This is a genomic window from Clostridium sp. SHJSY1 (genome assembly GCF_031626875.1).
Classification (GTDB): Bacteria; Bacillota; Clostridia; order Clostridiales; family Clostridiaceae; genus Clostridium.
In genome coordinates, this window is the sequence record NZ_JANDMF010000006.1 from 57672 (window position 1) to 115342 (window position 57671).

The 57671-nt window shown below is 28.0% G+C and carries 47 protein-coding genes, 1 tRNA gene and 1 riboswitch (2 of these 49 cut by a window edge); of the genes, 5 read left to right on the top strand and 43 right to left on the bottom strand.

Translation table 11 applies throughout. The features are described 5' to 3' along the window. The 3 genes from NNC19_RS05295 to thiE form a co-directional block, all read right to left on the bottom strand. Window positions 1-319 carry the start of a methionine ABC transporter ATP-binding protein gene (locus tag NNC19_RS05295; RefSeq protein WP_310937581.1) on the bottom strand. The gene continues 644 nt to the left of window position 1, outside the view, so the window shows 319 of its 963 coding nt (coding positions 1-319); it begins with the start codon at window positions 317-319; its stop codon lies beyond the left edge, outside the window. An 89-nt stretch (window positions 320-408) separates the two neighbouring features. Then, a riboswitch (SAM riboswitch) is annotated at window positions 409-530 on the bottom strand. A 214-nt stretch (window positions 531-744) separates the two neighbouring features. Further along, the gene (locus tag NNC19_RS05300; RefSeq protein WP_310937582.1) at window positions 745-1164 is read right to left on the bottom strand and encodes a methyl-accepting chemotaxis protein; all 420 of its coding nucleotides are present in this window, start codon (window positions 1162-1164) and stop codon (window positions 745-747) included. Between the two features lie 72 nt (window positions 1165-1236). Next, the gene (gene thiE, locus NNC19_RS05305; RefSeq protein ID WP_310937583.1) at window positions 1237-1884 is read right to left on the bottom strand and encodes a thiamine phosphate synthase; all 648 of its coding nucleotides are present in this window, start codon (window positions 1882-1884) and stop codon (window positions 1237-1239) included. 168 nt (window positions 1885-2052) lie between these two features. Here thiE and NNC19_RS05310 point away from each other — a divergent pair, with 168 nt between their 5' ends. After that, the gene (locus NNC19_RS05310) at window positions 2053-3201 is read left to right on the top strand and encodes a cysteine desulfurase family protein (RefSeq protein WP_310937584.1); all 1149 of its coding nucleotides are present in this window, start codon (window positions 2053-2055) and stop codon (window positions 3199-3201) included. Next, on the top strand, window positions 3198-4355 hold the full coding sequence (gene thiI, locus NNC19_RS05315) for a tRNA uracil 4-sulfurtransferase ThiI (protein WP_310937585.1): 1158 nt from the start codon (window positions 3198-3200) through the stop codon (window positions 4353-4355). Before NNC19_RS05310 ends, thiI begins: the two co-directional genes overlap by 4 nt. A gap of 125 nt (window positions 4356-4480) precedes the next feature. On the opposite strand, the gene NNC19_RS05320 is transcribed toward thiI, so the two are convergent. From NNC19_RS05320 to NNC19_RS05335, 4 genes are all read right to left on the bottom strand, one after another. After that, window positions 4481-5833 carry a hemolysin family protein gene (locus NNC19_RS05320; protein ID WP_310937586.1) on the bottom strand — a complete coding sequence of 451 codons (1353 nt, stop codon included), beginning with the start codon at window positions 5831-5833 and terminating at the stop codon, window positions 4481-4483. 94 nt (window positions 5834-5927) lie between these two features. After that, window positions 5928-6695, bottom strand: a complete 768-nt coding sequence (locus NNC19_RS05325) for a hypothetical protein (protein WP_310937587.1) — start codon at window positions 6693-6695, stop codon at window positions 5928-5930. Window positions 6696-6807: 112 nt separating this feature from the next. Beyond that, entirely contained in the window at window positions 6808-6993 is a 186-nt protein-coding gene (locus NNC19_RS05330; protein ID WP_310937588.1) for a hypothetical protein, read from the bottom strand. Window positions 6994-7243: 250 nt separating this feature from the next. Beyond that, a tRNA-Gln gene (locus NNC19_RS05335) sits at window positions 7244-7318 on the bottom strand. A 196-nt stretch (window positions 7319-7514) separates the two neighbouring features. Here NNC19_RS05335 and NNC19_RS05340 point away from each other — a divergent pair. Then, window positions 7515-7841, top strand: a complete 327-nt coding sequence (locus NNC19_RS05340) for a hypothetical protein (protein WP_310937589.1) — start codon at window positions 7515-7517, stop codon at window positions 7839-7841. A 107-nt stretch (window positions 7842-7948) separates the two neighbouring features. Here NNC19_RS05340 and NNC19_RS05345 read toward each other — a convergent pair whose 3' ends face one another. From NNC19_RS05345 to NNC19_RS05445, 21 genes are all read right to left on the bottom strand, one after another. Continuing rightward, window positions 7949-8101, bottom strand: a complete 153-nt coding sequence (locus NNC19_RS05345; RefSeq protein ID WP_143318132.1) for a zinc-ribbon domain-containing protein — start codon at window positions 8099-8101, stop codon at window positions 7949-7951. A gap of 240 nt (window positions 8102-8341) precedes the next feature. After that, window positions 8342-8989, bottom strand: coding sequence for an epoxyqueuosine reductase QueH (locus NNC19_RS05350; protein ID WP_310937590.1), 648 nt, complete (start codon window positions 8987-8989; stop codon window positions 8342-8344). 36 nt (window positions 8990-9025) lie between these two features. Then, complete coding sequence (gene asnB, locus NNC19_RS05355) at window positions 9026-10864, bottom strand: asparagine synthase (glutamine-hydrolyzing) (protein ID WP_310937591.1); 1839 nt, start codon at window positions 10862-10864, stop codon at window positions 9026-9028. Between the two features lie 218 nt (window positions 10865-11082). Then, the gene (locus tag NNC19_RS05360) at window positions 11083-11286 is read right to left on the bottom strand and encodes a cation transporter (protein ID WP_310937592.1); all 204 of its coding nucleotides are present in this window, start codon (window positions 11284-11286) and stop codon (window positions 11083-11085) included. 16 nt (window positions 11287-11302) lie between these two features. Further along, on the bottom strand, window positions 11303-13522 hold the full coding sequence (locus NNC19_RS05365) for a heavy metal translocating P-type ATPase (protein WP_310937593.1): 2220 nt from the start codon (window positions 13520-13522) through the stop codon (window positions 11303-11305). A 14-nt stretch (window positions 13523-13536) separates the two neighbouring features. Further along, a complete protein-coding gene (locus NNC19_RS05370) occupies window positions 13537-13803 on the bottom strand; it encodes a metal-sensing transcriptional repressor (protein WP_310937594.1) in 267 nt (88 codons plus the stop codon). 712 nt (window positions 13804-14515) lie between these two features. Next, a complete protein-coding gene (gene speD, locus NNC19_RS05375; protein WP_310937595.1) occupies window positions 14516-15334 on the bottom strand; it encodes an adenosylmethionine decarboxylase in 819 nt (272 codons plus the stop codon). A 158-nt stretch (window positions 15335-15492) separates the two neighbouring features. Beyond that, window positions 15493-16383 (bottom strand): metallophosphoesterase, encoded by an 891-nt coding sequence (locus tag NNC19_RS05380; protein WP_310937596.1) that lies wholly within the window; start codon window positions 16381-16383, stop codon window positions 15493-15495. Window positions 16384-16492: 109 nt separating this feature from the next. Next, window positions 16493-17527, bottom strand: a complete 1035-nt coding sequence (locus tag NNC19_RS05385) for a DUF4474 domain-containing protein (protein ID WP_310937597.1) — start codon at window positions 17525-17527, stop codon at window positions 16493-16495. 545 nt (window positions 17528-18072) lie between these two features. Further along, window positions 18073-18789, bottom strand: coding sequence for a DUF421 domain-containing protein (locus NNC19_RS05390; protein WP_310937598.1), 717 nt, complete (start codon window positions 18787-18789; stop codon window positions 18073-18075). A gap of 107 nt (window positions 18790-18896) precedes the next feature. Continuing rightward, complete coding sequence (locus NNC19_RS05395) at window positions 18897-19595, bottom strand: response regulator (protein WP_310937599.1); 699 nt, start codon at window positions 19593-19595, stop codon at window positions 18897-18899. A gap of 4 nt (window positions 19596-19599) precedes the next feature. Then, complete coding sequence (locus NNC19_RS05400) at window positions 19600-21174, bottom strand: sensor histidine kinase (RefSeq protein WP_310937600.1); 1575 nt, start codon at window positions 21172-21174, stop codon at window positions 19600-19602. A 140-nt stretch (window positions 21175-21314) separates the two neighbouring features. Further along, a complete protein-coding gene (locus NNC19_RS05405; protein WP_310937601.1) occupies window positions 21315-22286 on the bottom strand; it encodes a 2-keto-3-deoxygluconate permease in 972 nt (323 codons plus the stop codon). Window positions 22287-22309: 23 nt separating this feature from the next. After that, window positions 22310-23482, bottom strand: a complete 1173-nt coding sequence (locus tag NNC19_RS05410; RefSeq protein WP_310937602.1) for a malic enzyme-like NAD(P)-binding protein — start codon at window positions 23480-23482, stop codon at window positions 22310-22312. A gap of 208 nt (window positions 23483-23690) precedes the next feature. Next, a complete protein-coding gene (locus NNC19_RS05415) occupies window positions 23691-24863 on the bottom strand; it encodes an ABC transporter permease (protein ID WP_310937603.1) in 1173 nt (390 codons plus the stop codon). A gap of 1 nt (window position 24864) precedes the next feature. Next, a complete protein-coding gene (locus NNC19_RS05420) occupies window positions 24865-25632 on the bottom strand; it encodes an ABC transporter ATP-binding protein (RefSeq protein WP_310937604.1) in 768 nt (255 codons plus the stop codon). A gap of 56 nt (window positions 25633-25688) precedes the next feature. After that, the gene (locus NNC19_RS05425) at window positions 25689-26795 is read right to left on the bottom strand and encodes an efflux RND transporter periplasmic adaptor subunit (protein ID WP_310937605.1); all 1107 of its coding nucleotides are present in this window, start codon (window positions 26793-26795) and stop codon (window positions 25689-25691) included. A gap of 59 nt (window positions 26796-26854) precedes the next feature. Further along, the gene (locus tag NNC19_RS05430; RefSeq protein ID WP_310937606.1) at window positions 26855-28492 is read right to left on the bottom strand and encodes an efflux RND transporter periplasmic adaptor subunit; all 1638 of its coding nucleotides are present in this window, start codon (window positions 28490-28492) and stop codon (window positions 26855-26857) included. A gap of 215 nt (window positions 28493-28707) precedes the next feature. Beyond that, a complete protein-coding gene (locus tag NNC19_RS05435) occupies window positions 28708-29892 on the bottom strand; it encodes an AI-2E family transporter (RefSeq protein ID WP_310937607.1) in 1185 nt (394 codons plus the stop codon). Beyond that, window positions 29879-30448 (bottom strand): GNAT family N-acetyltransferase, encoded by a 570-nt coding sequence (locus NNC19_RS05440; protein ID WP_396136399.1) that lies wholly within the window; start codon window positions 30446-30448, stop codon window positions 29879-29881. The genes NNC19_RS05435 and NNC19_RS05440 overlap by 14 nt, the downstream gene beginning before the upstream one ends. Window positions 30449-30697: 249 nt before the next feature. Beyond that, window positions 30698-31372 (bottom strand): SIMPL domain-containing protein, encoded by a 675-nt coding sequence (locus NNC19_RS05445; protein ID WP_310937608.1) that lies wholly within the window; start codon window positions 31370-31372, stop codon window positions 30698-30700. Between the two features lie 154 nt (window positions 31373-31526). Between NNC19_RS05445 and pknB the strand changes: the two genes are divergently transcribed. Together pknB and NNC19_RS05455 are read left to right on the top strand one after the other, a co-directional pair. Continuing rightward, the gene (gene pknB, locus NNC19_RS05450; protein ID WP_310937609.1) at window positions 31527-32993 is read left to right on the top strand and encodes a Stk1 family PASTA domain-containing Ser/Thr kinase; all 1467 of its coding nucleotides are present in this window, start codon (window positions 31527-31529) and stop codon (window positions 32991-32993) included. Between the two features lie 191 nt (window positions 32994-33184). After that, window positions 33185-34237 carry a protein kinase domain-containing protein gene (locus NNC19_RS05455; protein ID WP_310937610.1) on the top strand — a complete coding sequence of 351 codons (1053 nt, stop codon included), beginning with the start codon at window positions 33185-33187 and terminating at the stop codon, window positions 34235-34237. A 114-nt stretch (window positions 34238-34351) separates the two neighbouring features. On the opposite strand, the gene NNC19_RS05460 is transcribed toward NNC19_RS05455, so the two are convergent. The 15 genes from NNC19_RS05460 to NNC19_RS05530 all read right to left on the bottom strand — a co-directional run. Continuing rightward, the gene (locus tag NNC19_RS05460; RefSeq protein WP_310937611.1) at window positions 34352-34951 is read right to left on the bottom strand and encodes an ECF transporter S component; all 600 of its coding nucleotides are present in this window, start codon (window positions 34949-34951) and stop codon (window positions 34352-34354) included. Window positions 34952-35184: 233 nt separating this feature from the next. After that, window positions 35185-36237, bottom strand: a complete 1053-nt coding sequence (locus NNC19_RS05465) for a substrate-binding domain-containing protein (protein ID WP_310937612.1) — start codon at window positions 36235-36237, stop codon at window positions 35185-35187. 175 nt (window positions 36238-36412) lie between these two features. Beyond that, a complete protein-coding gene (locus tag NNC19_RS05470) occupies window positions 36413-37810 on the bottom strand; it encodes an FAD-binding oxidoreductase (RefSeq protein ID WP_310937613.1) in 1398 nt (465 codons plus the stop codon). A 95-nt stretch (window positions 37811-37905) separates the two neighbouring features. After that, complete coding sequence (locus NNC19_RS05475) at window positions 37906-38745, bottom strand: hypothetical protein (RefSeq protein WP_310937614.1); 840 nt, start codon at window positions 38743-38745, stop codon at window positions 37906-37908. Between the two features lie 144 nt (window positions 38746-38889). Beyond that, on the bottom strand, window positions 38890-39504 hold the full coding sequence (locus tag NNC19_RS05480; RefSeq protein WP_310937615.1) for a hypothetical protein: 615 nt from the start codon (window positions 39502-39504) through the stop codon (window positions 38890-38892). A gap of 29 nt (window positions 39505-39533) precedes the next feature. Next, on the bottom strand, window positions 39534-39932 hold the full coding sequence (locus NNC19_RS05485; RefSeq protein ID WP_310937616.1) for a hypothetical protein: 399 nt from the start codon (window positions 39930-39932) through the stop codon (window positions 39534-39536). Window positions 39933-39972: 40 nt separating this feature from the next. Continuing rightward, on the bottom strand, window positions 39973-42078 hold the full coding sequence (locus NNC19_RS05490) for a hypothetical protein (protein WP_310937617.1): 2106 nt from the start codon (window positions 42076-42078) through the stop codon (window positions 39973-39975). A 41-nt stretch (window positions 42079-42119) separates the two neighbouring features. Then, complete coding sequence (locus NNC19_RS05495) at window positions 42120-42986, bottom strand: YwqG family protein (RefSeq protein ID WP_310937618.1); 867 nt, start codon at window positions 42984-42986, stop codon at window positions 42120-42122. Between the two features lie 68 nt (window positions 42987-43054). Beyond that, window positions 43055-47941, bottom strand: a complete 4887-nt coding sequence (locus NNC19_RS05500) for a DUF5724 domain-containing protein (protein WP_310937619.1) — start codon at window positions 47939-47941, stop codon at window positions 43055-43057. Between the two features lie 18 nt (window positions 47942-47959). Beyond that, window positions 47960-48379: a hypothetical protein gene (locus tag NNC19_RS05505; protein ID WP_310937620.1), complete on the bottom strand. Its 420-nt coding sequence runs from the start codon at window positions 48377-48379 to the stop codon at window positions 47960-47962. Window positions 48380-48389: 10 nt separating this feature from the next. Further along, window positions 48390-49163, bottom strand: a complete 774-nt coding sequence (locus NNC19_RS05510) for a hypothetical protein (protein WP_310937621.1) — start codon at window positions 49161-49163, stop codon at window positions 48390-48392. 460 nt (window positions 49164-49623) lie between these two features. Next, window positions 49624-50835, bottom strand: coding sequence for an HDOD domain-containing protein (locus tag NNC19_RS05515; RefSeq protein WP_310937622.1), 1212 nt, complete (start codon window positions 50833-50835; stop codon window positions 49624-49626). 286 nt (window positions 50836-51121) lie between these two features. After that, the gene (locus NNC19_RS05520) at window positions 51122-52525 is read right to left on the bottom strand and encodes a right-handed parallel beta-helix repeat-containing protein (RefSeq protein ID WP_310937623.1); all 1404 of its coding nucleotides are present in this window, start codon (window positions 52523-52525) and stop codon (window positions 51122-51124) included. Window positions 52526-52735: 210 nt separating this feature from the next. Then, on the bottom strand, window positions 52736-56179 hold the full coding sequence (locus NNC19_RS05525; protein WP_310937624.1) for a pectinesterase family protein: 3444 nt from the start codon (window positions 56177-56179) through the stop codon (window positions 52736-52738). A 76-nt stretch (window positions 56180-56255) separates the two neighbouring features. Continuing rightward, window positions 56256-57671, bottom strand: partial view of a glycoside hydrolase family 28 protein gene (locus NNC19_RS05530; RefSeq protein ID WP_310937625.1) — the 3' portion only. 342 nt of this gene lie beyond the right edge of the window; 1416 of the gene's 1758 nt are visible here — the last part of the coding sequence; its start codon lies off the right edge, out of view; the stop codon is at window positions 56256-56258.

A 57671-nucleotide genomic window follows, 5' to 3' on the forward strand; every position in this document is an offset into this window, starting at 1 on the left:
CCCAAACCTCAAGTGGAAGAGCAATATTTTGATATACTGTTTTTCTTTTTAGTAAGTTAAAGTTTTGAAATATCATACCAAGATTCTTTCTAAACTCTCTAAGTTCTCTATTATTAAGTTTAGAAACTTCTTTCCCCATAACATTCACTGAACCAGCATCATAGGATTCAAGTCCATTTATACATCTAAGTAAAGTTGATTTTCCTGCCCCACTATGTCCAATTAAACCGTAAATTTCCCCTTGATTTATGCTTATTGAAATATCTTTTAAAACTTCTATATCCCCAAAACTTTTACTTACATTTTTAATTTCTATCACTAATTGTCTCCTCCTCTATGAATGTAAGATAAAAAATAAATGCGCTAGAGAATAAATCCCTAGCGCATAAAAAACACTAAACTATTATTCTCTCATCTTTCAGTAATAAATAATTACCGCAGGAATTAGCACCACATTAAAATAGTAAATGAACTATTATATTGGTTGCTGGGCTTCAAAGGGCCAGTCCCTCCACCACTCTTGATAAGACATCAATTATATTAATTTTTCAAGCAATTGCTTTATGTTATTTATAATAGTATTTAAATTCTAGTTTGTCAATATTTTTTTTCAATAAACATTTTAATTCATATTAATTCAAAAAAATATACTATAACTTATTCTATACTAAGTAACTATCTTTAAAAATTGAAAATAACTTTAATTAAAGTTATGAATTTTAAATTCTAATCGCAACATATGATTTATTTTTCTACAGCATTTTGTATGCTATTAATAGCTTCCTTTAAACTTTCACTTTTTTCATTAACTACATCTGCAACTTTGTAAATATCAACTATCATTTTAAGCATTTCATTTTGATCTTTAACAGTTGATTCAGCCACTTTACTACTCATATCAGATAATTTCTTTACTTCTGTTGCAACTACTGCGAATCCCCTTCCAGCTTCTCCAGCTCTTGCAGCTTCAATTGACGCATTTAATGAAAGCATATTGGTTTGAGATGCAATCCCAACTATCTCTTGTGAAGAATTCTTAAAATTATTAGCCATATCTTTTATACTATCTAATTTTCCATAAAGAGTTTCAACTATACTCTTCATTTCATCAATTTCTTTACCAATCTTTTCAATAGACTTGCTTACTAATTCCATTTCACCCATACATTTATCCTCTCTTTCTTTTTATCCTCTGCTTAATTATATACCATTAAAATAACTAAACCAACTCAATATCTAAACATTTGTTGTAAAATTATTATCTAAAATATTCTTTAATTCTTTTGTGGCATATCTAATATTATTATTTGCAAGAATTGCTGATACTATAGCAACTCCATCTATTCCTAATCCATTTAATTTAACAATATTATTTTCATTAATACCACCAATTGCTATAACTGGAATATCTATTGCTCTTTTTATTTTCCCTAATGAATGACATGTAACTATATTGGCATCTTTTTTTGTGTTTGTAGGGAAAATAGCCCCACAACCAATATAGTCCGCTCCTTCTGTCTGAGCTTTTAATGCCTCTTCAAAGTTATGTGCAGATATTCCTATTATTTTATTTTCGCCCAATATTTTTCTAGCCACCTTGCAAGGCATATCACTTTGTCCTAAATGAACACCTGAAGCATCAATAGCCTGGGCTATATCTATTCTATCATTTATTATTAATGGTACATTATATTTATCGGTTATTATTTTAATTTCCTTAGCTATATTATAAAAATCTAGTGAAGAAATTTTCTTCTCTCTTAGCTGAACTATAGTTGTGCCTCCTAGAATACTTTCCTCAACTGCTTCTTTTAAATTTCTGCCTTCTAAAATATCTCTATCTGTAACTAAATAAAGAGTGTAATCAATGTTAGACTTATCCATTTTCTTCTCTCCTTTTTTCCTTATATATACCATTATAGCAAAGTATTTTTACATAACCATATCTTGAATAAAATACTACTTTATTTAACAATTGAAATAATATGAATTTTACTTTATACTAAGTTTGTTTATATGAAATATAAGAAATTGTAAAAGAGGTTGTTAACTATGAATATATACTTAGATAATGCATCTACTACAAAACCTTCAGTTGAAGTAATTAATGCTATCTCCAGTAGTATGAGCGAATTTTATGCCAATCCCTCATCACTTCATAAACTAGGCTTAGAATGTGATAAGAAATTACATGAATGTAGATATGAAATTGCAAAAACTATAAATTGTTCTAAAGATGAAATTTATTTTACTTCAGGTGGTAGTGAAGGTAATAACTTTATTTTGAAAGGATTAGTTAAGAAAAATAATCACATAATTACTACTACTTTTGAACATAGTTCTGTAAAAAATACTGTTAAATTTCTAGAAGACAATAATGTTAAAGTAACCTATCTTTCCGTTAATTCAGATGGTTTTATAAATATAGAAGATTTAAAATCTGCTATCAATAAAGATACTACACTTGTATCTATATTGTATGTAAACAATGAAATTGGTTCAATCCAAAACCTTGAAGAAATTGGAAAAACTATAAAAATTTTAAGTTCGCGTGCAAAATTTCATGTAGATGCAGTTCAAGGTTATGGAAAATTGCCTATTGATGTTAAGTCTATGAAAATTGATGCATTAACTGTTAGTGCTCATAAAATTAATGGTCCTAAAGGAATTGGATTCTGTTATCTAGCCAAAGGTTTAACCCCAATTCCTAATATAATTGGTGGAGAACAAGAAAAAGGCTTAAGAGCAGGAACAGAAAATCTACCTGGAATAGTGGGACTTACAGTTGCAGCTAAGGATAAACTGAAAAATTTTAAGGAAAACTATAAAAAAGTTGAAATGTTAAAAAGTTATATGATAAATAAATTAGCAGAAATTGATAACATTAAAATTAACAGCCCTATTGGCGATTTTTTTTCTCCATACATATTAAATATATCTTTTTCAAAAGTGCGTGGAGAAGTTCTTCTTCATTATTTAAGTGAAGAAAATATTTTTGTCTCAACAGGTTCAGCCTGCACCTCTAAGAGTAAATCTGGAGTTCTTGGAAGCCATGTATTGGAAGCTATGAATCTTTCAAGAGATGATATTGAAGGTGCCATAAGGTTTTCATTTTCACCAGATAACACAAAAGAAGAAATTGATAAAACAATTGAAGTATTAAAAAAAGGATTATTTTTATTAAGGAGAATTAAAAAATGAATAAATTAATTTTGGTTAAATATGCCTCAGAAATATTCTTAAAAGGCTTGAATAGAAATACATTTGAAAAAAAACTAAGAAATAATATCTCTAAAAAATTAAAAGGTCTTAATTTTGAAATTATAATTGATCAAGGTAGATATTTTATAAAAGTTGATGAAATTGAAGAAGGAATTACTAGAATAAAAAATGTTTTTGGAGTTTCTGAAGTTTGTTTGGTAACTAAAGTTGATAGAAATTTAGTTACAATAAGAAATGAGGCTGTCAAAAGTATCACTAATGTAGATTGTAAAACTTTCAAAGTTATTACTAATAGAGCTAATAAAGATTTTCCTCTAAACTCTATTGATACTTCTAGGGATATTGGAGGATATATTCTAAAAAATACAAATACTGAGTTAACTGTTGATGTTAAAAATCCCGAATGCATAGTACATATTGAAATACGAGAGCATGCTTATATTTGGTCTAATAAAGATAAGATTAAAGGGGTTGGTGGTCTTCCATATGGAATTAATGGAAGTACAATGCTAATGTTATCTGGTGGAATAGATTCCCCTGTTGCAGGATATCTTATGGCTAGGAGAGGTGTTGCTCTAAATTGTGTATACTACCATAGTCATCCTTATACATCAGAACGTGCTAAAGATAAGGTTAAAGAACTTGCTAAAATATTAGCTAGATACACTGAAGAAGTTAACTTATATATAGTTCCATTTACTGAAATTCAAATGAATATTATTGAAAAATGTAGGGAAAACGAATTAACAATACTTATGAGAAGATTTATGATGAGAATAGCTTGTTCTTTAGCTGATAAACTTGGTATAGACTCTATCTCCACAGGCGAAAGTATTGGTCAAGTTGCAAGCCAAACTATGGATGGCCTTATAGTTAGTACAGATTGTGCTGATAGACCAGTATTTAGACCACTTATAGCTATGGATAAAGAAGATATTATGACCATTGCTAGAGAGATAGATACATATGAAACTTCAATTCTTCCATATGAAGATTGTTGCACAATATTTGTTCCAAAGCATCCGAAGACTCATCCAAAAGTTGATAAAATGAAAAAAAGTGAAGAAGCTTTAGATATAGATTCATTAATAAACTTTGCAATTGAAAATATGGAAGTTTTAAAATTAAAATAAATTTAAATAGATTAAGGGCATTTCAATATTAAAATACCCTTAATCTATTTTTTAATATTCTGTTTTTTCTCAATAATCTATCTTTAATATGAATAAAATAAAAATAAAGAAAAAACACAAAACATCTAATTATTTATCATCAGCTCTTTGTCTTGATACATACTATGTTCAAATTGAATTATTACCTTCTCAATTCTTCTATCATTAACTTCATGTATCTTAAATATTACTCCATAATACTCTATAATTTTTCTATCATCTTTTGATGGGATTTTGCCAATTAAACTTATTAAAAAACCACTTAAAGTATCTATATCTTCAACTTTAAACTTTATATTTAACTTTTCTTCTATATCTTCTAAAGGTGTAATTCCTTGTACTAAGAAAGTATTTTCAGCAATTTCTATTATACATTCTTCTTCATCATCATATTCATCATTTATTTCTCCCATAATTTCTTCTACCAAATCTTCTATAGTTACTATTCCTGAAAATCCACCATACTCATCTATTATTACTGCAAGTTTGCTCTTAGAAGCTTTCATCTCTTTAAATAAATCCTTAACTTTTTTACATTCAGGAATAAATGTAGGCTCTATAAGAATATCCCTAATATCAATATTTCCAAACCCTTTATTCTTTGCTTCTATAATAAAATCTTTCATATAAAGAATTCCTATAATATTATCTATATTTTCCTCATAAACAGGTATCCTTGTGTATCTATTTTCTAAAAGTTCATCTATATAATCATTTAATTCATCATCAATGTCTATACAATAAACTTCTGTTCTTGGAGTCATTACTTTATCAGCTCTTTTATCATCAAACTCAAGAATTCCATCAATCATTTCTTTTTCATTTTCATTTATAGTACCACTAACTTGCCCCTCTTCCAAGATTGATTTAATTTCTTCCTTTGTTACTTTTTCATTCAACCCATCTTTATCTAATCCTGTTATCTTAACTAAAAAGTTAGTTGATATAGCTAAGATTTTTATAAAAGGTGATAATATCTTAGAAATAAATATTACAGGTCCAACAAAAACAATAGCAATCTTTTCTGAGTTATTTAAAGCTAACCTCTTTGGAAATAGCTCCCCAAAAACAAGTGTAAAATATGACAGAATTATAGTTACTCCAACAAAAGATATTTGCTCTCCATAAGGGACATTTAAACTTGTTAAAAATTTTCCAAGTTTTTCTGACACTCCTGTAGCTGCACTTGCACTTGCAAAAAATCCAGCTAATGTTATTCCAACTTGAATCGTTGATAAAAATTTAGTGGGATCTTCTATAAGCTTGCAAACTACTTTTGCTTTTTTATTTCCTTCACTTGCCAACATTTTCAGTTTATTTTTATTTACTGATACTATAGCCATTTCTGCTGCTGCAAAAAAAGCATTGATTAAAGTTAATGCTATCAATAATACTATATATATAATATTACTAGCATCCGGTCCAGGTCCTTCGTCCATTTTTTCCTCCATTTATCCTTTATATATTCTCTGAGTCTTTTATTTATCTATAAATATTATACCATATTTTTCAATATCGTCCTATATTTTATAACTAAGCTATCCTTTTTACACCTATCCATAGCTTTGATAAGACAATAGTACTTAGTATAGAAATAACTCCTATAGATAATAAAGCAATAAATATAAAATTATACGCATATATAAATTTAATTATGAGGTTTGTGTCAATTTTTAAGTTAACAAAAGCAAAAGCTATAGTCATATTTATAAACAACAAAGTTATTGCGCCAAAGTAACTATTTTCTATATCTGGTTTACTTAAAGACATATGTGAACTTATCGAAATAGCCAAAATTATAAAAATCCAAAATTTATAATTTGATATATTTTCAATAGAAAAAATACTTTTTAGTACATCTCTAAAATTAAATTCATGTATATTTATCATATTAAATATAGTATTAAAAGTGTTTGGAATTAAAAACTTACTAAGTACCACTATTATAATACTTCCTATAAATAAAGGGCCTATCCCTATAAAAAAATCTCCTACTCTCTGATATAAATTATTGTGCCTACTATGTTTAACATACCCTAATGTTCCACCTCTTCCAACTGCACTTGGAATAAACCACTTAACTTCTACTACTTTATGCATAAATAATTTACACATTACATAATGTCCAAATTCATGTATAGGTGTCCCTATGAATGATGTTATATATAATCCTGTTTTCCCAAAAGCAGTATAAATATAATTTATACTTTTTTTATTTAACCAACCAATAAAAAAACCTAATATAATAAAAACTCCAATCATACCAATTGTTAAATATAACCCTAATTTTATTACTTCCATTAAACTATTTCTCCTATCTATATCTATTATATTAACTAATATTGTAAACTAAATTTATAGCAATTATATGTCATTCTTATTAATTTAAAGATATATTAATTATAAACTTAATTTACTTTTCCTTATCTATATTTTCTCTTTTATATAATTTATTATCTTTAATGAACTGTTCTTGTTTTTCATTTTTTTTAATTTTAGGCTGTACCTTCTTTGTAGCACTATGAATAAATACTATAATCAAGCCAACCAATATGATGTAGATAAATCCCCCCAAAATTACCCAAGCTGCAAACTTCATACTCTACCTCACTTTTTTTATTAATTTTATTATTCACACAATATGATTTTATATTAATTTTATGATATTTTAAATAATTTACTTTTTCAACACTCAAAAATACTTATCACTTATTGTTTTAAATTATTCACTAATATTAAAGGGCTATACTTTTTCATTCTATTTAATAGTATAAAAAAAGAAGGTTAACATTCTCAGTGTGTTAAAATTCAACCACTAAAAACATTTATACCTTCTCTTTCCTTTAAGTTGGCTAGGGTAAGAGGATTTGAACCTCCGATACTCAGAGTCAGAATCTGATGCCTTACCACTTGGCTATACCCCATCATGAAAATTATTATACCACATTTTTCATAAATTACACACATATTTCATATTTTTTTATAATTTATTAATAATCTCCATTTCAAATTTTAAATAATTATTCATCAAATTTCACATTCACATTAGTATCAATATATACATAAAATATATTAAGACCATAAAACTAACAAAATTTTATTATATGAGGATGATGAACTATGGGTAAGACAGAATATAGGCCTAGTATAGAAGAGGAAGCCTTATTCAATGAAGGAACAAACTGTTGTGAATGCAACGAAAATTATGAAGAAGAAATAGCAGATCTTATTCATTTCATATTAAGAGAATTATGCGAAGTTGAAAAAGATGTTGATAGAATTGAAAAAGCTTTTATAAAACTTGCTAAAATATTAGTAGATGAAGCTTGCTTAGATGAAGATGAAACTCAAGCTATTTGCACTGTTGCTAAGGATCTTAAACTTCTTGATTGCTTGGTTACTAAAACAATAAGAGATATGAAATGCTTAAGAAAAGTTATCCTATAATTTACAAAATCACCAATACCTACGGTATTGGTGATTATCCTAAATTATCCTCATATGAAAAGGCTATAAGAGAAATCTCTTATAGCCTTGCAACATTCATCTAGAAACTATCTTCTGTTGTTTTGTTGCTTCTTAGCTCTTCTGCAGTCTGGACATCTCTTTGGTTCGTTTTCGAATCCTTTTTCCTTGTAGAACGCTTGTTCTCCTTCAGTGAAGATAAATTCCTTACCACAATCAACACATACTAAAGTTTTATCCATTTTAATTCCTCCAATTTAAAGACCATTTCGATTAATGAATCCTAAATCGGAGAACATTATTATCTACTGAATCTTTAATTTTCTATTTTTTGTATTACTACAATATAATATTAACATACATATATATAAATTGCAAGAAAATTTTCTTAATTTCTAACTTGAAACACTTGTAACTCTAATGCTTCAATTCATTGGTATCAGCCTATCTTAGGCTATATTCTCGCTTTAGAATTATACTATTTATTCCAATTTACTATTCTCCATTTGCTCCATTCTTTCTCTTTTTGAAAAAACACATCCACAATAATCTTGTCTGTAAAGATTATATTCTTTAGAAAGCTCTATGGAACGTTTATAACCGTTTTTCTTCTTAAAATCAGAGAATAAATACTTAGTTTCATGTATCTCTGCTAATTTCCATCCTATTTCATTTAACTTTTTTGCATTCTTGTGAGGACTTATTGTTAATGTTGTTGTGTAGTAGTCAAAATTTTCTTTTTTACAAATGGCTGCTGCTTCATTAAGCCTTAATTCATAGCACTTAAAACAACGTTCCCCACCTTCTTTTACATTTTCCAATCCTTTTGACATATTATAAAAACTTTCTGTATCATATTTTCCTATAATAAAATTTATATCATGCTTAGTATTAAGTGAAGAAATAAACTTTTTCTGTTCTTCAACTCTTCTTAAATACTCTTTTTCTGGATATATATTAGGGTTATAAAAAAACACTGTTATTTTAAAATAATTAGATAAATATTCTAAAACATAGCTGCTACAAGGTGCACAACAACTGTGCAATAACAAAGTTGGAACCTCATTCTCTTTAACTAATTTATTAATAAGAGAGTCAAGTTCTTTTTGATAGTTTATATTAATATCCATATTAATTTCAATCCTTCTTAAGTTAATTTTATATTATTATACCACGTCTTTCCCCTCAATATAAATCTGATGCCATAAAGAAAAAATAAATATAGTCCAAATTTTTCTTGAATTATCTTTTCTATCTTTTATATGCTCATCTAATAAATGCATAACATAATCTTTATTTATATAGTTATCTGTTTTTGAATCTTTTATAGTTTTTTTTACTACCTCTCCAAGCTCACTCTTAAGCCATACCCGTATTGGTGTTGGAAAACCTAACTTTTTTCTATCTACCACATGTTTAGGAACTAGACTTCTAAAAGCATCTCTAAGTAGTAACTTTGTATTTTTCCTTGAAACTCTTTTCCTTAAAGGTATTTTTTCTGCCACCTTTAAAACCTCTTTATCTAAAAATGGTACCCTAAGTTCTATTGAATTAGCCATAGACATTTTATCTCCCTTAGCTAAAATATCTCCACTAAGCCAAGTATGAATATCTACATTTTGCATAGTTGTAACATAATCATATCCTTTTCTTCTGCAATTATCATATATTTCTTTTGTTACTTTTTCATAATTATTATCCGAATTATAATTTATTAAAACCTTTTCTGCCTCATTATTATCAAATATCTTAGCATTTCCAATATATCTTTCTTCCAAAGGAGTAGTTCCTCTTAGAAAATAATCCTTTCCTTTTATTTTAGGTAATTTTCTTACAAAAAACTTAATAAATCGTTTTATTAAGTTAGGTAACTTAATTATTTTTTTTAGTGGAAAATACTCTTTATAAATGTTGTATCCTCCAAACAATTCATCAGATCCCTCCCCAGACAATACAACTTTAACATGTTTACTAGCTTCTTTCGATAAGAAATATAGCCCAACAGCCGAAGGATCTGCAACTGGATCATCAAATTTATATACTACATCTTTAATAGCATTAATATAATCCTCTTCCCCTACCTTTATGTGAATATTTTCAATACTTAATTCTTCACTAGTTTTTTTTGCTACATCTATTTCGTCATATCCTTCTACATCAAACCCTACTGTAAAAGATTTAATCTTAGGATTTTTTTTACTAGCTATAGTTGCTATAATCGATGAATCTACTCCACCAGATAAAAACGCACCTACTTCAACATCAGAAATCATATGCGAATTTACTGAATCAACCATAACATTGTAAACATCTTGTTTATCTATTGTATCATCTGCTTGAAAATTAATTTTATGATAGCGCTGAAAATTAATTTCATTATTAATAATTGTAAAATAATGAGCTGGAGGAACTTTTTTTATTTCCTTTATCATCGTATCCTCGCCTGGAACATATTGAAATGATAAATATTTTTGAAGACTATTCTCATCAACACTTGGATTTTCAATTAGTGCGACTAAAGCCTTATATTCAGATGCAAAAGCTATTAGATTTTCATCATTTATATAATATAACGGTTTTATACCAAATTGGTCTCTTGCCCCAAATATCTCTTTTGTTTGTCTATTGTAAATTAAAAAAGCAAACATTCCTCTTAAATCATAAAGTAATTTTTCCTTTTTTTCTATATAATCTGTAAGTAATACTTCCGTATCTGAATCAGTTTTAAAATCATATCCTTTCAATTCCAAGTTTTCTTTTATATTTTTATAATTGTATATCTCACCATTAAATACAATTTCATAAGAATCTTTTTTAAAGGGTTGATGTCCATTTTCTAAATCAATAATACTAAGTCTTCTAAACCCCAAAATAGAACTATCATCCTCATAAATCCCTATATCATCTGGACCTCTATGCTCTATATATTTTAAACATTCTATAACTTTTTCCTTATTTAATTTGAAGGAATTATTCTTGATGAAAACTGAAACATAACCACACATACTTCACTGATTCCTTTCCACTTTTAAGTGCTTTTGTATTAAATAGTAGTATTTTAGCATTTACAATATTTATATGTATCACTTTTATAGATTATTAGTTCTTTAATTTTGTTTGCATATTTCATTTCTATCTACAATATATGATTTTTAATTAAATTTGATAAAAAATAAACCTTTTAAAATAGACTATCTATCTTAAAAGGTTTATCACAAATTAACTATTCAATTCCAACAACATCATAGCCTTCTTCTTCTATTACTTCCTTTAAAACTTCATCAGCAACTGTAGTTTCAACTATTGCACAATTATCTTCTAAACTGACTTCTATTGAAGATACTCCTTCTACTGATTCTAATGCTTCTCTAACATGAGCTACACAGTGACCACAACTCATTCCTTCAATTAATAATTTCTTTTTCATACTTATCTCCTCCTATCTAAGCTTTAAATTTTCTAAGTCTTAAAGCATTAAGCAATACTGATACTGAACTTAAACTCATAGCTCCTGCAGCTATCATTGGATTTAGTAATGGTCCTCCAAATATATGAAGTACTCCCATGGCTACTGGGATTCCCAAAATATTATAGCCAAATGCCCATCCCAAATTTTCTTTTATATTTTTAATAGTTGCTTTACTTAATTTAATCGCAGTGGCTACATCTGTTAACTCACTTTTCATAAGTACTATATCTGCAGATTCTATAGCAACATCAGTTCCAGATCCTATAGCTATCCCTATATCTGCTTTAGCTAGTGCTGGGGCATCATTAATTCCATCCCCAACCATAGCAACTTTTAGTCCTTGTTCTTGAAGCTTAGCTACTTCATTAGCTTTATCTTCTGGAAGAACTTCTGAAAGAACTAACTCAATCCCCACTTGCTTTGCTATAGCTTCAGCAGTTTTTTTATTATCACCTGTAATCATGGCTACTTTAATTCCTAGACTCTTAAGGTTCTCAATTGCTTTCCTACTATTTTCTTTAAGAGTGTCTGCAACAGCAATTATTCCCTTAAAATCACCATTTACAGCAATATACATTGGTGTTTTTCCCTCTTCAGCAAGTGTATCTGATTTTTTATTAAAATCTTCTATTCTTATATTCTTCTCTATCATTAGTTTTTTATTTCCTAAAAGAATATCTTTATTTTCAATTTTAACTTCAATTCCATGGCCAGGAAGAGCATTAAACTTTTCTATTTCCTTTAACAGTAATCCCTTCTCCTCAGCTGCCTTAACTATAGCTTCACCCAAAGGATGTTCCGAACCTTTTTCTGCACTTGCTGCTAATGTAAGTATTTCTTCTTCTGTTATATTATTTACTAAAATATCAGTAACTTTAGGTTTTCCCTCTGTAATAGTCCCTGTCTTATCAAATACTATGGTATTCAGCTTATATGTAGTTTCTAGAGCTTCTCCACCTTTAATTAAAACACCATTTTCTGCACCTTTCCCTGTTCCTACCATTATGGCTGTTGGGGTAGCTAACCCCAATGCACATGGACAAGCTATTACAAGTACTGAAATAAATATTGTAAGTGCAAACACGTTACTTTCCCCTGCTAATTTCCACGCTAAAGATGATATTAAAGCAAGCCCTATTACTATAGGCACAAAGTAAGATGATATTACATCTGCAAGTTTGGCTATTGGAGCTTTAGAACCTTGCGCATCTTCAACTAGTTTTACTATTTGAGCAAGAGCTGTATCTTTTCCAACCTTTGTGGCTCTATATTTTATAAATCCTGTTTTATTTAAACTCCCTCCAATAACAGTACTTCCTATTTCCTTTTCAACAGGAATACTCTCTCCTGTTAGCATAGATTCATCTATTGATGTATTGCCTTCAATAATTTCTCCATCAACAGGCAACTTTTCTCCAGGTCTAACTATAACTATATCAGAAACATTAACATTTTCAGCTTTTACTTGCAGTTCTCTTTTATTTCTTTCAACAGTTGCAACTTTTGGTGCTAATTCCATAAGAGCTTTTATAGCTTCTGATGTTTTTCCTTTAGAAACTGCTTCTAAATATTTTCCTAATGTTATTAAAGTCAATATTACAGCTGCTGATTCAAAATATAAATTCATAGCATACTCTGTTTCACCTTGAGCTATTTTAAATACAGAAAATACTCCATATAAAAATGCTGATAATGTTCCTACTGCTATTAATGAATCCATATTAGGACTTAACTGAAAAATATTTTTTATCCCAACTTTATAAAACTTATAGCCTGTAAACATAACCACTAAAGTTAAAAACATTTGTCCTAAAGCAAAGTTTAATGGGTACATCATAGGATCAATTGTCATCGGCAAATGCAAACCTATCATATGTCCCATGCTTATTATAAGTAATGGAATAGTAAAAATTATTGATATAACAAACCGTCTAAGTAGCTTAATCCATTCAGCATCAGAATTATCTTTATCTCTAATTTTGCTTTCTTCTACTAGTTTATATCCTGCTTTTTCTACTACTTCTTTTATATTTTCATCACTTATTAGCTCATTATTCATTGTTAATGTTAATTTTTCTGTTGCAAAATTAACACTAGCATTTTCAACCCCTTCTAGCTTTTTTACAACTCTTTCAACTCTGTTTGAACATGCTGAACATGTCATTCCTTCTACTAAAAAAGTTTTGTTTTCCATATCTTCCACCTTCTTTATTTTGACATAACTTTTTCTAAAATACTTATTATTTCTTCTATCTTAACCTCTGCATCATCTGTTTTACATGCATCTTTGACACAATTATGCATATGGTTTTTTAATATAATTAAGTTTGATTTCTTAAGTAATGATTGTGCTGCCATTATTTGATTTGATATATCTACACAATATCTTTCATCTTCTATCATTTTTATTATGCCTTCAATTTGACCTTTTGCTGTTTTTAAAGATTGCATTGCTTTTTTTCTTTCATTATTCATATTTTCCTCCTCTACCCCCCTGGGGGGTGTCTCTTAAATTCATTATATTCTTTTTTTTATTTTCGTCAAGTACTATTTTTATAATTGAGCGAACTGTTTTATAAGATTTTTTCAAAATAAAAAAACACTCCTCTATATTTATTTCATTAGAAAAGCTCGTAATTTCTAATGAAACAGTTATAAAGGAATGTCAGGTGTAGGCTAATTAATTACATAGCAATTTTTTGCTTTCAATTGCTAGTCCATCTAATTTTATCACAATCTCACCTTATTTTTAACCTTTTTCTAAAAATAAGATACCCACATTCTTAATTGTAATTTTTTATTTTAAAGTTTAAATAAATTAACAGCTAACTTGTAGTACCCCCCAGTAACATAAGTTAATTTCCAAATTTTTTATTTTCATTTGTCATAATGATTTTATTAATTTATTTTCGTAAAAATTTTATAATTAATCCCCATTACAGTTATTTATTAAACTTTTCAATAAATCCTTACTTATATACATTTATTATACAATATTTTTTCTATATCTTAATTATACATAATTTTCATTAAGTTTCAATTTCTTCTCACAATGTAATTCTGCCTAATCTTTAATTTATCATTTTTTCATTTCACGATATTATAAAACACTTTCACGACTAATGTAAATTAATAAAAAAAGGCTGCCTCATTATAATTTTGAGACACCCCTATATAATTATCCATATTAATATATATTGGTTCCACTAAAAATCTCTATCATCTCTTTACGTAAGCTATTTGTAATATCAAGTCGTTCTTGAGGTTTTAACTCATAGACATCCTTCTTAAAAAGATAATTTTGAAGTTCAATTTCTTTTATAAGCATTTTGGTATGAAATATGTTTGATTGATATACATTTATATCCATGGCATCATATTTCTTCAAAGTGCTTTCATCAATATAATCTTGTATTGATTTTATTTCATGATCTATAAATAGCTTTTTTCCATCAACATCTCTAGTAAAGCCTCTAACTCTATAATCTATAGTTATAATGTCAGAATCAAAACTTTCTATCAAATATTTTAATGCATTTAAAGGAGAAATTTCCCCACAAGTAGATACATCAATATCTACACGAAAAGTAGCAATTGAATTGTCTGGGTGATATTCTGGATAAGTATGAACAGTTACATGACTTTTGTCCAAATGTCCAACTACAGAATCTCTTGTTTTCAAGATTTCAATTTCACCATGATTACAAGATTGATCAACCAAGTGAACTGGTAGTGCTTCTTCTGTAATAAGAATTGTCACACTAGCACCTTGCGGTTCATAATCTTGCTTTGATACATTAAGTACATGCGCACCTATAATCTCAGTTACATCACACAGAATATTTGTAAGTCTTTCTGAATTGTATTGCTCATCTATATAAGCAATATAGTCCTTTTGTTCTCGCTCACTCTTTGCATAGCATACATCATAGATGTTAAAGCTAAGTGTTTTTGTGAGGTTGTTAAAGCCGTATAACTTCAGCTTGTTTTCCAACCCTAACATCACACCCTTTCTAAATTAAAATTCTATAGCAATGCAATTATACTATATCATTAGTTAAAATTCTACTTAAATATTCATATTAATCTCATTAGTATATATTACAAATTTATAGAACATTAACTTTTTATAATTTCTTTAACTAATCTTTATTTTATCCCATATTATTTGAAATATTCTCTTATTTTTCTTGGACCTGCAATTATATCTTTCCCTATATATAAAGTCCCATCATCTTTTGTTTTAACACTCCACTTTACTAGCAATATATCGCCATGATCAATTTCTATTGATGTTATACATCTTGGATGAACACAACTTCCATCATTAAAGTAAGGTACTTCATCTACTTCAGGAAAAATAGGTTTATGAGTATGTCCTGCTATTAACATATGCTTTTCTTTTTTTACCCAATTTATAAGCTTATCTTCAACAGCAACTTTTTTATCATAATTTTTAGCTGTGCTAGTTGGATCATTAACCCCAAAAAGATTAAGTGGTCCCCATAAATATCTAACTAAAAATCTATTTATTTTCCAAAGCCTATCATTAAAAATACTTACCTGATGCCCATGAATTAATAAAATTTCATCTCCAGTAACCTTATGCTTTAATATCAATCCCTCATGAATTTTCATATTATTAAATAATAAAAACTCCTTATTTTCACGTTCATCAAAATATTTATATAAATTCTTTTTAACAAATTCATCATTCTTTTTCTCTATATCATGATTACCATAAATAAAATGAATTCTCCCTTTATTATAAAACTTAGATAATAGCCAAAAAATATCACTATGGGTGTGTATAATGTCTGAATAATTTTTATTCTTCCAAAGCTCATCTCCATCTCCTAGCTCTATATATGTGAAATCTTCTTCATAATAGTATGTTAAAGCAGCAAAGAAAAGATTTTGATTATTTGAAAAATCATCTGCCCAGCTTCCATTTCCTCTATGACAATCACTTAATAATACTATCTTTGAAGAATCATCAAATGAAATTTTTTCTGATGAATTAAAAACTTCAGATATACGTTTTGAAAAATCCATTTGTTACCTCCATGTTTAACTTTCTCTTATACAGTTACAATATATTTTATGCATTTATTCAAATAGTGACTTTATAATAAAAGCAGGAAACTTAATTCCTGCTTTTACTTTAACTTAAATATCCTCTGATTTTATCAAATATTTTAAACAGCTCTTTAAAGTTTCCTATATTCAAGAGCATCTCATATATCTCAGGTGCTTCTTCTGCAATTGCATTTATTTTATCTTCAATATTATTATAAGGCCCAACTATCTCATTATATTTACTACATAACCACTCATTTTTTCGTTGAATTATATCATCTGTATCTTCTGTTCTTGTATGTGGCTGAGTTGAATGTGGTTTATAAAAATTCAAACTTATCGTATTCCCTTTTCTCTTTATTTCTTTCTTTGAATAGCCTACGTTTATTAATGCATCTACAAAAGCTTTACTCATAATATTATCCTTTAAAGTAATTTTCAAAAGCATTGTAAGATCTGAAGGCTCAGAAAATTCTCCTAATTTAAATCCAGTTAACCACCAGTGTTTAGCTGATCTTTGAAATAATATTTTCCCATTTTTAATTAATGTAAATGACATATTTAGCCTGTCCTTATTATCTATACAACGATAAAATGTTCCATTAAAAATTCCTTCTATATCTAAATCTTCTGCTTGTGCCTTATATACTCCGATTTCACAACCAGTAACTAAATCATACTGCCCCTTCCAAAATTCTATGAGCCATTTTTCACCTTCATATTCAAAATATATAGGCTCACAATCTATAATCATTCCTAAAGGTGCTGCTGCTTCATCATATAGATGACAATATCCAACATCTCTCTGCCATACATCCATATTATAATAAAACATATCTTGATTTAACTCATAAGAAAAACCAGCCATTTTTATTAAATTATCAAAAGCTTCAGTATTTTTATTGTTTTTTGTTTCCAACTCATCACCCCTCCTCTTTTCTAATTTTGACACTGAACTTATTAATTGATGTATTTCAATTACCAAAATAGCAATAATAATTAAAATAACTATTACAAGAATCCATATTCCTAACTCTTTAACAAATTGCAAATTGTTATTTTCTGGATTATTAATAATATATGATATCATTCTACTAATCAAACCAAATTCATTTAGCATATAACTTCACTCCAAAATATTGTTATATACCATAATATTCCTTTAAGTGTGCTTATGTTAAACTATTTTGCTTTAACAATACATTTTATAATCTAAAATTATCATAATATTGTAAATATTTCAACATATACTTATGCTAAAATTCTCTTAATTTAATGTTAAAATATATATTTTTTTATTTTTTATGTAAAATAATCTATATAATTATTATAAGATATTCATGTTACAATTTATATCTTTTAAATTTAATTACCACATGTATATTTAATTAATATAAAAGGAAATGATACTATATGATCTATACTTTTAAACCAAAGATGGCTCATAAGAAAGAAGTTTTCAATGGGATTGTTACATACTTTATTAAGCAGGCAAGCAGCTTCTGACTATCTTTACCATAGGTTCTGATGCAGGTGCTCTAGGTTCAATTCCTATAACCTCCTACACTGAACATTTGAAAAATTTAACTATAATTTAGTACAAGCCATTTTATACAAAGATAAATAAAGAAATGACTAAATTTGATTATTTGAAAAGCCTTTTCTTTATTTTAACACATTAAATACAACTTGATTCTTATGTTTAAGTTGTATTACTATATTCCCAAGGTTATCTATACTTGCCAACAACACTTCCTTTGAAGAAGCAATTCTTCTTTTCTTAAGTTCCTTAGTCAGCCATTCCTCATTTTTGTTAATTTGCTCTAAATTATCATAAAGAATATATCCGTCAATAATTAACTCTGTTTGAATTCCATACTTATTTGATTTTATATTCATATCTTCCAAAGTAACTGGTTTCTTTTCTGCTTTAAGTAATATACTAACCTTTCCACTAGTCTCCAATATTGCATAATCTATTTCTGAAACATCAAATACTCCATTTAATCTACATTCCTCTAATAAATCATTTACACTAAATTTTGATTTTTTTAAATTTTCCTCAATAAATTCACCATTTTGAATAAGTATAGTAGGAACTCCTCCAAATATTTTTCTAGGCAAAATTCCAAATAAGGATATCTTTGATACAACTATAGCACATACAGCATATACTATAAGTGAAATAATTCCATAATCATAATGTATACTTTCATCAACTGCAAATGAAGCTGCTATAGAGCCTATGGAAATTCCAACTACATAATCAAAAAAAGTTAAATTTGCTATATGCTTTTTCCCCATAATTCTACTCAATGTAAATAAAATGATAAATGATGTTATACTTCTAATTATTATATCTATATCCATAATATAATCCATATGTGAACAAACACCCCTTATTAACTTTTTATACTTATCTTTCCTAAAAAAATATATTATATTCTAAGCAAAAAGGCTGATAGTAAATAATCCTATCAGCCTTAATGCTATAAACTACCAGTCAACTTATATTTATATAATGGTCTTCCAACCTTGCCATATTCAACAACCTTATCTAGATCTCCTTTTTTACTCATATAATCAAGATATTTTCTAACAGTAACTTTTGCTAAACCAAGCTTTTCTGCCAATTCTTCAGCAGTAAAATATTCTTCCTTAATATATTTAAGCTCTTCTACAATTGATTTATATGTATATTTATTTAACCCCTTTTCAATGTTACTTTTAACTTCATCATAACTTAATATATTATTTTTTGTATTTAAAATTAATTTATCAAGTTCAACTTGTTCAATTGTTTTTGATTTTTTTAATCCTTCAATTCTTTCTTCAAATGATTTGAGAGCTTCCTTAAATCTTTCAAATGTAAATGGTTTTATTAAATAATCCACAACTCCATATCTAAAGGCTTCAGTAATCCTATCAATACTTTTATCTGCAGTAATTAATATTACATCTGAATTCATTTCATTTTTCCTAAGCCATTTTAAAAAATCCATTCCATTTTCATTTGGAAGAAAAACGTCTAAAAGAATTAAATCAATAGATTCTTTTGATAAAAATTCCTTTGCTTCTGTAAGATTTACAGCAGCTTTTTCTAATGTAAATCCTTCAACTTTATTTAGAAATTTAGAATTAATTTGCATCACCATAGGATCATCTTCTATAATCATCGTTCTAATCATTTAATTACGCCCTTTCCATAGGTATTGATATAATCCATTCTGTACCATCATTTACTCTAAAAACAATAGTTCCTTTTGCTTCATCAATAATTTTCTTCACTATATACATTCCAAAACCACGACTACCTTTTTTAGTTGTAATTCCTATTTTATAAATTGATTCCTTTATACTTTCTGGTATACCCTTCCCATTATCCTTTATATTAATTTTTATATTACCATCTTCTTCATATATTTTCACATATATTTCACCAGTTCCATCATTATTAACCTCATCAATAGAATTTTCTATTAGATTTCCAACTACTGATACTAATTCTTCTGAATTCATATATTGAGGTAACTTAGTTATATTTGAATCTTCATCAATTACCAACTTAATTCTAGATTCCTCACACTTACTATATTTAGCTAATATTAAAGCTGCTAAAGATGCATCTTTTATCTTATCAGATATTATATTAGATATATTTTTTTTACTAGCTGCTATAACATTAATAAATTTAATTGCTTCATTATATTCTTCTAATTGAATAAGTCCTGAAATTGTGTGAAGTTTATTCATAAATTCATGATTTTGAGCTCTTAAAGACCATGCCATTTTCTTAATTCCTGTTAATTCTTCTGCCATTTTACGTACTTCTGTTAAATCTTCAAATGTTACAACTAATCCTAAAATTTGATTATCAAATCCTTTTATAGAACTATGCTTACACATAATATTAAGTCCTGGCCTAGCTTTTATTTGTACATTCCTTTTTGGTTTTCCACTATTAAAAAACACCTCAACCATACTATCATAGGTAAAATCAGTAATAGGACTTCCTATATCACTTTCTTTTAATCCTAAAATCCTACCTGCTTCTTCATTAAATAATGTTATACATCCATTGTTATCTAAAGCAATTATTCCTTCTTTAATATTTTCAATTACAGTTTCTTTTTGTTTTAAATTTAAAGCTATCTCTTCTGGCTCAAGACCAAATATAGATTTTTTTATATTATAAGAAATAGCAATTGCACCTGAAACACCTAAAATTAGTCCTAATATTATAATTGGTATGAATTTATACATTTTTGTGTATACTTCACTATCAAATTTATTATAAAGCATTCCTACTGCTACTGCACCTATCTGCTTATTATTATCATCATAAATAGGAGAAAATGCTCTTACTGAAAGTCCAAGAGTACCACTTCCAGTTGATATATATTCTTCACCATTTTTTAATACTCGTTCTTCATCTCCACCTGCAAATCTCTCTCCTATTTTACTTTTCACTGGATGTGAATATCTTATGCCATCCATATCCATAACTACTATAAATTCAACATTTGTCTTGATTCTAGCTTTTTCTATTTCATCATTTAATAAATCCTTAGATATATTTTCATTTCTCTTCAAGTATTCCTTTACTTCATATGTTGATGCAAAGGAATTTGCTATATTTAACATATTTTTATCTATTTGATCCCTTAATAAATTTTTCATTTGAATATAAGATAAAATAGTTATACTTCCAATAGAAATTATAAGAATTCCAACTACTAAAGATATAATTTTATCTTTTAGTTTCATATTATCACCTTCAAGTTAACTTTTTAAATTTATTATATATATTTTAGAGCTTAATTATAAGTAATAAAATAAGCCGTGCAAATTAGAAATTTTACTTTCTTTACACTGGCTTATTACTTACATCTACTTGTCTACTTTTATCAAACAGCAGCTTCAGTATTTAACTTTTTCAATTTATTCTTTTTAATTAACTTGAATGCATATGTAACAATAAATGGACAAACAATGGCAGATACTACACATGCTGCTGCAACTTGTGCTGTAGCTACTGTTGCTATAGCAGCTAATGTTGGATCTGCAGCTGCAACAGCTGCTGGTGTTGCTACTGCATTTCCTGCAGTTGATCCTGTTGCCAAACCAATTATTGGCTCTTCTTTGAATAATTTTAAAAGTATATATGCTCCTATTCCAGTAAATGCAGCTACTACTCCTAGTATAATTCCTGGAATTCCAGCTTGCACAATTGTTCCAAGGTCCATACCTGCACCTAGTGGGAAAGAAAAGAATGGAATTAATAATAATTTACTGCTTCCAAGGAAAGCTCTCATGTCAGAATCAATATTTCCTAAAATCATACCTATTACTATTGGAATCATTACCGCTATAAGTGCTTCAAAAGGAACTTGAGCAAGCCCTGATGCTCCTAATGCAACTAATGTAAAAAATGGGCCATCTTTTAATGATAATATAGCATATGCACCTACATCTGTTTCATCTCCATATTGTGAAGCAAGAGATGCATATAAACCGCCATTACAATTTGTTAATGCTGCAAGGATTGCAAGTGGTGATAACCCTAATACTCCTGCTGCTCCAAAAACCTTTCCTACAATTATACCAATACCTGCACCTACTATAAATTTACCTGTTATTAATAATGCCCCCTTTTTCAATGCTTTTGGTGCTAACTTGAAATTAATTTGTGATCCAATTAGAAACATGAAACACGCTAAAATTGTTGTCGATGCTGTTTTACTGAATAATGCCGTTGTAAATCCTCCAATTTTAAGGAACTGTGGGAAAAATGTATTAGTTAATACACCTAAGAAAAGTGGAACAACCATCATACCGCCTGGAATTTTGTCAATTGTTTTTTTAATTGGAATTTGCATAATGATACCCTCCTAAAATTAAATTATTTTCTTGCAACTCCACTTTTTCTTGCTGCATCAGCAATTGCTTCAGCTACCTTTGTAGCAACATTTTTATCTAATGCACTTGGAATTACATTGTTCTCATTTAACTCTTCATCTTTTATGTAGTTAGCTATTGCATAAGCTGCTGCAATCTTCATTTCTTCATTGATTTCTTTTGCTCTAACATCTAATGCACCTCTAAATATTCCTGGGAAAGCTAGTACATTATTAACCTGGTTTGGAAAATCTGATCTTCCTGTACCTATTACTCTTGCACCTGCTGCCTTTGCTTCATCTGGCATTATTTCTGGTGTTGGATTTGCCATGGCAAATATTATTGCATCTTTATTCATTGATTGTACCATTTCAGTTTTTAATATTCCTGGAGCAGATACTCCTACAAACAAATCAGCACCTACTAAAGCATCTGCAAGACTTCCTTTTATATTATCTGGATTAGTTATTTCTGTTAAAGCTTCCTTAGCATCATCAATTTTCTCCATTCCTCTATAAAGAATTCCTACTTTGTCAACTGCAATTAAATTTTTAACTCCTGATGATAACAGAAGTTTAGCTATAGCAGTTCCTGCTGCCCCAGCACCATTTACTACTACTTTTATATCTTCTAACTTCTTATCAACTACCTTAAGTGAATTTATAACACCAGCAAGCACTACTATTGCTGTTCCATGTTGATCATCATGAAATACTGGAATATCCACTACTTTTTTCAATTTCTCTTCAACTTCGAAGCATCTTGGCGCTCCAATATCCTCTAAATTTATCCCTCCAAAGGTTGGTGCAATCAATCTAACAGCGTTAACGATTTCATCAACATTCTTAGAGTCTACTAATATAGGAAATGCATCAACATCTGCAAATTCTTTAAATAATATTGCTTTTCCCTCCATTACAGGCATCCCTGCCATTGGTCCTATATCTCCAAGTCCAAGTACTGCACTTCCATCTGTTACAACTGCAACTAGATTTCCTTTAGCAGTATACTTGTATACGTTTTCTTCATCTTCATGAATTTTTCTGCATGGCTCTGCAACTCCTGGTGTATATGCAAGACTTAAATCATCTCTTGTCTCAACTTTTACTTTAGATGTTACTGTAATCTTCCCTTTATTTTCCTCGTGTAATTTTAAGCTTTCTTCAAAATAGTTCATTTAATACACCCTTCCTTTTTAGATATTTATATTTAAATTTTAGTATTTTTCTCTATGGCTAAATAATATCATCTATTCGGAAATATAAAAATATTCTGTAAATTTAAATATAATATTGTAAATTAAAAAAACTTTGTATACGTTTTAACGAACTTCAAAAAAACAAAAATAGGGCTCCAAAGAGCCCTTAATCTAATCTCTCAATTAATTATTCAAATCTTAAAGCCTCAATAGGATTTAATTTTGACGCTTTAATAGCTGGATACATGCCAAATACAATTCCTACACATACTGAAAACAAGAAAGATCCTATAACAACATTATTAGAAACAATTACATTCAGCTTAAATAAAATTTCCATTCCATAAGAGCCTACAAATCCCAAAATCACTCCTATTATTCCTCCAAAGCCACTAATACAAGCAGATTCTATTAAAAATTGGACTAATATAGTTGTTCGCCTTGCTCCTATAGCTTTTCTTATTCCAATCTCACTTGTTCTTTCTATTACTGAAACAAGCATAATGTTCATGATCCCTATTCCACCAACTATTAAAGAAATCCCTGCAATTCCTGCAAGCATAGTTGTAAAACTTGATGTGGTAGAATTTATTGTATCAAGAAGTGAAGTTTGGTCAAATATTTTATAGCTTTTTGTGTCATTATCATATTTCTTATTAAAAAATAATTGCAAATAACTCATAGCTTCACTTACCATATCTTTATTTTCTGCTTCTACATAAAAATTTCTAATATTTGTATTCATAAGTAACCTTTCAGCTGTAGAAAGAGGTGTTATTATCCTATCATCACTTGAGCCCATTAAGGAACTTCCTGTTGCTTTAATTACTCCAATAATACTGAATTCTACTCCATTAACATACATATTTTTACCTACTACATTTGTTGTTCCAAAAATATTTTTTGCTGTTTCAGTCCCTATGACCACAACTTTATATCTATTTACTTGATCTCTATTATTAATAAATCGTCCATCACTTACTTCAACTTTTCTTATTTCTGCAAAAATTGGAATTGATCCTTGTAAAGTTGTTATTCCTGTTTTATCCTCTGCCTTTATATTAATATTAGGTTGAGTAAGTATTGGAGCAATATCTTTTATTCCTGGTCTATTTTTTAACTGGTTAAATTCCTCGTCTGAAATTGGTTCTGTTTTATTTCCAGTAATATTAACTGTTATAAGGTTTGTCCCCAAGCCTTCTATCATTCCAATTACTTGTTTTTTAGTTCCTTCCCCAATAGCTAACATTATAATTACAGAAGATATTCCTATTATTATACCTAACATAGTTAAAACTGAACGTATCTTATTACTCCACACTGAAGATAGTGAAATTATTAAAAGCTTTGAAAACCTCATATTATTCACCATCCTTCCCATTATCACTTTTATCAGATACCAATTCAATTTCTTTATACTCAATTTTCTTATAATCTAATATATCTGAAATAATTTTACCATCTCTTACACTTATCATTCTTTTAGCATTAGCCGCTATTTCTTTATCATGCGTAATCATTATTATTGTATTTCCTTCTTCATTTAAATCAGTTAACATTTGAAGTACTTCTTTTCCTGTTTTACTATCCAACGCGCCAGTTGGTTCATCTGCCAAAATAATTTGTGGTTTTGTAACTAAAGCTCTAGCTATAGCCACCCTTTGTTTTTGTCCTCCAGAGAGTTCTGTTGGTTTATGCTTCAAATGTGTTTCTAAACCTACTCGTTTAAGGGCAGCTATTGATTTTTCTCTTACTATCTTGCTAGAAATCCCCTGATATAATAGTGGTAATTCTACATTTTCTAAAACATTAAGTTTAGGTAGTAGGTTATAACTTTGAAATATAAATCCTATCTTTTCATTTCTAATTTTAGCTAACTTTGAATCACTGCATTTTGTATTTATTCCATCTAAAATGTATTCCCCACTAGTTGGAACATCTAGGCATCCTATTATATTCATAAGAGTAGATTTTCCTGCCCCTGAAGGCCCTAATATAGCTACATATTCACCTTTTTCTATGATTAAATTTATATCCTCTAAAGCTTTGAATTCATTATTTCCCATATGATATATCTTATTAACGTTTTTTATACTAATCACTTGTAATTCTTTTAGATTCTTAGCCATAAAATTTTTACCTCCAAATAAATTTTCCTTATAAACAAATTTTATATATTTCAAAATTAATGGCCTTCACTAAATTTTTTTAATCTACTTAATACATCATCACTACTTAAACCAATTGATGAGTTATCACTTGGTAAACTTATCAAAATGTTATCCCCTTCCAGAATTCCATCTAATATTTCAACATACTCTCCATTTTCTACTCCAGTATTAATCGGAATTAAATTACTATCTGACTTTTTATTAACTTCACTCTCTGAAGTGTTCTCAGAACTTTCTTCACCTTTATTTGAAGTCATCACATATTTTTTACCTTCTTTTTCAATTAACGCATCTTTAGCAATAGTCAGTACATTTCCTTTATTCTCCACTAAAATATTCACATTTGCATTCATTCCTATTTTAATATCCTGTGAATTTTTAATTGATACTATAACTTCATAAGTTGTCACATTATTTACAATGGTACTAGCTTGTGAAACTTCCTCTACTACACCTTCAAATTTTTTATCATCTACTGCATTAAATTTTATTTCAGCAAGTTGCCCTACCTTAACCTTTAAAATATTCAATTCATCCACCAAAACTTTTACCTTAAAAGATGCAGGATCAACAATAGTAAGTATTGGCTTTCCCAATTGAACAATATCCTCATTATTATTATTTTTAGTAATTACTATACCACTTATTGGTGATGTAACTGTCATTTTATTTAATTGTTCATTAACACTATTAAGTTGATTTTCAGCATCTGTTACAGCCAAAGCATTTACAGAAGTTTCAGCATCATTTTTTGATGCAGCTAAGGTTAGTTTTTGTCTTTCTAAATTATTTTCTGCTCTTAATGCATTTTGTCTAATCTCATAATTATCTACTGTAAATAAAGTATCCCCTGCATTTACGATATCTCCAACCTTAACTTTTAAATTCTTAATATTTCCATTGTTATTTGCTATTAAATCTTTAGATGAACCTGCATAAACGCTTCCCTTTCCTTGAACCTTCACTTCCATATTCATTCTTTTTGCAGTTGTAATTTTGTACCTATTCTCTAAAACAATAGGCTTGTTTTGAAAAAAACATTTATAACTTACAACGCTTCCAATTATGATCATCAATACAATTAAACAAATTATCAATTGTTTAATAAATTTATTCTTCATCACTAGCCTCCTAATTTTTTTAATCTGCATATTTTATTTTTTATGTTATAAATGGATTTTTAATTAATCTTTAAAAGTTCTTCTCCTTCTTCAATTCCATCTAGTATCTCTATATAATTTTCATTTTCTATTCCTGTTTTTACTTCTATTATATTTCCACTTTTATTCTTAACATATCTTTTATCCTCTTTTTCTATAACTGTCTCTGTTGGTACAGCCAAGACATCCGTTTTACTATCCATAATAATGCTGACATTTGCACTCATCCCAACCTTTATATCATCTATATCTTTAATTGAAGCAATAATATTATAATTGGTTATCTCATTAGCGGAAGTCCCTAATTGTGCTATAGATTCAATATTTCCTTCATAAATCTTATCATTTATTGAATCAAATCTAATTTCAACTTTTTGCCCTTCTTTTATCTTTTTGATATCTAATTCATCAACTGCTACTTTTACCTTCAAAGAAGATGTATCAACAATAGTAAGTATTGGTGTAGAAACTTGTGGAACAACCAAACTGCTTGTCCCTATTCCGTTTATTCCAGTAACTAATTCCGAATTTTTTTTATTTACTTTAGTAATTACTCCATTTATTGGTGCTGTTATTGTCATTTTATTTGCCACATCTTTAGCTAAACTAAGTTGAATTTCAGCATCTTTTATATTTAATTTATCATATTCTAATTTTTTACTATTTTTAAGATTATCTAATGCTAATTTCTGTTTTTCTAAATTATCTTTTATTTTTCCAATGTTTTCTCTAAGTATATCTTTTCCAGAACTAAAAAGATTCTGGTTATCTTTAACAAGATCACCGACTTTTAAATTTAAATTACTTAATATCCCATCATAATTAGCTGTTATTGGAATTTTTTTATTCAAATTATTTCTATCTGCTATTACCAATACTTCAGTTGCTTCATTAACTTTTTCTAAATCTCTTCCTGTAATATTTCCTATACTCCCTTTAATTATATCTCCATTTTTACTTTTCACTTCTACTACAATTCCATCTATTGGAGATTTAACTATCATTTTATTTAACTTTTCATATATACTGCTTAACGGTGTATTTATGGTATTTATAGCTCCACTAATCTTTTCTAATAAATCATTATAACCTTTAATATAGTTCTCTAAATTTGACTTTTCTTTATCTAAATCTTTTACAGTATCAGTAATGTTTTTGATTAATGCTTCATTACTGCCTTTTGATATTGATGAAATTTTATCTAACTCACTACATGCTTTACTTAATTCTTCATTGACTTCATTCATTACTCTACTAATCTTTATAAATGAGTCATTATAACTTTTTGTATCATTTTCTAAAATTAACTTTTGCCTTTCTAAATTTGTTTCAGCATCTTTTAAATATTTTATTAATTCTTCACTATTAGACTCAAAAAGTTTTTCTCCTTGCTGAACAGTATCTCCAACTTTAACCTGTAGATTTTTTATTTCCCCATTATTATTAGCTACTATATCTCTAGATGTTTCTGCATAAATACTTCCAGTTCCTTTGATGCTTGAAGTCATATTAATTTTTTTAGATAAAATTTTTTTAGAAGTATTTATAATCTCACTGGTTTCATTATAAGTAGCTTTTTTATAACCAGAATACACAGTAATAAAAACTATACAAATTAATAAACAAATTATTAAAATCTTCTTCTCTTTTTTCTGCATTTATTAATCTCCTCATTATTTATAATCAAATACATATAATATAAGTATACCCTCTATATTCCATTTTTCAATCTAATATTATATTATTCTGCATAACAGTTAGTTTACATAACTTATTTAACTATAAATAAGTTATGTAAAAAATTCAGGGACAGTATTAGCTTTTTTACTATTACTGTCCCTGAATTTTTTAATTAATTTTTATTACCATATATTTATATATCTACATTCCGACTCTTAACTCTATCATTTATTATTGTAGAAAGTACAGTGTATATTACTGCAAAAAGTGGTGTTCCAATTAACATTCCTAATATACCAAAAGTGCTTCCTCCAATAGTTATAGCTAACAATACCCATAGTGCAGATAATCCAATAGAATTTCCCACTACCATTGGATAAATTAAATTTCCTTCTATTTGTTGAATAACTAAAATAAGTACAATAAACCATAATGCTTGAATAGGATTAACCATTAATATAATAAATGCTGCTGGTATAGTTCCAATGAATGCACCAAAAACAGGTATTAATGCTGTAATTCCTATTATTGTACCAGTAAGAACTGCATAAGGCATACCAAATATAGTCATTCCTATAAAACACATTACACCAAGTATTAAAGCTTCTACAAATTGACCTATTACAAATTTTGAAAACTTATAATTTGAAATTTCAGCTATCTTAAGTATGCTTTGTACTGTTTCTTTTTCCATAAAAGCATATAAAAATTTCTTTATTTGTATTCCTAACTTTTCCTTACTAAGTAATATATATATTGCAATTATTACTCCCATAAGAAAGTTAATAATAGTTGAAGTAACACCTACAGTTATAGTTAATATTTGTGATACTAAAGTTCCTGTAATATTTCCAATTACATTTAATAGTTCTGATCCCATAGAAGAAATCTTCTCTGAAACTTGATTAAATATTTCTGTCTTTCCCATATATTCTGCTGATCCCATATATTGCGATACATACTTCTCTAGAGAAGCTGCATATATTGGAATATTTTTAACTAATGTAGATCCACTGTCAATAATCTGTGGAACAATAAATAGTATTATTCCAATTATAGCTCCAATTACTACAACTAATGTTATTACTATAGCTAAAGGTCTTTTAATCTTTTTTTCTATAGATTCTTTAACACATCTTTTCCCTTTTACTTTACACTTTTCGAAAATTTTTCCAAGTACTTTATCCTCAAAAAATTTCATAGGCAAATTTAAAACAAATGCAATACATATTCCAATCAAAAATGGCTGTATTATTCCAATTCCTGAATTTATTACTCCCCCTACAGTATCTAAATTCATAAAAATATATGCTACAAATATCACACAAGTGGCTAATATTAAGTTTGATTTAAACTTTTTATCTTTAAAGTAATTCATTCTTTAACTCCTTTTTTAAAACATATCTTCTTAACCCACCATATTTAAGTTTATCTGCCTCTACAGTATAATTTAACTTTTTAAATGTATTTACACTATATATATTAAATGGTGACGCTGTAGCACTTAATATTTTCATATTATTTTTTACGGCTTCTTTTTCAAGCATCTCACATATCCTTTTTTGTAATCTATTTCCTCTATATTCTTCCTTAACTAATGTTGATTCTATTTGTCCTACTTTTAATAATTCTTCTCCTTTTATATTTAAATCATATCCATAATTATGGTTATCATACTCATATTCACAATATACTCCTATTGCTATTAATGAATCATCCTCAAGAACACAACCTAGTATCTTCCCATTTTCCTCTATATTTTTTTGAAACTCTTCTTTACTTGATGGCGAATACCATTCTTTTTCTTTAAGGTCATCTAATATCCTTTGTTGTAAATCCATTATTTTATCTAAATAACTTGTATTAAGAAATTTAAATTTACCCTTACATATTATTCCATCTTTTTTCTTAATCTCTAAATCTGAATTCATCATATCCCTCACTTATTTAAATAATACTTATATACTACCATAAGGAAGGCTTATTAGTAAATTTCTCCCCCATACATAACTTAAATAATTGTACATTTTTAAAATAATACCTTCTTTTTTAACTATTCAATAGACAAAAACTGTAATAAATTAAGAAAGGAGATTCTCAATTCTCCTTTCTCAATTATTTAAATTATACAATATTTTAACCTGAATAAACATTAAGCAAACCTTAATTTGATTTTACATTACCTAATGGAATAAAAATATAGCATCAATTTCTGCAATTATCTCATTTTCTCCTGATTCAATAGGTGTACTTACTCCTGCTGCTTTATAACTAACACCACTTAATGGCCTTACTATTCCACTACTCCTCTCATTTATTTCACTTGGAACAACATTTAAATGTACCCTTAGTTTATTAGCCATAACAACTGCTTTATTTTGAGCATCTTCAATAGCTAAATTTAATGCTTCATAATAGTGTCTTTTTTCATCTGAAACAATAAATTTAATATCACTCACAGAATTAGCTCCATTACTTACTGCTGTGTCAATTATTCCACCTGCAATACCTATATTAGTAATAATTACTTTTATAAAATTACTTACCTCATATCCTCTAAAAACTTGTTTTCCATCAACATAATCATAGTTAGATTTTATATTATAGTTTTCAGTTTGTATAAATCTATCAGAAATCCCCATTGCTTTTATACCATTTATAACATTTTGTGTTATTTTAGCATTTTCCTCTTGTGCTAATTGTAATTCTTGATTTTCTGTTACTACACCTATTTGAATCTCAGCTAAGTCTGGCTGTGCTTTTAATACACCTTTTCCAGAAACCCTTATTTTATTAGTTCTTTTATAATCTCCGTAATCGCTTAAGCAATAATTATCACTTTCTCTTGATGAATACATATTTTTAGCCCCTTCAAAAAAATATCTACTTCTATAATATGATTATTTCATAAAATGTCTAATATATCAGAAAAATAGATAAATTTATAGTTTTATGGTGATAATCACTTATGTTATAATTCATATATTACATTAGTTTTAAGGGGGACGTACTATGATCGGGACATTACTTTTAAATAGATATGAAATATTAGAAAAACTTGGTGAAGGTGGTATGGGAGTTGTTTATAAAGCTAGATGTAACATACTAAACCGGTTTGTAACTATTAAAGTATTAAAAAAAGATGTAAATAACTCTAAAGATTTTATAACTAGATTTAAAAGAGAAGCCAATTCAGTTGCAAGTTTATCTCATCCAAATATTGTAAACATTCATGATGTTGGTTATGAAGATGACATACATTTTTTAGTTATGGAATATATTGACGGGAAATCTTTAAGTGAAATAATCAATGAAAATAATACTCTTAGTCCTGGCAAAGCTGTAGATATAGCACTACAACTTGCTAAAGCTCTTGAAATTGCTCATAGAAATAACATCATTCATAGAGATATAAAACCAGATAATATTTTAATAACTAAAGATAATATAGTTAAACTAATGGATTTTGGTATAGCAAAAGTTACTGATTCAGTAAATCTAACTTCTACAAATATAGTAGTTGGTTCTGTACATTATCTATCACCTGAGCAAGGTAAAGGAGATAAGGTGGATTGCAGATCAGACTTATATTCCCTAGGAATTGTTATGTATCAAATGTTAATTGGACAAGTTCCATTTAAAGGAGAAAATTCTGTATACATAGTTCTTAAACACATTAATGAGCCTGTTATTCCTCCAAAAAATATAATTGCTGATTTACCTGATGAATTGAATGCAATTATTTTAAAACTATTAGAGAAGGATCCTGATAATAGATTTCAAACAGCAAAAGATCTTATTGAATCATTAAATGAGATTAATGATTGTTTAAAGTTAAAACAAAATAGAACTGAAGATATATTTTGCATTAATCCACAATCAAATACAACTAAATCTGAAGGAACCTATTCTGAGACAGTACTTATAGACCAAGAAGAAATTCCAGGAACTATGATGCTTGAAAAAGTCCCTGATAACGCTCTAATAATCCAAAATAATAAAAATAGCTGGATTAATAAAAATAAGAAAAAATTATTTATTGCTGGAGTAGCTATTCTAGCCATTTTTCTACTTATAATTTTTATTCCTAAAAAAAATAGTAATATAGCTACTAACACTACATCTAATAATGAAAATATTAATACTAAAAATACACCTACTGAAAAAGAAAATAAAAATTCAGATGAAAATGGAAAGAAAAAGCTACCTTCAGTGATTGGAAAAAAACAGGACGTTGCCAAAAAAACTATATCAGACAACGGATTTTCAAATTGTAAAATTACAAATGAATATAATGATGTTGTCCCTAGTGGTTATGTAATTAAACAATCTCCCGCTGCAAATACAGCTTTGGAAAAAGATGAAAAAATAACTTTAGTAATAAGTAAGGGGCCAAAGAAATCTGATTCTAAGAAAGATGATCACTCAAAAAATACTAATAATGATAATGAAGAAGATGATAATAACTCAGAGGATTAGGATATTACAAATATAAGTGATTTAAGGTAATAAATCTTAGATCACTTTTTTTATATATAAAAATAAATGATTTACATTGCAATTTCTTAAAATTGTCTGATATTGTAGAATAACACAAAAATTCATAGTTTATTGTATGTACTTGTATATGATATAATTCTATTATACCTTATGTTACAGGGGGAGAAGCTATGATAGGTACATTACTTTTAAATCGTTATGAAATATTAGAAAAAATTGGCGAAGGTGGTATGGGAACTGTTTATAAAGGACGTTGTGTTATATTAGATACATTTGTAGCTATTAAAATAATAAAAACTGAATTAAATAATTCTCAAAAATTTATAGATAGATTTAATAGAGAAGCCAACTTAATTGCAAGTTTATCACATCCTAGTATAGTTAAATTTTATGGTGTTGGTTCAAAAGGCAATATTAATTTTCTAGTTATGGAATATGTAGATGGAAAATCGCTGAGAAAAATAATAAATGAACATGGTAGACTTGATCCAACAGCTGCTCTAGATATAGCCTTACAAACTGCTAGAGCTCTTGAAGTTGCTCATAAAAACAATATAATTCATAGAGATGTAAAACCAGACAATATTTTAATTACAAGAAATAATAAAGTTAAATTAATGGATTTTGGCTTAGCTAAAGGAAATGATTCTATAAGTATGACTTCTTCTAATCTAATTATAGGTTCTGCACATTATTTTTCCCCAGAGCAAGCTAATGGACATCCTGTTGATGGTAGGACAGATTTATATGCCCTAGGTATTGTTATGTATGAAATGGTTACTGGGCGAGTACCTTTTTATGGAGAGAATACTATGGCTATAATAATTAAACATGCTAATTATCCTGTTACTCCACCAACAGATATTGTGAATAATTTTCCCAAGTATTTTAATAGAGTTATCTTAAAATGTTTAGAAAAGAGACCTGTTGAAAGATTTCAAAATGCTACCGAACTTTGTGAAGCATTAAATATAGTAAAAAAAAGCATTAAAGAAAGTTATCATGCTGCTCTTAATGATACTAACATAATAAGACCAAATTTAAATAATAAATCACCTAAAGATAAATATAATGAAACAATAAATGCATATCAAGAAACAAAACAAAAAGCAAATATAAAAGATGGGAAAACTAATGAAAGTTGGTTTAAAAAAAATTGGAAAATATCCCTTGTTTTTTTAGCTATTTTAATATATATATATTATAAAAATGCATCTTATTAATAATTAATATTATACTTGAAAATTAGAAATAGAATTAAAATAAATGACTCAAGAATTTATCCCTTGAATCTTTTATTTTAATTCTATTTCTTCCCCTAGGTATATTGGTTACATTTATTCTCTTTCAATAGGTAATAGTAATCCTGATTTCTTTAATATTGGTCTTAATGTATTGTAAATAAAACTCACCAATATTACAGATATACCTGCATTTACAGCTGTGATACCCACACTAAATTTTGCTAATATCTCTGCTACTTCTTGTGGTTGTCCCAAAACGTATTGTTTGTAAAAATATCCAAAAACAGGATCAAAAATCACATTAAAACCTAATCCACAAATGGCTGATATTATACTCCATTTTAATATATATTTCTTATCATTATTCTTATCTATCTTAGCATACCTATGTGCAACTAAACCTGTTACCACCCCAATACATAATTTTAGTACAAAAGTTTTTGGTGCCCCTAGAATATATACAGGATCAAGTATATCAGATATTGTCATTCCTATTGCCCCTGCAAGTCCTCCATACCATCCTCCAAGTAGAAGTGCAGCCAATACACAAAAGGCATTTCCTACATGTAAGGATACTGCATCTCCCCCTGGTAAAAAAATTTTAATTTGAAGAAAAGTAAATGCTACAAAACATAATGCTGCAAGTACTCCAGTTTGAAGTAATTTTATAAGTCTTAGATTTTTATTTTTCATATAATTTCCCCCTTATAATTTCTATATGAAAATATTGTGATAATTATAGCACCTAAGGTATATTATTACAATTGTATCGGCACGAAGACTTAAAGATAGTACTTTATTACCTTCTGTGTTATACTTTTCAAACTAAAAATTGAAGACAAGGATTGATTAAAATTCTTGTCTTTAAAATAATTCCATATAAATTTAACTACAAAAATTTCAATTTATAATTTTTATTTTGTAATTTATGAATTGAAATTCATTATATATTGTTCAGGTATCCCTGTAATTGTAATTTTCTTGTCACATCTTTTTAAATTTGTACCATCAATAGGATTTTTATATGAAATTAAATTCATTGACACATCATACATGGCTTGTGATTTTAGATAAAAACTAAAATAAAAAGTCCCAGCCATGAATCCTTTTTCCACCAAGTTTTTAGCTTCTGGTAAACAGTCAATTCCAACAACTAAAATACTTTTTGATTTATCACCTTTATTATAATCATATTTTTGAAGAGCTTTAACAGCTCCAATTGCCAAGGCATCTCCAGTTGTAATAATAGCATCAATTTTGTTACCATACTTAAGAAATAATGATGAAATTGATTCTTCTGCTAAATTTTCATCCCAATATGCAAATACAGTTTCAAGTTCTTGTGTTTTACCTATCCCATCATGAATTGTTCTAATAGAACTTTTTTCCCTTTGCATGTCTAATGGATTATTAGGATAACCTCGCAAAAGTATATATTCAAATATATCATCACCATTCTTATCAATAATTTCCTTATTGGAATTCCACATACCTACAATAAAGTTTCCTTGCATGGCAGAAATCACATCATTATCTTCATTCAAAGAAAAAGCTCTAGAATATTTTTGAAGAACATCTGTATTAGGAACACTCGATGCCCAAAAAATTAATGGAATATTTCTTTGTTTAGCTTTAAAAACAATATCATCTATTACACTACTACTTTGCTCAACAACATTAAGTATTACTGAATCAAAATCATTTTGAATAGTAGTATTAATATTTTGAAGTTGTGTAGAAGAATTCTTTTCAGAATCAAAAAAAGTAAATGCAACTTTGTTAGGATTATTATTTTGAATTTTTTCTAAATTTTCTTTAATTAACAAAACATATGGATGCTTAAGATCATAACAAACTACTGCTATTTTTGCTACCTCTCTTTTAGAAATATTTAAACTAGCATTAATTGCTTTCGAACTAAAAGATACTACCATAACTGAAATTATAATAAAAACCAAGTTTCTTTTTAATATCTTCATTTTCTATCCACTCCCTCCATGATTCTATACTCTTTATTATGTTCTTTAATAAAAAAAATTATAAAATATAGATGTAGTTTCTTTAATATAAATCAATTTTATATTGTTATTTATAAAGCTAAATACTATTAACTAAGAGTGAATAAAATTAAACAAATCGATTAACTATTTCTAATTAATCGATTTGTTTAATATTTTTCTTCATTGCAATTTTTAATTCTACATTATTTATGCTTTGTGGAAAATTAAATACATTTTCTGAATCATACTTTCTTTTAATTTCCCTAAGTCTATAATAATTTTCTCCATAATATTCTCTTTCATAATCTTCAAGCTCTGCACATGGGAAACTAACATAAGATCCTGTTGTAATTTCATTTATATGTCTTTGTTTTTTCTTTACCCACTCAATATTTTCTTGGGCATATTTTGATTCTTCCCAAACTGATTGAAATCCCATTATGAATTTTGCATCTCTATAATAAAAAGCTGATTCTTTTTTATCTTTATCATTAACAGCTCCACCTAATCCATAAAAAGAAACTGCTGTGTATACTGCCCCTTCTGCTCTTTCTTTAACTAACTCTATAATTTTCTCTATTTCATATCTTGTATAGTCATTATATACAAACCTTCCTGAAGATTTATACTTTTCATAGGGTGGATGACTATCTTGAATTATTCTATTTACCTCTAAAACAGTAAGATACTCTAATTTAAATATCTCCTTTTTAGTAATAGTTTTAAAAGATACTAATATTGACTTAGCTTCTTCTTTGGTTCCATAGAATACTCCTGTAATACGAACTCCTGGTCCTTTTTTCAAAGAATTATAAATACCCATTTTCAAATTAATTCTTCTATCTAAATCTTTAAAAAGATTTTCCCAAACCTCATAAGCTTTAATTATTTCCTCATCTCTAGCTTCTAAGCAATCTATATCTATTAGGGTTGCCATTTCTATTTTCTTTGGGAGCCTAAATGTCATTGAAGTAACTATTCCAAAGTTACCTCCCCCAGCTCCTTTTAATGCCCAAAAAAGATCATTATTAACTTTTTCTGAAGTAATTATTATATTACCTTTAAAATCTACTATTTCTGCTTCAATTAAACTATCACATGCTAATCCAAATAGTCTACTAGAGTATCCCCATCCTCCTCCTAGTACTAACCCTGGTACTCCTACAGTTGGACATCCTCCTCCTGGAAATGGATATCCTAAATTGTTCAGAGTATCATATAACTCTCTATTCCTAACTCCACCTTGTATTTTTACAATATTCTTTTCTTCATCTACACTAATTTTATTCATTTTACTTACATCTATAACTACTACATCATCACCTGTTGAATATCCTTCATAATGATGTCTTCCAGATCTTATCCTTATTTCTAGTAAGTTTTGTCTAGCCCATATTATTGCATTTCCTACTTGTTCATTATTTTTACAATAAACAATTGCTAATGGATATTTATCAATTGCTCTGTTCCAAGATTTTCTATCTTCCTCATAACTAAAGTTATCTTGAGTAATAACTACACCAGTTAACTCTTTATAATCAACGTATTTCATATTCCCCTCCTTCCTCTAGTTGTACTACTTAATTTTACTACACCAAATTTGAAATTCATATCCACATATCAATAAAACTAGAGAGAAATCATTGCTTAACTACAATATTCCAACATATATAATCTTTCTTTTTCTGCATCCACTAAAGTAAATAGCATATCTTTACTTGCCATGAAATTAAAAGCATCAATTCCAAAGCAAGCCATGTCTGGAGTAATATCATAATAATTTTTAAAATTATATTCTATATTCATAAAAAATTCATCTATTATATTGGTTATATTTTTTTCATCATGCACAAAATCACTACTAGTTTTCCATCCTTCAGTTATTTCTCTAAAACTTCTGAAACTACCAGTTGCTTGATATTGATATTTAGTTAATTCATAACTATAAAATGATTCTAAATAACATCTTAGACTGCCACAACTCCCTAATTGAACTATGGATTTAATTCTTTTCATCATTTTCTCTACATAAACTTCCATTCCTATTTTTTTGGAAAGATATATTTCTTTTTGCTCAATAAAATCTGCTTGTAAGTAAAGATTTAAAGCTTTTGTTCGCTCTTGATTATAAAACACCTCTTCACTTCCAACATATTTATATTTTCCACCATTATATTCAAATCCAAAAAAACCATTTTCACTAAATTTATGTCCATCACATAGTTTGTCTTCAGAAATTCCTAGACTTAAAAGAATATGTATTAAAAATTCTTTACCTTTAATATCACGTTTTATTGTTAAAATTGGTCTAAAAAAACACTCTAATTCTTCATTTTCTAAAACATCTGTTGCTTTTGGATATAATTGTATATCTTTTAAAACATTAGCAATCTCTTCTTTACGTTTCTTTTCCTTAAGTTTTTTCTTATTTTTTGCTTCTTCTATAAATTCTCTTTCAAGTAGCTTTTTTCTTTCCAACATATCCATTTATTTTTCCCCCATTTAAATTGATAGTATGCTTTTAAGCGTTTCCAGTCTATTTCCTTAGTTGCTATCCAATTTTTTCTCCCTATATCCCTCATATCATCATTCATACCTAAAATATTTTATCCATTTTTATTCATACATATCTTATCTATTTTCTAAATAATCTTTTACAATATCTAAAAATTCTTCTTTAGTTAAAAATCTTTTAAAGAAATCTTCTAAGTTTTTTTTATGATTAATTGCTGTAAAAAATTCTTCATGATCTGTACTATATACTACTGGATTACTTTGATTTGAATCTCCCAAACAAATAAAATAGTGATCTGGAAATCCATATGAATAGCATATGCACATAAAATCAAGTTCATCGCATTTTATAACTTCTCTTATTTCATCTTCAGTTGTTATTTCATCTAATTCTCCAAAGTCTTCTGATCCTTCTTTAAATGGTGTAAAAAGAAAATTTCTAAAGAACGATTGTCCATATGGAATTTCATGATCTGAAAAATAATGATCTCCTATATTTTTATAAAATAGATCCTTATTTTCAAGATACATATTTTTATGTTTTTCATAAAATTCATCTACTCCATATAAATCCTCAGCAAAGCTTTTTGGATATAAAGGATTACTGAATTTAATCTTTTGTAAATCTTCTTTTAAAGAATTTCCTTTTACATTATCAATATTTCCACCTAAAGCTTTTATTCTTTCTAAAATTTCTTGTTTCATTTTTAACATTCCTTTCAATATATCCATTATCGTTTTTGTATTGAAATTCTCAATTTCTAATATACTTCAAATATTAATCCCTTTTCAGCTGAAAAATCTTTATGAAAAGTAACATAAATAGTAAGGTTACCAGCTGGACTTTCCCCTGCATCATATCCAATTTGAAAAGATCCATTCTCATAAAAAATTAGGTATCTTTTTTCAAGTTTTTCAGAATTATCTTCTGAATTATAAGTTTTAATATGATGTATAGCTTTTTTGTTTAGCATCTTAAAATTGTCCATAACATTTTTTATAGGTGTTGATAGATTATTAATAACACTTTCTTTTTTTGTTTCTACATTAATATAAAAAGATTCGCCATCTAGCATAATTGTGCTTTTATAATAATTAATCCCACTACAATATTCAAATAGCCCTACACCTTCAATATCAATGCTCTTTGGTAACCCCATTTTTACTCCCCCTCTTTGATTATTTCAACAGTTTCTATAATTAAAATAACTCCTCTAAAATATATTTAAAGAAACTATCATTTCTAAAGTTATTTATCATTACTAAATTTCTAGCTTTATAGTAACTATTATTAAGAGAATTTTTTAATATTTTAATTAACCCATTAACTTCTTCTAATTTCTTTTTATCAACAACTCCATTATAACCATGAGCCTCTCTAAAAACAGCTTGTATCATTTCATAATGAGTTTCTGGATGCAAAACATCATAATTCCTATATGGTTCATCATATAATCTAAAATAATTATCATAAATCTTTTGTAACAATTCTCTATATTCTTTATTTGAATTTTTTAATTTTGTAACATCCTGAAAATCAAATACATGACCCAACGAACTTACAAAGCCTTTAACTTTATATCCATCCTTAGGCAAACTAACTATATCTCTTAGAAGTTCTATTGATGGAATTTTAGATTCTTTTGAATTATAATATTCTTTTAACTTTTTAAATTCATCATATTTAAACAATGGCTTTAAATTCATATCAGCAAATATTTTATTAACCTTTTCATATCCATATATTATTGCTTTTTTTATCTCACCTAAAGCTTTTTCATATTCTCCTAAAGCTGTATATGCACAAGCTGTATGATGAAATAAATATGGATTGAGCCAAGCCGTCTCTTTTATCTCTTCATAAAGGCTAATTATTTCATTGCATTTATTAAGTTCAAAACATGCAAAGAAATAATTATTAATCTTTTGATATAATCCTATATCTACACGTGTTTTATATTCCTTATAAAACTCATCAAAATATATATCTTTCCATTTTGTAAATTCATCATAATATTTTTTTATATCCTCCATATTATTAGGTGGAAAGTAATTAATTCTATAATTCCAATTTTCCTTATCTTTTTGCTCTAATTCACTTATAAATTTCATAGGGTCTTCCATTCTAATTAGATTATACTGAGAAAACATTCCTCTTTTATCATAATCACTATACAAAAGCATTTGCCCTCTTTTATCTTTAGCAATATATATTACCGAACCATAAATCCCCAAATATTTTCTTTTTATCGTATCAACCACTTTGAAACTAGCTGCATCAACATCTATTAAGTTATCTCCAAAATATACTGCCTTTTCACCTTCTAATATTTTTTCATGATTATAATAGCCACCTAAATGAATTTTGTACTTTCCTATACTTTCTTTAGTCAGTCTTTTCTGAGCAAAATATACTGCATTAACATCAACGGAGTGATACTCATTAATAATCTTAAAACTTTTAGGATCTGCTTCTTCTATTTCTTCTAGTTCACTATTAAATACCTTTTCTTTATTCAAATAATAGATTAATTCTCCTTTTTGCAATTTTTTAAATAAAGCTGGATTTGCTTTAACAACTTTACCTTCCACTACTACATGATTCTCATCAGCTGCACCATAAGGAGTTTGTATAAAAGTCTTTGAATTTATTTCCTTAAGAATTGCACATTTTCCTACCTTATAATAAATATATTTACCATTGAAATAGTAATCACCAAAAATATGTAAAGGTTCTATAAATGATGCTTTATCAAGATTTACAAGAACATCTTTAACACGCCTTTCTTCTGAGAATTTCTTACACAGCTTTACTATACCCTTATCAACTATTCGACTTTTATAAAAATTATTTGCAAAATCTTTATCTACTTCTTTAAAAAAATATTTATTTATATCTTTAAAACATTGTTTCAACACTTCATTTGGAATTTCTGTAATATGATTAATTTCATTGTTATTTATCATATACATATGATGAATATCTTCTTTATTAACCCCTAAAGCATCTAAGGTACTAAATATATATCCAGCATCCTCTTTATCACTAAATAAAACTAATTCTTTTATTGGTAACCAATTCATAGATTCATTCAAACTCTCTTTATTTCCATGATTAAAGAAAAAATATGCAAATACTCTTTGTTCCTTCTTTAAATATCTAAAAATATAATAATTAGGTATGTTGTAAAAAATAGTTTTCTCTATCACTGATGCAAATTCTTTAATTGCTTTTGTCCTAAGCATCCTTTTAAATTCAGTTTCCTGCATCTTAACTGATGCAAGAACTGCTACTGGTTGTGACATTTAATTCCCCCACTTTCATAATAAGATACAATTTTCTTTAATTAACTTGAATACAAAGATAAATATGTATTATGAAAGTTTTTATTTATTAAATCTTCTTTTCTTATGAAAAAATGAATGGATCCTGCATCCCACCATTGAAAACCAACATTGTAATCTGTATCAATTTCAAGAAGCATTAGCATATCCTCTATCTCTTTATCAGCTTTCTTTTCATCTCCATTTAAAGCAGATATTAATTTTTCTTTATCTTTTTTTGTATAGTTATACTTTTCATTTGCTACTATTTTTAATGTTGCTTCAAGTTCTGAATCATCATGTTGTCCTATAGGATATCCAAATATTTTCCCAATGTAGTTTTTAAATGAAAATAATAAATTCTCTTGTAATTCATAATAACTATCTGTATCCTCAACTTGATCACAATCCAAATAAGCATAATTAGGTATTTCAATATAACTATTTGCTTTGACTTTGTATGGATTAAAACTTAATTCATATTCTTCTTCTAATACAGTAAATTTTTCAGGCTTTGTAAATTTCAAATTTTCTTCTTCACTAAAAATCACTTTATGTTCTATATCATAAGCTGGTTCATCTATTCCCATAAAGAAATATAACATACCCTTTTTAGGTAAAATTTGATTTTCATCACTAATGCTCACTTCTCTCAAATTTAATTGAGCTATAAAAGTCATTTTTTCCCCTGTTCTAGTCAACGGCCAATTAAATTTATCTGGCACATCAGGGTAACCACCTACCCTTGATATGCCTAGTACTTTATAATCATCTTTTTCTGCAATACTTAAGTAAACACTTTTTTTAAGATTTTTATAAATATATTCTTTAACATCAGATAACCCATATTTTTCAATTAATTCATCTACTTTAATCATAAGTTCTTCCAATATTAATCCCTCCATTTCAGTTACCTAATAGACTATCCTTATCAATTTCTAACATAAATGATGATATTTTAAATTTGTTCTAATATACTTGGATCTTTTATCTTCTTATCTTCTGCTAAAAGCAATATTTTCGATACTATCTCTGCACTCTTTGGATCACTATCTATAAATGGTAAAAATATCTTTCCTCTATGTCCTGAATGTACAGCAATTATATTTATAGCTCCTGTCCCCATTTTATGAGTTACTCCACTTCCTAAGTGAACTGTATATTCTCCATGAACTCCATCAATATATGCATGTGATCCTTTTAATTTAACATTTCTAAGTTTCATAAGCTTCAATATTTCTTCTACGATTGCAGTTCTTATTTCAATAGTTGATAAGCTTGCCTCTGGGTCTACTCCGCCTACATGTGCAACACTTACAACTAAATCCAAGTCTCTCATTACTTCTGAGAATATTAATTTCGATATTTCATCCAATTTTACTGGTTTATAAGTCTTTCTATCTTCAAACCTTATATATTCAATAGAAGGCGACTCTATATCTGTTGGTGAAAACCAGTCTGCCATAGCATATATTGTTGCAACTATATTTTCTTTATAATAAATCTTTTGTAATCCTTCTTCATGACTTGCTATCCAACCTCTAGTTTTTAAAAGAGCTAATGTCTTTTTAGGTTGAATTTGATATCCTGAATATCTTCTTGATAAAACACCTTCTTTTTTCTCATCAGCATTTGTCATATAAAGTTCTCTAAATACTTGTTTAAAAGGCTGTATAATTTGTTTTTCAAATATATTTTTTTGATAATCTTTCCATAATCCTGCATTATAGAAATGAATAGGATGTGCAATAATTACATCATCTTTTTTGTTTAACTTTTTCACTTCATTTTTGGAACTAATTAAATTTTCTCCATCTATATATCCAAAAAATTCTCCTGATTTAAACACTAAATTTTTGATTATTGGCAATAGTACAGGATTTTTGCATAAATTTATTAATTCATCACCTTTAAATATTTCTTCATCTTCCATAGCTTTTTCAAAACTTAATCTTGCTCTTGAATGTTGTGCTTTTAAAGATTTCTTTAAGGAATTAACCTCTAGTATATATTCATGTTTCTTTAATTTTGCAGGGATACTCTTAAGAGCTTTCCCATTTTTATTGCAAATCACTTCTGCTTTACCTAGCTCATCAATAGCAAGTTGTACTTCAACATCTTCTATCTTTTTCGGTTTAAGATACTTTAATACAGCTTTAATTTTCATAGTTTCCATATTCCAAGTTAATCTGTTAACATCTGAAAATCCTGCATTTCTTGCTAAGTTTAATAAAGCAATACCTGCACTTCTTACCTCACTTGCTTGTCTTTGAGCTCCAAACTTTTTACTTTCTTTAATAAATTCTTGAATATATTCATAACGTTCTAATACATCTTTTTTCTTTTTCACTGGTATTAATCCATATGTAAGAAGATAATCTTTATTTCTCTTATCCATTACTCGATTTTTAACTTCATCTATATCAAGCTTTCCTAAAGTTGCATCTACAAATAGTTGAGCTCTCTTATGTAAAGATCCTCCAGCTATATACTTTGCACTATCATATACAAGCTTAAACTTTTCTTCTCCTAAAGTTTTGTAAGCTTCCTTAAACCATCCTTGATCAAAAGCTCCATCCTTTAAGTCTTGTGATGATATTGGTGTATATCTTGCTATAATTGATGATTTTTCTTCTGAGAAATAATCATTAACATGTGCATGGAAGTACCAACAAGCTGACTTTAACCCTTTGTATCCAATATAATCAGAAACTATGTCAAGCCATTGAGGTGCATACATAGCTGCTTCAATCAATTGCTTATCAGTTACCTTTTTATTTTTCAAAAATTCTTTTAAAGTTTTTGCACTTTCTCCTTCTTTAGGATAACAGTTCTTTAACAAATGGCTTAATATTTGCTTTTTAGTGCAATTTCCACTAACGAAATTATATCCTCTAATATAAGTATCTTTTTCTGATGCTAGTATTATTGATGCAAATATGTTAACTCCTTCACATCTATATACCTTAGAAGCTAAAACTGTTACTTCTGTATCAAGTTCTCCTCTATTAACTTCAATTTCAGCTATTGTATTAATAGCTTTTTTAGAAAGTTCCATTAATTTTTTATATTTTAACAATTCATTTCTGTTGTTATAACTATATCTGCTAGTTATATTTTGTATATTATTTTCACTATTTGGTCTTTCTAAAAGTTCTTTGTACATTTCATTTTCATCTATTATTTCTAACTCTAAAGCACGTCCAAAATCATTTAAAGTTAAGGTAGAGTTAATATAATATCCACTAGCTTTATAATAGTTATAAGCTATATTAAAATATTTTTTAAAACTTTCATCATCTTCTTCACCCCTAGCTAATAATTCTAACCAATAATTCACTTCACAAGATGATGCTATATAATCCTTATCACCATAATAAGAGTATCCATTTCCTTTTAAATATTTTTTACTATGATTATCTTCTGGAATTATAGTATATAAATATTCAGATATACATTTACCTATTTTAAATCTTTCTTTTTTAGGAATTTCCTGTCCTAAAAGATTAATATATGACTCTACTATATTGTAATATTTTACATTCTTTAGTTTTTTTCTAACATCTCTAATTTCTTTATAATTAAAACTTTCTTCTAACAATTCTCTATACCAGTCAAGGTATGTTCTATATTCCATTCCACCAATTACTCTAATATAGAAATTTAGTTCAATAACTTTCCACCAATCTAACTTATTTTTCTTTGCAAATTCTCTTACTTTATCTGCAATAGGATAATTATCTAATCCAATATTCTCTCTATTAAAAGGTCTTAAATAATTTGAACCACCTAAGGTAATCATTATTTTACTATCATCCCAATTTACTGTCTCATATTCTAAATCTCTATTTTCATAAATTAGTTCCCCAAATTCAGTTAATATGTTTATAACTTCACAAGATGTGGAGTTCAATTTACTTTTTATATTAAATCTATTATTTTTTCTAATCTTTTCAGGTACAAATATTTTTGAAGGCTCATATAATCTAAATCCATTTTTAAAATGCTTAATATCTTTTTCATCTTTAGAAATATTTTTTGTTAATATCTTGCCCTTTTGCATCATATCACTCATAGATGATATAACTTCTAAAGACTCATTAAATATTTCCTCATGATTTTTATCTCCATCTATTGCATTAACTATATCTACAGCAGCTAATTTTTTATTTTCATCTTTACTGTCTACTAATTTTTTTATTGTACTTAAAAGTTCTTTACTGTTTTGCTTTAACAATAATTTTATTGCACTTTTTCTTAAATCTCCTGATTTAAATTTCAATAAATTTTCAACGTAAATATAATCTTCTACAGTTAAACTTAGAGTATTTACCACTTTAAATGCAGCCTCTCTAACTCCTTGCCCTCTGTCTCCACAAGATTCTATTAATGCTATTTTTTGCTTGATATTCTTAGGTTTCTTTAAAAATATTCTTGTTAATACTTCTCTTCCATATACACTCATTTTATCTTTATAATCAATAAGTATATCTAAAAACTCACTTTCAGGATTTACCCCTATAGACAACATCATCTTTTCCATAACTTCAGCTTTAGTAAGTTTTAGATTAACCCAAGAAAATACACTTTCATTAAATATAATTTCTTTTTTAGGCATTTTATCCACTATTCTTTTTAATTTATTGAAAAGCTCTACTCCATAATAATTTCCACCTAAATTTTTATATACTTCAAATCCACTTTTATTATTGTTTAAACTATAAGTACTTAAATCACTAAATATATTTTTAATAGCTAATGTAACTACTTCTAAATCGCTATCTTCTAACATTTCACAGCCTATTTTATGTCTAAAGCCATTAAACTGTGTTTGATTCAAAAATTGCAATGCTACTAGCTTTTTATATACAACCTCACCACTTAGAAGTTTATTTAATACTTGATTAACATCTTCTACTTCATCAAATGCAACTGACCATATTCCTATATATATAAGTAAATTATCATCTGACTCCAAACATGAATTTTTATATGTTTCATCTGTTAAACAACTATACGCTGCATTAAAACATTTTTCTATAACCTTTGGTTTTTCTACCTCTAGACTTAGTCCTGTCCAAACATCAAAAGCTCTAACTACAGATGAAAATCTTGTTAGTTTGTTATCTATTATAACTTTTAATATATATAAGAATCCTTCTTTTGAACCTTCATCTAAACTTTCAGTTATAGCTTGTCTTAATCCTTCTTGAAGTTTTGCTGCTAATAAAAGTTCTCCTACTAATATGTGAGCTTCTTTTTTCTCACTCATTAATAGTCCTTTAATTATTTCTCTTGTAACAATAGCTGTATTATTATCACTATAAATTATTTCTTTAATTTTATCTAATACATTATCAATTTTTACAGCTAAGATATCTGAAATTACTGATACCCCTTGATAGTTTTCTTTATTATTTTCAAAATATTTATCTAATGAAAATCCTAAAGCTTTTAAGTATATAAATTCCTCTAACTTATCTATATTTTTTCTTAGATACAACTTTGATGATATTTTTGTTCTATAAGATCTTCTATAGTATCCAATAGAGTATGTATATTTTGTTATACTATTCCAAATTTCTTTAAAAGTACCTGCATCTTCTCCAAAAAGCATCTCTAAAGCTTTATATTTATCTCCTTCAAATACTTCTTCAATTGAATTTATATTATCATCCCATAAAAGATTTACTAAATTCTCATATGTAATTTCTTTTTTATTATAATTAGCATTAATATTATCATAAATTGCTTGTATTATCTCTGTTCCATCTAACTCTTTTTTACTAATGATGTTTTTCAAATATTTATTGACTAATACTTGGTTTTCTCCATAAAAATACATAATCTTTTGTTCCTTTCTTTACCATAGTCTGCCTGAAAGCATAGTAAGTTTTATAAATGTTAAAACGTCTTCATTTTTTGCTATTAATGGTGAATCTAGACATTCTGTCTCCTCATCACCAACAAAAACCTTATATAATCCATCTTCATACGCAAGCAATGCTGTATCTATAGCCTTATTTAAATCTTGTGTATCTTCATTATATATAGTTCCAAATGAAACTTTGCCTTCATTTGCCTTTCCTTCAATTTGTTGCCCAGTTAAATAATCTACTATTCTTTCCTTTTTTAAGTTTTCATTAAATTCTTCAACATTTTTAGTTACGATTTTTCCAATTAATTCTCTAAGGGTTTCTGGAATCACATCTAAAATTATCTCTTCTTTTGTTATAAAATTTTTACGTGACCCAGCTTGTTTTACATTTATATATAACTTCATAAATCCTCCCCTATCTACTTAACTTAGCTAAAATACTATCATCATTTACTTCAAGTATAAAAGTTGATCCATGTGATTCTCCAAAAAATAATTGAATAACACAATCATTTCCCTCTTCTTTTACAAATTCACTAAATAATCCTTTATTATTGATTGAGTTATAGCAAATTGCACCTTCAAACTTTGCAGTTTCATTATCCACAAAAAAACAAGCAAGTTTAGATTTAAAAGGTTCCTTAATATTTTCAAAAATTGCTTTCCATTCATTATCTAGCTTTTTATCATGGTCATTAAAGTTTTTAATATCATCATATTCAATTGATGTACAAAACAAAGAATCTAATGCATTATACAATGTTCCATCTGTATGAATTCTAGTTACTACTATGGCATATTCAAATTCTTCACTCTCACTCATATCTATGTTGTATTTTTTGACAACATCTATAAGACTTGCTCCTTTTAAATATGCTTTATCTCCAATCAGAATTGTTTCTTTATTAATTTCATCTACTATTTCTTCTCCAAACTGAGAAAAATATTCTTCCTTCATCTCAATTAATGAGTTATTTACATCTATAATATGCTTATCATAGATAACATTAATGTCTGACCCCTCTTCCATTCTAAGAGTACCTTCCGAAATATCAGCTCTTTTCAAATATTCTAATATGCGCCAAGCAAAACCACTTGCCCAAAAATAGTGCTGATATACTTTATCATTCCTATCCTCTATCTGACAATTTATAATAATCTCAAAAGCTTCCTTAAGTTCATTATTCATTTTTATCCCCCATATTTAGTATCTATTTATAGAATCTTATATTGCGTTTTTAAGAACTAAAGCTATACTATATAATAACTTGTTTGAAATTTTTACATACCTTTAGAAACATATGTATATATAGATAAATATTTTTCTTTTGACAACAAGTTTTTGTCCTCATAAAATTCATTAACCCACTAGATAAGATTTATTATAGAAATGTAAGAATTACTTAACTTTTTATATTTGCACTTTACTGTTGAAACTCTACTTATTCAGCTTCTATTTTTTGATATATATAGACAAATTATAATATATTTACTTAATAAAATACAACATATAATTATAAATTATATATTATATTTCAATTAATAGTTTGAAACATAGTATTAATAAACAATAATACAAAAAGTGCATAAATTCCTTTATTTTAAGGATTCATGCACCTTTATAGGCTGATAAAATATTTTATTAATAATTATTGTCCTTCTATTCCATCAATACTTATTATGGCTTCTAAATAACATTCTCTCACAAATCTTTCATCCAATCCAAACTTTCCAACTAATCTATTCACTTCTTCCCAATTTCCATTTTCATATTCTACAATTAATTTTAATATCTCCGAAAGGGTGTTATCTTTTTTCAACAAAGCTTCTCTAACATCATTTGAAACAGGTAAGTCGCCTAAAACTTTTTCAATTGGTATATTCATAAGTGCATCAATTAAAGAAAACATTCCCGTTATAAATGCATCAAAACTAGATACTTCTTCCTTAATTTTGTAACTTAATAACTCTCCAAAGAAAGCTCTAATAAGAGACATTTTAACAAGTTCACCAATCTTACTTTCTCCCATATTTTGAAGAGTTATTATAAATAACCATTTCTTTAATTCTTTTATTCCAATAATTATTATTGCATCTCCAATTGAAGTGATTTTTCTCTTTAATGAAAAATGAGCTGAATTTGCTGCTTTTAGTAATTTGTATGAAAGGGAAACATCATTTTTAATTAGATTCTCAATTTTTCTAATATCAACATTATCTTTATTTAATTCATTTATTAAGCTCATATAGGTGAATTTGTAGCCTGAAATATCTTTGCCTTCAATAATTACTGGTTTACAGAAAAAATACCCTTGAAAATAAGAATATCCGTATTCTATTGCTTCTTTAAACTCCTCTTCTGTTTCTACCTTTTCTGCAAGAAACTTTATTTTCTCATTTTTTATCTTTTCTATAATTTCTTTTCTTTCTTTTCCTTTTGTTAGAATAAAATCAACTTTTATAATATCTACATATTCTATTAATTCATCAAATTCTTCTGTATAACAAAAATCATCCAAAGCAATGACATAACCTTTTTCTTTCAAAACTTTACAAGATTCAATTATTCTTTCATCTGGTTCCACTGATTCTAATATTTCTATTGCAATACTATCTTTGGGGAAAGCTTCAATAAATCCTGAATTTATCAATTCTCCATCAAAATTAATAAAGGCTCTTTTTCCTTCTGTAACTTTTTCTAAACCTATTACAGAAAAACTATTTCTAATTACCTCTAAAGTTGGATTTGTATTTTCTACATGATTAAATTTGTTATTATTGCTATTTCTAAAAAGAAGTTCGTAAGCAACAACTTCCTTATTAACATCTAATATGGCCTGCCTAGCTACATATACATCCATCCTACACCCTCCTAAATAATCACATTTAGCTTCCCCATTAGCTTCTATATTCATTACTACATTTCACTGATTACTATATTATATTTTAATAATGCTTCTATCTACTTCTAAGATATTTATCGAATATTAATACTAATGCTTTAACGTTATTTGCTCTATTGTTTAAATTAATTAAATTTTCTTTTATAATCTCTATTAATCCCAGCATATTCCAAACTAAATTTACCACAAGAAAAAGCTATCTAACAGACATTTCTAATTAGATAGCTTTTCTTTTAAATCCATTTTATTTTGCTGGTGTTAGTACTCCACCACCATTTAAAGTATATGTTTGCCCATTTAACCAACTATTTGCTGAATTTGTTGAATCATAATAAATTGTATTTCCATTATCTTTTATATTACTTAAACTAGTATCACTATCAGTAAATGCTGATAAATATGAAGTTCCATTAACAGTCCACATGCTAGTTTCATCAAGGGTTAAGTTAACTGTTCCTGTATTTTCAGTATCTATTGTACCAGTATAATAAGTATTATTCTTCAAATTCATATTTACAGTACTAATTTTATCACATACAACATTTCCTTCCATTGTTTGATAAGTTGTATTAAAAGTTAAATTTCCTGGATTAGCCCCTGCTGTTCCCCACATTCCATTATCATTACCTTCTGCATCAATTAAAACAAGACTATCCCCAGTATTTTTAAGGTTAGTATTATTTAAATTTACTACAGCATCAGTATTAGTTACATAGAACATTGGTCCTACTGATGTAGTAATTGACCCTCTAGTTGTTGTGAATGTGCTAGTTCCAACTGCTGCATCTCCTGAAGTACTTTGATATAACATAACTCCATGTTTAGAATTTCCTGAAATACTTGTATCAGTTAAAGTAATAGAATTTTTTCCTTCTATTACAGCAGCTTCAGACCCTGTAGCTGCAAAGTTAGAATCAGTAGCTGTAATATTTCCTGTTGAATATATTCCTGGAGAACCTTCCCCAGCTGTTGTCCCTGAAGTATTACTTACTGTTACAGTTCCTTCACCTCTATCTGTTGCCAGAGCCGCACAGTGAGCCCCCTTAGTTGTTATTTTAACATTCTTAGCGTTTATAGTTCCTTTTTGTGTTGCATCTAATCCACGAGATGAATTTTGAGTAGTATTAATCTCCACATTTTCTACATTAATAGTTGATCCTGTTCCTGTTGAGAAAATAGCATTTGCACCTTCTGCATTTGTAGTAACTTTACTATCTTTTAATGTTATTGTACTAGCTGACTTGGCTACAACTCCAGCATTTAATCCATAGAAATTACTTGAATCTCCTGAAGTTGTATCTCCTCCTGTTTTTGATATTGTTGAATTTCCAAGAGTTAAGTTACCACTATCACTTACTATAACTGGTGACACATCGGAATCTGATGCAGTTATTATTTCATTATATTTTGACTCAGTTCCTCCACTTTGACTATAAGTAGCAGTTCCTACAACTTCAGTTTGTCCGCCTCCAGGTTGTCCTCCTCCCTGTCCATCGGGTGGTGGACCACTTGGTGGTGTAGCAGTTGATGAAACTTCTGCTGCTTGAGGATTGCTTAATCTAGCTATGTTAGCTCCACTAAAAATCATATAACTTCCCATTGTTACTGCTAGTGTTAGACAAATTTTCATTTTTAAAGACTTATTCATAATAATCCCTCCATCTATTAATTTATAATATAATTTGTATATCTGGTATAGTTATAATAATAAGGAATAATTATGTAGCTGATATCTAATTTGTATGTGAACATTGTGTAAAATTATGTGAAATATACTTTATAGACAAATGTAAAAATTAAAAACACAGCTTTTTACACTGTGCTTTATTATAAATAAAATTATTGGGCTTCAATAATTTTATTTCTCTGTTGGATCCCAATTATCAGATTCACCTAAAAGTTTAGGAATGGTATATGATGATACTTCATCAGCTGTAAGTTTCTTCTCCCATGTCACACGTGAAGATAAATCAAGAGGATTATCATTTAAATTCTTACTGTTATATTCTGAGTATCTTGCTGTAGTTTCATTTGATACCTTCCCCCAATTGTTCCATCCAGTGGCATTAATATGATCCCACATACTGCAATTTATATAAGCAACTGAACTATATGGACGCCATGGTCTACCAAGATATACACCCTTTTTATCTTTTAGTAGAGATTCTGCTGTTAATTTACAATTTAAAAATACATATCCATAATCTTGATTTTCTGGTGTACATGCTGCTGTTACATATCCACCTAAGCGTGAATGGATATCACAATTATCAAAAACAGCTTTTCCAGCACCAAAAATATAATCTACTGAACCTGCAACTTCACAATCCTTAAAATACGACCTACATACACTTACTGTTGGCTGATCTGGTATATTGCTAGTAGTTGAACTATCTGTTTTATTTCTTGTGAGCAAAGTATCTTGATATCCTAATATCTTACATCCAAAGAATCTTGCTTTATCAGCAATTAAGTCCAAAGAAACAGCTTGTCCTACCTTTGATCCAGCAGCATTCTCTATAGTAATATTTTTACCTGTGAAATTGTCTCCAGTAACTTGCATTGTATAATCATTGTAAGTTCCCAAAACATTTCCTGATGAATCTTTCTTCATAGGGCTATCATCAAAAGAAATACGAGTACCATCAGCACTTTCTCCTATGAGAGTTACATTTGGACAATCTATTAATAATTTTTCATGATACACTCCATTTTTCACAAAAACTATCTTTTCCTTGTTATTATCCTTTAAAATAGAATTTACTGCATCCTTTATATTATCAAAATCACCTGTTCCATCCTGTGCTACAAGTATTACATCTGAATCTGAATCTAATGGCAAAACTGAAACCTTAGCACAAGCTTTTTTAGATGTTCCTTTTACTGTTCCTTTCACTTCAAATCCAGAAACTGATGAATTTTCATATTGTGATGGATCAACTTTATCCCATTTCACTGATAATTCTTTTCTTGTTCCATCTTTATATAATGCACTAACCTTTTTGGGAAACTGAATTTTCCCTGGAGTAGCTTTAACTATAGCTGTTTCTATTTCGTCTATATCATTTTTTTCAACTTTAATCTTTGCTTTAGCTTTATGATTTGACCCTGAAACTGTGCCTTTTACTTCAAAGCTACCATCTTTCTTATACTCAGATGAATCTACATCATCCCATTTTACTTCCATAGGAACAACTGAATTATCATCATAAGTTGCATATACTGCTTTAGGTAATGATGGTGCATGCCCAATAATTGTTGAAACCTTAACTGTTTCAAAACCTTTGAATGTTTCTTGTCCAGTAATTTTAATTGGCAATATTCCCTTAATGCTTGAATCCCCTTTTGAGGTGGCAACTGCTAGTACTGTACCATTTTTCTTAGCTGTAACCACTCCATCTTCAGAAATTTTTGCTATATCAGTACTTGAATAATCTAAGTTACATACACTCCATTTAACAGATTTATCTTCTACTGTATCTGGAAGCACTATTGCATTAATTTTTAATGAGCCATCTTTTTCTGTAATTGCTGACTTTTCTCCATTTACACTTAATAATAAATTACTTACATCTGAACTATCATTAGTTGCCTTTTCTCCTTTACTTTCTGATAAAGTTTGGATATTTTTACTTGCTGTTTCTACTACTCCATTTGCAAAATTACAGTTCTTAAAGAATACATTTTCACAAGAATTCAAATTAGCCTTAACAAAACTACAATTGGTAAATTGTAAGTCTCTTAAATATGAAATGCTATTTCCAAAATTTGAACCATTTAAATCTAATATATAATCTGAACTACCTGTTAATCCTGTAATATTGGTAAATTGAAAATTAGATATATCAGGTAATGCTACTCCTTCAGTTGCTCCAGCTTGCTTATCATAATTGGTTATTACAGATATTTTATTACATATAGAATCTCTCAATTGTAAATTTCTAATATATCCACCTCTTGATGGACTCACTTTTACACGTATCCCATTATTTGTAGCTCCATCTTTAAGTTCAACAGGAACAAGAGTGCAATCTTCTCCATATATATCACTTATACCTCCAGACATTTCACTACCTAATGTAATTCCTCCATGTCCTGCATTAAATACACACCCACGATAATATATATTTTTAGATGGAATTCCTATTTGACGACCTTCTGCATCTTTTCCAGATTTAATTGCTGAACAATCATCGCCAGTTGAAAAGTTATTTTCTAACATATATACATTATTAGATGAATTTGGATCAAAGCCATCACCATTATGAACAGTTGTTGTAATGTCTAGGTTATATGATGTTATATCACTACTATATATAGGAACTATTGTCCACATCATTCCATTTCTAATATGAACTCCATCCATATAAACATTTGAGCAGTTCTTTAGACTAATTAAACTTCCTCCACCATAATGTGATGCTTTATTATGTTCTTTATCAGCACAAAATGCATCATAAGCTTCTCTAAGTTTTAAACCATTATCTTCATCTCCAATAGTACCCTCCCCTATAATTTTGATATTATGAGTAGTTGCACCTTTTGTATGGTCCATTGTACCAGCATTTAAAAGACTTCCAAAGGCTGGATTTCCCAAAGTTGGACTATTAGGATCATATATATCTTCTATATCATGTCTAGCTGAAGTCCATGGGTAGTCACTTAATTCTGTACTTGGTATAAGTTGTGAGTTTTGAGCTACATAAAAAGTCATATCATCGTGAAGATTTAAAGCTCCACTTAAAAACTTTCCTTCTGGTAAAAGTACTGTTCCTCCACTTGGACAATCATCTATTGCCTTTTGGATTGCTACAGTATCTTTCGTAGTTCCATCTCCAACAGCGCCATAATCTTTTACATTAAGAATTTTTCCTTTCTTTTCAGTTTTAATAGTAACATCATTACTACTTTCAGATTCTACTCCATCTGCATCATGGGCTTTTACTGTGTATTTATATTCTTTATATTCATCTAGTCCCTTCATTTTGTAATAAGTTTTATTGGTTTCTCCAACCTTTTTTCCTTCACAGTAAATTGTATACCCTGTAACATTAGAATACTCAACAGGCTTTTCCCAAATTAATACAACCGAACGCTCTGTTGCTGAAGCTGGTGATTCACGTAGATTAGTTGGAGCATAAAGCTTTTTATTATTAATTTTATCAGTAACTACATTTGTTGTAATTTCATTTGATTCTTCTGCTCCATACACTAAATTTCTTGTTAATGGACTAAGCCCTGTACACATAAAGACTGCAATAAAAATAGATAGAATTTTTCTCTTTTTTATCTCTCTTTTCATATCTCCTTTTACTACTCATTTTATGAGTAGTCCCCCCTTCATTTTTGTTTTCTATTTCTCTTCCCTTTGTTTTTTATTAATCTACATTCATTGTAGTCTTTCCCTTAAATTTTAGTTTTGTGCTGTTTGTAATTATCCATGGGTTAATTAAGGATTCATCAAAAGTTACATTTTTAAATGTGCAATTTTTTGCATAATCTAATAAAGCAGGTTTAGTATTTTTAAACTTTACATTATAAAAATCAATATTATTATGCTCACCATTTTGTAATCCTTGTATCATTATTGCATTTCCTTTGGCACCATCAACAGAACAATTTTTAATTTTGATATCTTTAAATAATGGCGGCTCTGACACTGGATTACTTGGTAAATCTCCATTATATTGACTTGTAAATATAAATGGTTGTCCACCATTATCAGTCAAATCTTTCATAGCTGTATCTCTAAATATAATATTTCTAGCACCTCCGCCATTGCCTTGGCTACTTTTACAGCGAAGGCCTGTACCAGTTCCATTTAAAACATTATCTTCAGCTAATATATTTTGAATCCATGCAGCAGTACCACTACCACAAACTACAGCTCCATGACCTCTACCAAAATAGTTATTAAAAATCCATATATTTTCCGTTGGTTCATTTTTAGAATCTGTCAAACCTTTTCCTGCATTAAATGCAACATTATCATCTCCAGTATCTAAAACACTATCAACTACAGTTAGTCCTTTCCCATTTACAAGACCTGAACCATCCCCATTATTACAATTATAAGTCTCCATTTTTAGACCATTTAATACAACATTATTACATCTATTATTTGTTACTGTGTGTTGTGAAGGGTTCTTAAGTGTTAACCCATCTCCTAGATACAAATTTTTCACATCATTCATTTCTATAAGATTAGAACGTGTCCTATAAGCATCTGCAACAGAAAATCCATACTCCTTAATTGCCTTTTTGTACTGGTTAGCTGCTAATTTCCCATTTTGTTCAACAGTTTTTGAACTGCTTGGTAATGATACAAAAAATCCATTTGGATCATTTGCTGCAGTATCTTCTAACCATCCATTACCATCAATAACTCCACTTCCAACTATTCGAATATTGTCACTATTACCTTTAATGAGTGGAGTTGCCTTACTCACTTTTGTAATATCTCCATAAGGATATTCATCAGCATTTTCTGAAGCAAATAAAACTCCATCAACTTTAAATGTCATATTTCCTTTTAATGAAATAGGGCCCGTTTTAAAAGTTTTATCTTTGGGAATTAATACTGTTCCACCATTTGCACAAGCATTGATAGCATCTTGAATTTCTTTAGTATCAATGCTTGTCCCATCCCCTTTTGCTCCATAATCTAAAACATTAAATACCTTTTCCTCTGAAGCTGTTTCAACTGTTATGCCTTCGCTATCTTTTGATTCATTACCATCCTTATCTATTGCTCGAATAGTAAAATTGTATTTAGTATTTGGCTCAAGTCCTGT

Bases quoted from the DNA above. Each gene is read 5' to 3' on its own strand.
- NNC19_RS05330 (WP_310937588.1), bottom strand. From the start codon at position 6,993: ATGAAGTTTGCAGCTTGGGTAATTTTGGGGGGATTTATCTACATCATA.
- NNC19_RS05525 (WP_310937624.1), bottom strand. From the start codon at position 56,179: ATGAAAAGAGAGATAAAAAAGAGAAAAATTCTATCTATTTTTATTGCA.
- NNC19_RS05325 (WP_310937587.1), bottom strand. From the start codon at position 6,695: ATGGAAGTAATAAAATTAGGGTTATATTTAACAATTGGTATGATTGGA.
- NNC19_RS05440 (WP_396136399.1), bottom strand. From the start codon at position 30,448: ATGATGAATTCAGATTTAGAGATTAAGAAAAAAGATGGAATAATATGT.
- NNC19_RS05345 (WP_143318132.1), bottom strand. From the start codon at position 8,101: ATGGATAAAACTTTAGTATGTGTTGATTGTGGTAAGGAATTTATCTTC.
- NNC19_RS05310 (WP_310937584.1), top strand. From the start codon at position 2,053: ATGAATATATACTTAGATAATGCATCTACTACAAAACCTTCAGTTGAA.
- NNC19_RS05515 (WP_310937622.1), bottom strand. From the start codon at position 50,835: ATGGATGTATATGTAGCTAGGCAGGCCATATTAGATGTTAATAAGGAA.
- NNC19_RS05370 (WP_310937594.1), bottom strand. From the start codon at position 13,803: ATGAATAATGAAAGAAAAAAAGCAATGCAATCTTTAAAAACAGCAAAA.
- NNC19_RS05425 (WP_310937605.1), bottom strand. From the start codon at position 26,795: ATGAAGAATAAATTTATTAAACAATTGATAATTTGTTTAATTGTATTG.
- NNC19_RS05320 (WP_310937586.1), bottom strand. From the start codon at position 5,833: ATGGACGAAGGACCTGGACCGGATGCTAGTAATATTATATATATAGTA.
- NNC19_RS05405 (WP_310937601.1), bottom strand. From the start codon at position 22,286: ATGCAAATTCCAATTAAAAAAACAATTGACAAAATTCCAGGCGGTATG.
- NNC19_RS05445 (WP_310937608.1), bottom strand. From the start codon at position 31,372: ATGTATTCATCAAGAGAAAGTGATAATTATTGCTTAAGCGATTACGGA.
- NNC19_RS05340 (WP_310937589.1), top strand. From the start codon at position 7,515: ATGGGTAAGACAGAATATAGGCCTAGTATAGAAGAGGAAGCCTTATTC.
- NNC19_RS05490 (WP_310937617.1), bottom strand. From the start codon at position 42,078: ATGTCACAACCAGTAGCAGTTCTTGCATCAGTTAAGATGCAGGAAACT.
- NNC19_RS05430 (WP_310937606.1), bottom strand. From the start codon at position 28,492: ATGCAGAAAAAAGAGAAGAAGATTTTAATAATTTGTTTATTAATTTGT.
- NNC19_RS05385 (WP_310937597.1), bottom strand. From the start codon at position 17,527: ATGCTAAATGAATTTGGTTTGATTAGTAGAATGATATCATATATTATT.
- NNC19_RS05410 (WP_310937602.1), bottom strand. From the start codon at position 23,482: ATGAACTATTTTGAAGAAAGCTTAAAATTACACGAGGAAAATAAAGGG.
- NNC19_RS05475 (WP_310937614.1), bottom strand. From the start codon at position 38,745: ATGGATATGTTGGAAAGAAAAAAGCTACTTGAAAGAGAATTTATAGAA.
- NNC19_RS05415 (WP_310937603.1), bottom strand. From the start codon at position 24,863: ATGAGGTTTTCAAAGCTTTTAATAATTTCACTATCTTCAGTGTGGAGT.
- NNC19_RS05485 (WP_310937616.1), bottom strand. From the start codon at position 39,932: ATGGGGTTACCAAAGAGCATTGATATTGAAGGTGTAGGGCTATTTGAA.
- NNC19_RS05380 (WP_310937596.1), bottom strand. From the start codon at position 16,383: ATGGATTTTTCAAAACGTATATCTGAAGTTTTTAATTCATCAGAAAAA.
- thiE (WP_310937583.1), bottom strand. From the start codon at position 1,884: ATGGATAAGTCTAACATTGATTACACTCTTTATTTAGTTACAGATAGA.
- NNC19_RS05510 (WP_310937621.1), bottom strand. From the start codon at position 49,163: ATGAATAATGAACTTAAGGAAGCTTTTGAGATTATTATAAATTGTCAG.
- thiI (WP_310937585.1), top strand. From the start codon at position 3,198: ATGAATAAATTAATTTTGGTTAAATATGCCTCAGAAATATTCTTAAAA.
- NNC19_RS05520 (WP_310937623.1), bottom strand. From the start codon at position 52,525: ATGAATAAGTCTTTAAAAATGAAAATTTGTCTAACACTAGCAGTAACA.
- NNC19_RS05365 (WP_310937593.1), bottom strand. From the start codon at position 13,522: ATGGAAAACAAAACTTTTTTAGTAGAAGGAATGACATGTTCAGCATGT.
- NNC19_RS05465 (WP_310937612.1), bottom strand. From the start codon at position 36,237: ATGAAGATATTAAAAAGAAACTTGGTTTTTATTATAATTTCAGTTATG.
- NNC19_RS05360 (WP_310937592.1), bottom strand. From the start codon at position 11,286: ATGAAAAAGAAATTATTAATTGAAGGAATGAGTTGTGGTCACTGTGTA.
- NNC19_RS05455 (WP_310937610.1), top strand. From the start codon at position 33,185: ATGATAGGTACATTACTTTTAAATCGTTATGAAATATTAGAAAAAATT.
- NNC19_RS05400 (WP_310937600.1), bottom strand. From the start codon at position 21,174: ATGAAACTAAAAGATAAAATTATATCTTTAGTAGTTGGAATTCTTATA.
- NNC19_RS05435 (WP_310937607.1), bottom strand. From the start codon at position 29,892: ATGAATTACTTTAAAGATAAAAAGTTTAAATCAAACTTAATATTAGCC.
- NNC19_RS05395 (WP_310937599.1), bottom strand. From the start codon at position 19,595: ATGATTAGAACGATGATTATAGAAGATGATCCTATGGTGATGCAAATT.
- NNC19_RS05480 (WP_310937615.1), bottom strand. From the start codon at position 39,504: ATGGATATATTGAAAGGAATGTTAAAAATGAAACAAGAAATTTTAGAA.
- NNC19_RS05350 (WP_310937590.1), bottom strand. From the start codon at position 8,989: ATGGATATTAATATAAACTATCAAAAAGAACTTGACTCTCTTATTAAT.
- NNC19_RS05505 (WP_310937620.1), bottom strand. From the start codon at position 48,379: ATGAAGTTATATATAAATGTAAAACAAGCTGGGTCACGTAAAAATTTT.
- asnB (WP_310937591.1), bottom strand. From the start codon at position 10,864: ATGTGTGGTTATGTTTCAGTTTTCATCAAGAATAATTCCTTCAAATTA.
- NNC19_RS05420 (WP_310937604.1), bottom strand. From the start codon at position 25,632: ATGGCTAAGAATCTAAAAGAATTACAAGTGATTAGTATAAAAAACGTT.
- NNC19_RS05470 (WP_310937613.1), bottom strand. From the start codon at position 37,810: ATGAAATACGTTGATTATAAAGAGTTAACTGGTGTAGTTATTACTCAA.
- NNC19_RS05300 (WP_310937582.1), bottom strand. From the start codon at position 1,164: ATGGGTGAAATGGAATTAGTAAGCAAGTCTATTGAAAAGATTGGTAAA.
- NNC19_RS05500 (WP_310937619.1), bottom strand. From the start codon at position 47,941: ATGTATTTTTATGGAGAAAACCAAGTATTAGTCAATAAATATTTGAAA.
- NNC19_RS05390 (WP_310937598.1), bottom strand. From the start codon at position 18,789: ATGGATTATATTATGGATATAGATATAATAATTAGAAGTATAACATCA.
- NNC19_RS05460 (WP_310937611.1), bottom strand. From the start codon at position 34,951: ATGAAAAATAAAAATCTAAGACTTATAAAATTACTTCAAACTGGAGTA.
- pknB (WP_310937609.1), top strand. From the start codon at position 31,527: ATGATCGGGACATTACTTTTAAATAGATATGAAATATTAGAAAAACTT.